Origin of the sequence: Streptomyces sp. NPDC058335 (assembly GCF_042723915.1) — a bacterium.
Classification (GTDB): domain Bacteria; phylum Actinomycetota; class Actinomycetes; order Streptomycetales; family Streptomycetaceae; genus Streptomyces.
This window is the reverse complement of record NZ_JBHXHX010000019.1, coordinates 113,683-162,477: the sequence shown is the minus strand read 5'-3', so window position 1 is coordinate 162,477 and position 48,795 is coordinate 113,683. Positions and strand designations below refer to the sequence as shown.

General features: G+C 72.5%; 45 protein-coding genes, 1 tRNA gene and 2 pseudogenes. 25 read left to right on the top strand and 23 right to left on the bottom strand.

From position 1 onward, the window contains the following. Window positions 1–27: 27 nt before the first annotated feature. A complete protein-coding gene (gene mtnA / locus ACFWJX_RS31805) occupies window positions 28–1,059 on the bottom strand; it encodes an S-methyl-5-thioribose-1-phosphate isomerase (RefSeq protein ID WP_383249779.1) in 1,032 nt (343 codons plus the stop codon). A gap of 47 nt (window positions 1,060–1,106) precedes the next feature. Here mtnA and ACFWJX_RS31800 point away from each other — a divergent pair. Next, a pseudogene (locus ACFWJX_RS31800) lies at window positions 1,107–1,458 on the top strand (GntR family transcriptional regulator); the annotation flags it as partial. Window positions 1,459–1,600: 142 nt separating this feature from the next. Then, on the top strand, window positions 1,601–2,536 hold the full coding sequence (locus ACFWJX_RS31795) for a PAC2 family protein (protein ID WP_383249778.1): 936 nt from the start codon (window positions 1,601–1,603) through the stop codon (window positions 2,534–2,536). 60 nt (window positions 2,537–2,596) lie between these two features. Here ACFWJX_RS31795 and ACFWJX_RS31790 read toward each other — a convergent pair whose 3' ends face one another. The 5 genes from ACFWJX_RS31790 to ACFWJX_RS31770 all read right to left on the bottom strand — a co-directional run bounded on the left by ACFWJX_RS31790 (window position 2,597) and on the right by ACFWJX_RS31770 (window position 7,223). Beyond that, window positions 2,597–3,553 carry a superoxide dismutase gene (locus tag ACFWJX_RS31790; RefSeq protein ID WP_383249777.1) on the bottom strand — a complete coding sequence of 319 codons (957 nt, stop codon included), beginning with the start codon at window positions 3,551–3,553 and terminating at the stop codon, window positions 2,597–2,599. A 153-nt stretch (window positions 3,554–3,706) separates the two neighbouring features. After that, a complete protein-coding gene (mshC, locus tag ACFWJX_RS31785) occupies window positions 3,707–4,936 on the bottom strand; it encodes a cysteine--1-D-myo-inosityl 2-amino-2-deoxy-alpha-D-glucopyranoside ligase (RefSeq protein ID WP_383249776.1) in 1,230 nt (409 codons plus the stop codon). A gap of 126 nt (window positions 4,937–5,062) precedes the next feature. Further along, complete coding sequence (locus ACFWJX_RS31780) at window positions 5,063–5,896, bottom strand: SCO1664 family protein (RefSeq protein WP_383249775.1); 834 nt, start codon at window positions 5,894–5,896, stop codon at window positions 5,063–5,065. Next, window positions 5,860–6,450, bottom strand: coding sequence for a DUF3090 domain-containing protein (locus ACFWJX_RS31775; protein ID WP_383249774.1), 591 nt, complete (start codon window positions 6,448–6,450; stop codon window positions 5,860–5,862). The genes ACFWJX_RS31780 and ACFWJX_RS31775 overlap by 37 nt, the downstream gene beginning before the upstream one ends. A gap of 86 nt (window positions 6,451–6,536) precedes the next feature. Further along, window positions 6,537–7,223 carry a histidine phosphatase family protein gene (locus ACFWJX_RS31770; protein WP_383249773.1) on the bottom strand — a complete coding sequence of 229 codons (687 nt, stop codon included), beginning with the start codon at window positions 7,221–7,223 and terminating at the stop codon, window positions 6,537–6,539. A gap of 61 nt (window positions 7,224–7,284) precedes the next feature. Between ACFWJX_RS31770 and corA the strand changes: the two genes are divergently transcribed. Next, window positions 7,285–8,280 carry a magnesium/cobalt transporter CorA gene (gene corA, locus ACFWJX_RS31765; protein WP_383249772.1) on the top strand — a complete coding sequence of 332 codons (996 nt, stop codon included), beginning with the start codon at window positions 7,285–7,287 and terminating at the stop codon, window positions 8,278–8,280. 51 nt (window positions 8,281–8,331) lie between these two features. On the opposite strand, the gene ACFWJX_RS31760 is transcribed toward corA, so the two are convergent. Then, window positions 8,332–9,120, bottom strand: a complete 789-nt coding sequence (locus tag ACFWJX_RS31760; RefSeq protein ID WP_383249771.1) for a ferritin-like domain-containing protein — start codon at window positions 9,118–9,120, stop codon at window positions 8,332–8,334. 245 nt (window positions 9,121–9,365) lie between these two features. Then, window positions 9,366–10,421, bottom strand: coding sequence for an LLM class F420-dependent oxidoreductase (locus tag ACFWJX_RS31755; protein WP_383249770.1), 1,056 nt, complete (start codon window positions 10,419–10,421; stop codon window positions 9,366–9,368). Window positions 10,422–10,620: 199 nt separating this feature from the next. Here ACFWJX_RS31755 and ACFWJX_RS31750 point away from each other — a divergent pair, with 199 nt between their 5' ends. Both ACFWJX_RS31750 and ACFWJX_RS31745 read left to right on the top strand, forming a co-directional pair. Then, window positions 10,621–11,607 (top strand): aldo/keto reductase, encoded by a 987-nt coding sequence (locus ACFWJX_RS31750; RefSeq protein WP_383249769.1) that lies wholly within the window; start codon window positions 10,621–10,623, stop codon window positions 11,605–11,607. Next, window positions 11,604–13,952: a helix-hairpin-helix domain-containing protein gene (locus ACFWJX_RS31745; protein ID WP_383249768.1), complete on the top strand. Its 2,349-nt coding sequence runs from the start codon at window positions 11,604–11,606 to the stop codon at window positions 13,950–13,952. The genes ACFWJX_RS31750 and ACFWJX_RS31745 overlap by 4 nt, the downstream gene beginning before the upstream one ends. A 111-nt stretch (window positions 13,953–14,063) precedes the next feature. Here ACFWJX_RS31745 and ACFWJX_RS31740 read toward each other — a convergent pair whose 3' ends face one another. Next, window positions 14,064–14,792: a hypothetical protein gene (locus tag ACFWJX_RS31740; RefSeq protein WP_383249767.1), complete on the bottom strand. Its 729-nt coding sequence runs from the start codon at window positions 14,790–14,792 to the stop codon at window positions 14,064–14,066. 47 nt (window positions 14,793–14,839) lie between these two features. Here ACFWJX_RS31740 and ACFWJX_RS31735 point away from each other — a divergent pair, with 47 nt between their 5' ends. Continuing rightward, entirely contained in the window at window positions 14,840–15,028 is a 189-nt protein-coding gene (locus tag ACFWJX_RS31735) for a DUF5703 family protein (RefSeq protein WP_005485166.1), read from the top strand. Between the two features lie 70 nt (window positions 15,029–15,098). Here the strand turns inward: ACFWJX_RS31735 and ACFWJX_RS31730 are convergent, their stop codons facing one another. The 3 genes from ACFWJX_RS31730 to ACFWJX_RS31720 form a co-directional block, all read right to left on the bottom strand. Next, entirely contained in the window at window positions 15,099–15,869 is a 771-nt protein-coding gene (locus ACFWJX_RS31730; RefSeq protein ID WP_383249766.1) for a chaplin, read from the bottom strand. Window positions 15,870–16,077: 208 nt separating this feature from the next. Then, a complete protein-coding gene (chpH, locus tag ACFWJX_RS31725) occupies window positions 16,078–16,311 on the bottom strand; it encodes a chaplin ChpH (protein WP_383249765.1) in 234 nt (77 codons plus the stop codon). 171 nt (window positions 16,312–16,482) lie between these two features. After that, window positions 16,483–17,811: a M20/M25/M40 family metallo-hydrolase gene (locus ACFWJX_RS31720; RefSeq protein ID WP_383249764.1), complete on the bottom strand. Its 1,329-nt coding sequence runs from the start codon at window positions 17,809–17,811 to the stop codon at window positions 16,483–16,485. Between the two features lie 234 nt (window positions 17,812–18,045). Between ACFWJX_RS31720 and ACFWJX_RS31715 the strand changes: the two genes are divergently transcribed. From ACFWJX_RS31715 to ACFWJX_RS31700, 4 genes are all read left to right on the top strand, one after another. Continuing rightward, a tRNA-Leu gene (locus ACFWJX_RS31715) sits at window positions 18,046–18,130 on the top strand. Window positions 18,131–18,402: 272 nt separating this feature from the next. Beyond that, window positions 18,403–22,257, top strand: coding sequence for a Pls/PosA family non-ribosomal peptide synthetase (locus tag ACFWJX_RS31710; protein ID WP_383249763.1), 3,855 nt, complete (start codon window positions 18,403–18,405; stop codon window positions 22,255–22,257). Window positions 22,258–22,331: 74 nt separating this feature from the next. Further along, on the top strand, window positions 22,332–23,675 hold the full coding sequence (locus ACFWJX_RS31705; protein WP_383249786.1) for a M1 family metallopeptidase: 1,344 nt from the start codon (window positions 22,332–22,334) through the stop codon (window positions 23,673–23,675). Between the two features lie 12 nt (window positions 23,676–23,687). Next, window positions 23,688–24,098 carry a YchJ family protein gene (locus ACFWJX_RS31700; protein WP_383249762.1) on the top strand — a complete coding sequence of 137 codons (411 nt, stop codon included), beginning with the start codon at window positions 23,688–23,690 and terminating at the stop codon, window positions 24,096–24,098. An 8-nt stretch (window positions 24,099–24,106) separates the two neighbouring features. On the opposite strand, the gene ACFWJX_RS31695 is transcribed toward ACFWJX_RS31700, so the two are convergent. Further along, window positions 24,107–24,808 (bottom strand): FadR/GntR family transcriptional regulator, encoded by a 702-nt coding sequence (locus tag ACFWJX_RS31695; RefSeq protein ID WP_383249761.1) that lies wholly within the window; start codon window positions 24,806–24,808, stop codon window positions 24,107–24,109. A gap of 130 nt (window positions 24,809–24,938) precedes the next feature. Between ACFWJX_RS31695 and ACFWJX_RS31690 the strand changes: the two genes are divergently transcribed. The 4 genes from ACFWJX_RS31690 (at window position 24,939) to ACFWJX_RS31675 (ending at window position 28,797) form a co-directional block, all read left to right on the top strand. Beyond that, window positions 24,939–25,457 carry a gluconokinase gene (locus tag ACFWJX_RS31690; protein ID WP_383249760.1) on the top strand — a complete coding sequence of 173 codons (519 nt, stop codon included), beginning with the start codon at window positions 24,939–24,941 and terminating at the stop codon, window positions 25,455–25,457. Between the two features lie 145 nt (window positions 25,458–25,602). Continuing rightward, window positions 25,603–27,000, top strand: a complete 1,398-nt coding sequence (locus ACFWJX_RS31685; RefSeq protein ID WP_383249759.1) for a gluconate:H+ symporter — start codon at window positions 25,603–25,605, stop codon at window positions 26,998–27,000. Between the two features lie 10 nt (window positions 27,001–27,010). Continuing rightward, window positions 27,011–27,772 (top strand): SDR family oxidoreductase, encoded by a 762-nt coding sequence (locus ACFWJX_RS31680; protein ID WP_383249758.1) that lies wholly within the window; start codon window positions 27,011–27,013, stop codon window positions 27,770–27,772. 14 nt (window positions 27,773–27,786) lie between these two features. Next, the gene (locus ACFWJX_RS31675; protein ID WP_383249757.1) at window positions 27,787–28,797 is read left to right on the top strand and encodes an L-idonate 5-dehydrogenase; all 1,011 of its coding nucleotides are present in this window, start codon (window positions 27,787–27,789) and stop codon (window positions 28,795–28,797) included. A gap of 30 nt (window positions 28,798–28,827) precedes the next feature. Here ACFWJX_RS31675 and ACFWJX_RS31670 read toward each other — a convergent pair whose 3' ends face one another. The 3 genes from ACFWJX_RS31670 to ACFWJX_RS31660 all read right to left on the bottom strand — a co-directional run bounded on the left by ACFWJX_RS31670 (window position 28,828) and on the right by ACFWJX_RS31660 (window position 31,277). After that, the gene (locus tag ACFWJX_RS31670; protein WP_383249756.1) at window positions 28,828–29,451 is read right to left on the bottom strand and encodes a cytochrome b/b6 domain-containing protein; all 624 of its coding nucleotides are present in this window, start codon (window positions 29,449–29,451) and stop codon (window positions 28,828–28,830) included. Continuing rightward, the gene (locus ACFWJX_RS31665) at window positions 29,435–30,160 is read right to left on the bottom strand and encodes a molybdopterin-dependent oxidoreductase (protein WP_383249755.1); all 726 of its coding nucleotides are present in this window, start codon (window positions 30,158–30,160) and stop codon (window positions 29,435–29,437) included. The genes ACFWJX_RS31670 and ACFWJX_RS31665 overlap by 17 nt, the downstream gene beginning before the upstream one ends. 67 nt (window positions 30,161–30,227) lie before the next feature. Then, a complete protein-coding gene (locus tag ACFWJX_RS31660) occupies window positions 30,228–31,277 on the bottom strand; it encodes a hypothetical protein (RefSeq protein ID WP_383249754.1) in 1,050 nt (349 codons plus the stop codon). Between the two features lie 358 nt (window positions 31,278–31,635). Between ACFWJX_RS31660 and ACFWJX_RS31655 the strand changes: the two genes are divergently transcribed. The 4 genes from ACFWJX_RS31655 to ACFWJX_RS31640 are packed head-to-tail and all read left to right on the top strand — an operon-like array spanning window position 31,636 to window position 33,836. Beyond that, window positions 31,636–32,529, top strand: coding sequence for a DMT family transporter (locus ACFWJX_RS31655; RefSeq protein WP_383249753.1), 894 nt, complete (start codon window positions 31,636–31,638; stop codon window positions 32,527–32,529). Between the two features lie 48 nt (window positions 32,530–32,577). After that, window positions 32,578–33,093 (top strand): NUDIX hydrolase, encoded by a 516-nt coding sequence (locus ACFWJX_RS31650; RefSeq protein WP_383249752.1) that lies wholly within the window; start codon window positions 32,578–32,580, stop codon window positions 33,091–33,093. Between the two features lie 42 nt (window positions 33,094–33,135). After that, on the top strand, window positions 33,136–33,528 hold the full coding sequence (locus ACFWJX_RS31645; protein WP_073497636.1) for a YidH family protein: 393 nt from the start codon (window positions 33,136–33,138) through the stop codon (window positions 33,526–33,528). Next, entirely contained in the window at window positions 33,516–33,836 is a 321-nt protein-coding gene (locus tag ACFWJX_RS31640) for a DUF202 domain-containing protein (protein WP_383249751.1), read from the top strand. Before ACFWJX_RS31645 ends, ACFWJX_RS31640 begins: the two co-directional genes overlap by 13 nt. On the opposite strand, the gene ACFWJX_RS31635 is transcribed toward ACFWJX_RS31640, so the two are convergent. After that, on the bottom strand, window positions 33,833–34,807 hold the full coding sequence (locus ACFWJX_RS31635) for an NADP-dependent oxidoreductase (RefSeq protein WP_383249750.1): 975 nt from the start codon (window positions 34,805–34,807) through the stop codon (window positions 33,833–33,835). The genes ACFWJX_RS31640 and ACFWJX_RS31635 overlap by 4 nt on opposite strands. A gap of 111 nt (window positions 34,808–34,918) precedes the next feature. On the opposite strand from ACFWJX_RS31635, the gene ACFWJX_RS31630 reads away from it, so the two are divergent. The 3 genes from ACFWJX_RS31630 (at window position 34,919) to ACFWJX_RS31620 (ending at window position 37,618) form a co-directional block, all read left to right on the top strand. After that, a complete protein-coding gene (locus tag ACFWJX_RS31630; RefSeq protein WP_383249749.1) occupies window positions 34,919–35,215 on the top strand; it encodes a hypothetical protein in 297 nt (98 codons plus the stop codon). A gap of 161 nt (window positions 35,216–35,376) precedes the next feature. Further along, window positions 35,377–36,399 (top strand): phosphotransferase family protein, encoded by a 1,023-nt coding sequence (locus tag ACFWJX_RS31625; protein ID WP_383249748.1) that lies wholly within the window; start codon window positions 35,377–35,379, stop codon window positions 36,397–36,399. Between the two features lie 4 nt (window positions 36,400–36,403). After that, window positions 36,404–37,618, top strand: a complete 1,215-nt coding sequence (locus tag ACFWJX_RS31620) for an acyl-CoA dehydrogenase family protein (RefSeq protein ID WP_383249747.1) — start codon at window positions 36,404–36,406, stop codon at window positions 37,616–37,618. A gap of 92 nt (window positions 37,619–37,710) precedes the next feature. Here ACFWJX_RS31620 and ACFWJX_RS31615 read toward each other — a convergent pair whose 3' ends face one another. The 3 genes from ACFWJX_RS31615 to ACFWJX_RS31605 are packed head-to-tail and all read right to left on the bottom strand — an operon-like array spanning window position 37,711 to window position 40,758. Further along, the gene (locus tag ACFWJX_RS31615; protein ID WP_383249746.1) at window positions 37,711–38,304 is read right to left on the bottom strand and encodes a TetR/AcrR family transcriptional regulator; all 594 of its coding nucleotides are present in this window, start codon (window positions 38,302–38,304) and stop codon (window positions 37,711–37,713) included. A gap of 25 nt (window positions 38,305–38,329) precedes the next feature. Then, entirely contained in the window at window positions 38,330–39,997 is a 1,668-nt protein-coding gene (locus tag ACFWJX_RS31610; protein WP_383249745.1) for a class I adenylate-forming enzyme family protein, read from the bottom strand. Further along, the gene (locus tag ACFWJX_RS31605; RefSeq protein WP_383249744.1) at window positions 39,994–40,758 is read right to left on the bottom strand and encodes an SDR family oxidoreductase; all 765 of its coding nucleotides are present in this window, start codon (window positions 40,756–40,758) and stop codon (window positions 39,994–39,996) included. The genes ACFWJX_RS31610 and ACFWJX_RS31605 overlap by 4 nt, the downstream gene beginning before the upstream one ends. Before the next feature lie 169 nt (window positions 40,759–40,927). Here ACFWJX_RS31605 and ACFWJX_RS31600 point away from each other — a divergent pair, with 169 nt between their 5' ends. Next, window positions 40,928–42,160, top strand: a complete 1,233-nt coding sequence (locus ACFWJX_RS31600; protein ID WP_383249743.1) for an exo-beta-N-acetylmuramidase NamZ domain-containing protein — start codon at window positions 40,928–40,930, stop codon at window positions 42,158–42,160. 222 nt (window positions 42,161–42,382) lie between these two features. Then, window positions 42,383–42,716: pseudogene (locus ACFWJX_RS31595) on the top strand (serine-threonine protein kinase); the annotation flags it as partial. A gap of 64 nt (window positions 42,717–42,780) precedes the next feature. On the opposite strand, the gene ACFWJX_RS31590 reads toward ACFWJX_RS31595, so the two are convergent. After that, a complete protein-coding gene (locus tag ACFWJX_RS31590) occupies window positions 42,781–45,567 on the bottom strand; it encodes a penicillin acylase family protein (RefSeq protein ID WP_383249742.1) in 2,787 nt (928 codons plus the stop codon). A gap of 231 nt (window positions 45,568–45,798) precedes the next feature. Here ACFWJX_RS31590 and ACFWJX_RS31585 point away from each other — a divergent pair, with 231 nt between their 5' ends. Next, on the top strand, window positions 45,799–46,401 hold the full coding sequence (locus ACFWJX_RS31585) for a hypothetical protein (protein ID WP_383249741.1): 603 nt from the start codon (window positions 45,799–45,801) through the stop codon (window positions 46,399–46,401). Window positions 46,402–46,507: 106 nt separating this feature from the next. Here the strand turns inward: ACFWJX_RS31585 and ACFWJX_RS31580 are convergent, their stop codons facing one another. Together ACFWJX_RS31580 and ACFWJX_RS31575 are read right to left on the bottom strand one after the other, a co-directional pair. Then, complete coding sequence (locus ACFWJX_RS31580; protein WP_383249740.1) at window positions 46,508–46,870, bottom strand: hypothetical protein; 363 nt, start codon at window positions 46,868–46,870, stop codon at window positions 46,508–46,510. Further along, window positions 46,843–47,214, bottom strand: a complete 372-nt coding sequence (locus tag ACFWJX_RS31575; protein ID WP_383249739.1) for a hypothetical protein — start codon at window positions 47,212–47,214, stop codon at window positions 46,843–46,845. The genes ACFWJX_RS31580 and ACFWJX_RS31575 overlap by 28 nt, the downstream gene beginning before the upstream one ends. 149 nt (window positions 47,215–47,363) lie before the next feature. On the opposite strand from ACFWJX_RS31575, the gene ACFWJX_RS31570 reads away from it, so the two are divergent. Beyond that, a complete protein-coding gene (locus tag ACFWJX_RS31570; protein ID WP_383249738.1) occupies window positions 47,364–48,431 on the top strand; it encodes an RNA ligase (ATP) in 1,068 nt (355 codons plus the stop codon). Window positions 48,432–48,795 lie beyond the last annotated feature (364 nt).

Below are 48,795 nucleotides of genomic sequence, written 5' to 3'. Positions count from 1 at the left end.
GCCCCTTCGGCGTTCTGCCGGCGTGCGCTAGCGCAGGCGTTCCCCCGGCAGTTCCCCGGCCGAGACCTCCAGTACGCCCCGCTCGGTGACCAGCCCGGTCACCAGGCGGCCCGGCGTGACGTCGAACGCCGGGTTGTGCCCGCGCGAGGCGGCCGGGGCCGTGCGGGTCCCGGCCCACTCCAACACCTCGGCCTCGTCGCGCAGTTCGATGTGGATGCCGTCGCCCGTCGGTGTGGCGAGGTCGACCGTGGTGGTGGGCGCCGCCACCAGGAACGGGATGCCCGCGTCCGCGCAGGCCAGGGCCACGCCGACGGTGCCGACCTTGTTCGCGGTGTCGCCGTTGGCGGCGATGCGGTCGGCGCCGACGACGGCCGCGTCGACCTGCCCGCGCAGGATGGTGCCCGCGGCCGCCCCGTCTGCCTGGACGTAGTGCGCGATGCCCTCCTGGACCAGCTCCCAGGCGGTCAGCCGCGCCCCCTGGAGCAGCGGGCGGGTCTCGTCGACGTGGACGACCTCCAGCCGGTCGCGGGCGTGCAGTTCGCGGATGACGCCGAGGGCGGTGCCCCAGCCGGCCGTCGCCAGGGCGCCGGTGTTGCAGTGCGTGAGGATCCTCAGCGGCCGGTCCCCGCCGACCCGCTTGAGCAGCCAGTCCGCGCCGAAGGCGCCCATCGCCCGGTTGGCCTCCACGTCCTCGCGCTGGACGGCGGCGGCCTCCTCCAGCACCGCGTCGAGGCCCTCGCCGAAGCGGGCCATGACCCGGTCCACGCCCACCATGAGGTTCACGGCGGTCGGGCGGGCCTCACGGACGCGCGCGACGGCCGCGCGCACCTCGTCCGGCGTCCAGCCCTCCCGTTCGCCCTGGAGCAGCGCGATCGCGACGCCGTAGGCACCGGCCGCGCCGATGGCCGGGGCGCCGCGCACGACCAGTCGCCGGATCGCGTCCACCAGAGTGTCCACATCCTGGACGTCCACGGTCTCGGCACGGTGCGGGAGGGCGGTCTGGTCGATCAGCGCGAGACCGGTTCCGGTCCACTCCACGGCACGCAGTTCCTGGGACATTACGGGGCACTCCTGATGTTCCTATGGGTGTTCGACACCGTACATGACCTCGAAGAACCCTCCCTGAGGAGAGCGAGCCGGCCCGCCGGGCCGGGGCCTGTCCGGCACCTCCCGTCGCGAGGCGGTGCCCGCCCTGTCCCTGACCCGGATCCGGGACGTGCGGCAGGGCGACGGCACGTACGTGACCGGCCTCGATCCCCAACTGCCGTTGGAGACCCCGAGTTCGTCGCCGACTTCCACCGCGACGACACCGTCCTGGAGTTCCTGGCCGTACACCGCGTCCTGGAGCCGCCCGCGACGGCGATGGCCGCGCTGCGCGACCGGGAGGCGGAGGCGGCGAGATCCTGGGCGACGGTGCCCATCGCGAGCGTGGAGCAGTGGCTGCGGTCGAGCCTTTGAGCGGCTTCCGGCGAAGGGTGTCCGGGGGTGGTGATCGGGGCAGTGATCCGGTCACTGGCCCGTGCAAGGGGGCTGCGGGCGCCCCCGCCGGACGCCGTAAGGTTGGGTGGTCAGGCGAGGGCACGTCGGAAGGAGGCGCTGGGTGATCGAGCTCGAGGGGGTTCCCGAGCTGATCGACCCGGTCATGGTGGCCGCGTTCGAGGGCTGGAACGACGCCGGCGACGCCGCCTCCACCGCGGTCGCGCATCTGGAGCGGGAGTGGAAGGGCGAGGTGTTCGCGGCGCTGGACGCCGAGGACTACTACGACTTCCAGGTGAACCGGCCCACGGTGTGGATCGATGCCGGAGTGCGAAAGATCACGTGGCCGACGACAAGGTTGTCGGTGGTGCGCGTCGGCGGCGAGAAGCCGCGCGACCTCGTGCTCGTGCGCGGCATCGAACCGTCCATGCGCTGGCGCTCGTTCTGCAACGAGCTGCTCGGCTTCGCGCACGAGCTGGGCGTGGAGCTGGTCGTCATCCTCGGCGCCCTGCTGGGCGACACCCCGCACACCCGTCCGGTTCCGATCAGCGGGACCACGTCCGACGCGGACCTGGCCCAGCGGATGGACCTGGAGGAGACCAAGTACGAGGGCCCCACGGGCATCGTCGGCGTCCTCCAGGAGGCGTGCACGCACGCGGGCGTGCCGGCGGTCAGCCTCTGGGCGGCCGTACCCCACTACGTGTCGCAGCCGCCCAACCCGAAGGCGACACTCGCCCTCCTCAACCGGCTGGAGGACCTGATCGACGTGCGCATCCCGCTGGGCGAGCTGCCCGAGGACGCGCGCGCCTGGCAGGTGGGCGTGGACCAGCTGGCCGCGGAGGACAGCGAGGTCGCGGAGTACGTCCAGACGCTGGAGGAGGCCCGTGACACCGCGGAGCTGCCGGAGGCCTCGGGCGAGGCGATCGCCCGGGAGTTCGAGCGGTATCTGCGGCGCCGGGACGGTGGGGGACCGCCCGGCCCCGGCGAGCGGACGCGGCCCCCGAAGCCGCCGAAGGCGAGCGGGGAGAGTGCCGACGAGGACGATTCGTCGGAGGACTAGGACCAGCGGACGGAACGGGGCGGTGCGCCGAGCGCACCGCCCCGTTCCGTGGTCTCGCTCTCAGATCCGGTCCACGGCCACCACGTCGTAGTCGGTGTCCGGCGTCGGCTCCACGTCGAAGCGCGCGTTCGGCAGGTAGAGGCGGTCGCCCCAGGCCGCGACCGTGGTCGGGACACGGAAGCGCGGATCGGTGATCCGCCTGATCGCGGTGCCCTTGGTGCCGGCCGCGTTCAGCCGGAACACGTCGATCGCGTTCTGCTGCTGCTGGACGGCGTAGAGAGTACGGCCGAGCAGCAACAGGCCGTCGCCGTTGGGCAGCCGCGCGGCGCCCAGGTCCACGGCGCGGGCGGCGCCGGTGCGCGGGTCGACCCGCATCAGGCCGCCGCCGTCGGCGAAGGCGTTGACCACGAGCAGGGCGCTGCCGTCGGGGGTGCGCTCGATGCCGTTGGCGGTGAAGTCGGGGCCCTGGACCCAGTCGCCGCTCAGCGGCACGGTCTCCACGCCCTGCGGGGCGCCGTGCGGCCCCAGGACCACCTTGTACAGCCGCGGTTCGAAGGAGTCGGTGAACCAGGCGGCACCAGTCGTGAGGATCACATCGTTCACGAACGTGCCGCCGGTGGCATACACCCTCTCCGTCTCGCCCGTGCGGGCGTCGGCGGTGCGGATCTCGCCGCTGCCGCCGCCGGCGAGGAAGAGCCTGCCGCCGCGGTCGATCTTCAGGCCGACGGTGGGGTGCCCGGCGCCGAGGCCCGGGACGACGACCGCGCCGCGGCCGGTGGCGAGGCTCGCCCGGTAGACGTCCCCGTCGGCGAGGGAGCCGAAGTACGCGAACGGGCGGCCGCCGATGGCGACGCCCTCGGGCTGGAAGCCGTCGGGCAGCGGGAACCGGTCCCGCCAGGCGGTCCCGCGTGCTTCGGCGGCCCGCGCGCCGCCGGTGCCGATCAGGGCGGCACCGGAGAGCGCGGCGGCCGCGGTGAGGAATCTGCGGCGGGCGAGGGAACGGTCTGCGGGTGTCACGTGCGTCCTTCCGTACGGGTGGGCCGGCGGTGGCCGGCGAAACGGTGACGAACGCTCACACCTCATCACACCAGGAGGTCGCCCGGAGCCGAACACACGACCGGGGCGCCCCCTCGCAAGGAGGAAGCGCCCCGGTCGTACGGCTCTCGCGGGCTACAGCGCGACGCCCAGCAGCGCGTCCACCGCCCGGGACACCACACCGGGCGCCCCGATGTCCGTGCCGCCACGCTCCTCCTGGAGCGCGGCCCAGCGGTCGACGGCGGCCAGCGCCGCCGGGGCGTCCAGGTCGTTCGTCAGGGCCGCGCGGATCTCGTCCACGAGGGCCTCGGCGGGCGGACCGTCGGGCCGGGAGACGGCCGCGCGCCAGCGCCCGAGCCGGTCCAGGGCGTCCTGGAGCACCTGGTCGGTCCACTCCCAGTCGGCCCGGTAGTGGTGGGCCAGAAGGGTGAGCCGGATCGCGGCGGGGTCGACACCGTCCCGGCGCAGCTGTGAGACGAACACGAGGTTGCCCTTGGACTTGGACATCTTCTCGCCGTCCAGCGCGACCATGCCGGCGTGGACGTACGCCTTGGCCATGGGGAACTCGCCGGTGAGCACCTGGGCGTGCGAGGCGCCCATCTCGTGGTGCGGGAAGGCGAGGTCGGAGCCGCCGCCCTGCACGTCGAAGCCCATGCCGAGGTGGTCCAGGGCGATGGCGACGCACTCGATGTGCCAGCCCGGCCGGCCGCGGCCCAGCGAGCCGCCGTCCCAGCTGGGCTCGCCCTCGCGGGCAGCCATCCACAGCATCGGGTCGAGCGGGTTCTTCTTGCCGGGCCGGTCCGGGTCGCCGCCGCGTTCCGCGGACAGCAGCCGCATGGCGGTGGCGTCCAGGCCCGAGACCTTGCCGAAGTTCGGGTCGGACCCGACGGAGAAGTAGACGTCCCCCTCGAGTTCGTAGGCGGCACCGAGGTCCCGCAGCCGCTCGACGAGCGGGACGATGCCGGGTATGGCCTCGACGGCGCCTATGTAGTGCTGCGGCGGCAGCATCCGCAGGGCGGTCATGTCCTCGCGGAAGAGGGCCGTCTCCTTCTCGGCGAGCGCGGCCCAGTCGAGGCCGTCCCGCTGCGCGCGTTCCAGGAGCGGATCGTCCACGTCGGTGACGTTCTGGACATAGTGAACCTGCCGCTTGGTGTCGAGCCACACGCGCTGAACCAGGTCGAACGCGTTGTAGGTCGCCGCGTGACCCATGTGGGTCGCGTCGTACGGCGTGATGCCGCAGACGTAGATACGGGCGACGGGACCGGGGTCGAGGGTGACGAGGCCGCCGGTCGCGGTGTCGTGGATCCTCAGGTCGCGGCCCTGACCAGGCAGGGCGGGGACCTCGGAAGCGGGCCAGGCATGCATGTCATGAGCGTAACCGGAGGGATCTCCCGCATACGAACCGGAGCCGGCCGGATGACCGGGAAGACACTCTTGCGCGACTCCGGCCCGCATGCTGGGGCCCGCCCCGACCGGCCCGGTCTGCGGTGACTAGACCGGTGGCCAGGGAATGGCCGGCCAGTCCCCGCCGGGCTCCGGGTGCTTGCCGGAGTCCAGCAGCGCGCCGACCCGCGCGCGCGTGGCGTCGATCTCGGCCGGGGTGATGAGGGCGGCCAGGACGGCGGTCAGGGCCCCGCCCGCCTCCAGGGCGCCCTGGAGGCCCTTGAGCACCTCGACGGCCTCCCCCGTCAGGGGCTCCCCCGCCCAGCCCCACAGGAGGGTGCGGAGCTTGTCCTCGGCGTTGAAGGTGACGCCGTGGTCGATGCCGTACAGCCGCCCGTCGGCGGTGGGCAGCAGATGGCCGCCCTTGCGGTCGGCGTTGTTGATGACCGCGTCGAGGACGGCGAGCCGGCGCAGCCGCTCGTCGTCGGCGTGCACCAGCAGTGCGGTCCGCCCCTCCCCGGCCTCGGCGAAACCGATCGCCTTCCATCCGGGCTCGGGCTCCTCGGCGTCGAGCAGGGCGAGCAGCTCCGCCTCCGGGGACACCTCGATCCACAGCTGGCACATGCCCTCGCCGTACGGCCCGTCGCGCAGGACGGTGGGCGGGACCAGCCCCCAGCCGGTCGCCTCGGACACCTCGTACGCGGCGACCTCGCGCTGGGCGAGGGTGCCGTCGGGGAAGTCCCACAGGGGTCTCTCCCCGGCGACCGGTTTGTAGATGCAGGCGGCCTCGCGGCCCTCGTGCACGACGGTGCAGTACAGGGCCGCGTTGGACGCCTCCCGGATGCGGCCGCGCACGGTCAGCTCGCCCTGCGCGAGCAGGCCGGCGTCGGCCTTGTCGGTGGTCGTCACGCCCCGCGGCGGTATCCGTTCTGGCGCGGACATACGTGTCCTTCCGGGTCGAGCGGCAGACTGCACAGCGGGCACGGCGGCCGGCCGGCGTTGACGACGTCGAGGGCCCGCTTTGCGAAGGCTCGCGCCTGCGCGCCGGTGAGCCGGACCCGCAGCATCGGGGGTCCGTTCTCCTCGTCCTGGAGGAGCCGTTCCTCGGCCTCGGCGAGGTCCTCGTCGGTGTCGGCCTCGAGTTCCACGAGGGCCTGCGCCTCGACGATCATGCGCTGCTCCTCGCCGTCCCAGGCGAGGGCCATCGTGCCGACCCGGAACTCCTCCTCGACCGGGGTGTCGAGGGGGGCGGAGTCGGCGACTTCGTTGGGTGTGACGGCGGGCACCGCGGCACTTCCGCCGCTACGGCGTACGACCTCGTCCAGCAGCTCGTCCATGCGCTCGGCGAGCGCGGCGACCTGGGTCTTCTCCAGGGCCACGCTGGTCACCCGGGAGCCGGCCGTGGCCTGGAGGAAGAAGGTACGGCGCCCGGGTAGTCCGACCGTACCGGCCACGAAACGGTCCGGGGGGTCGTAGAGGAACACCTGACGGGACACGTCCTGTCTCCATGGGAATCGTGAGTACGGAACGTCCATGCGTGAACGCGCGTATGTGGACCGCTTCACCCTACTGCGGCCGACGATCACGGTGCGCCCGCATCGCCCCCGACCGTGGCGTCCTGCTCCGGCGGCGCCTCGCGCGGCATGAGGGAGGCGAAGTCGCCGGTGTCGCCGAGGCGTACGAGGAAGGGCCGCAGGCGGGTGTAGCGGATCACCGTGACGGAACAGGGTTCGACGGAGATGCGCTGGAAGAGGTCGAGATGCAGCCCGAGGGCGTCCGCCACGAGCGACTTGATGATGTCGCCGTGGGAGCACATGAGGTAGACGGCGTCGGGGCCGTGGTCGCGCTCCACGCGCGCGTTCCACTCGCGCACCGCCTCGGCGGCGCGGGTCTGCATGGCCCGCATGGACTCGCCGCCGGGGAAGGCGGCGGCGGAGGGGTGCGCCTGGACGACCTCCATCAGCGGGTCGTCCGTCAGCTCGGCGAGCTTGCGCCCGGACCAGTCACCGTAGTGGGCCTCCCCGATCCGCTCGTCGGAGTGGACGGGCAGGTCCGGGCGGGCGTCCAGGAGGGGCCGGATCGTCTCCTGGCAGCGTTGCAGCGGGCTGGCGACGACCTCGGCGATCGGCAGTCCCTCCAGTCGTGCGGGCAGCGCGGCGGCCTGCTCGGCGCCGCGCTCGTCGAGGGCGACGCCGGGCGTCCAGCCGGCGAGCACTCCGGAGGTGTTGGCGGTGGACCGTCCGTGCCGGACCAGGATCAGCGTGGGCATGTCGACCAGGGTAGGGGTACTCCTGGAGGCACGGGGAACGACGGAAGGGAGAATGCGCTTCGTGATCGTCGATTGCGCCATCTATCGCGACGGGCGCCGGACGGAGGGTCCGCAGGACTTCTCCGACGCGCTGGACGAGGTGCGTGCCGCGGACGGCTTCGTCTGGATCGGGCTGCACGAGCCCTCCGAGAAGGAGTTCGCCCACGTCACGCGGGAGTTCGCCCTGCACCCGCTGGCGGTGGAGGACTCCCTCAAGGCACACCAGCGGCCCAAGCTGGAGGTGTACGACGACTCGCTGTTCCTGGTGCTGAAACCGGTCGTGTACGAGCCGGAGAGCGACGCGGTGTCCTCCGGCGAGATCATGGTCTTCCTCGGCGACTCCTTCGTGCTGACCGTCCGGCACGGCGAGGGCGCGCCGCTGGCGGCGGTACGGCAGCGGCTGGAGCGCGAGCCGGAGATGCTGGCGAAGGGACCCACGGCGGTGGTCTACGCGATCGCGGACGCGACCGTCGACCACTATCTGGACGTGGCGGCGGAGTTGCAGACCGACCTGGAGGAGCTGGAGACCGAGGTGTTCTCCCCGGACGGCGGAGGCTCACGGAACACGGCGTCCCGGATCTACACCTTCAAGCGGCAGATCCTGGAGTTCCGCCGGGCCACCGTCCCGCTGGCACCCCCGGTGTCCCGGCTGACCGGCGCCGGCGCGGCCGGGGCGAGCCTGCCGTTCGTGAACGACAAGGCGCGTCCCTTCTTCCGTGACGTCGGCGACCATCTCGCGCGCGTGAACGAGTCCGTGGAGGGCCTGGACCGGCTCGTCTCGGACATCCTGTCGGCTCACCTGGCACAGATGAGCGTCCGGCAGAACGACGACATGCGGAAGATCTCCGCGTGGGCGGCCATGGCCGCGGTCCCCACGATGATCGCGGGGATCTACGGCATGAACTTCGAGCACATGCCCGAGCTGCGCTGGACGTGGTCGTATCCGGCGGTGATCGCGGTCATGGCCGCCCTTGAGGTGGCCCTGTACCGGACGTTCAAACGGCGGGGGTGGCTGTAGGGGGCGCGGGCCGCACGCGCGCGGTGGCCCGTCGTTCAGGTGCCCCGTCGTTCAGGCGAACCCGGGTGCCGTCGTCGCGGAGCCGCCCAGAGCGTCCCGGCGTGCGGGCATCCTCAGGGTGACCATGCGACGCCATCCCGCCAGCCGCTCCCACGCGTACACGACGTGGATGCCGGCGGCGAGGAGGGCCGCCTTGGGCCGGGACCAGCCGAGGATGCGGCCCATGTGGGACATCACGGCGAGGCTGACGTCGCGGTACACGCGGATCTCCGCGAGCGCGGCCTCGCGCAGCGTCCGCTGGATGGCGCGGCCGTGCCCCGCGCGCGCGAAGCGCAGCAACTCCTCGTGGCAGTAGGCGAGGTGGTTGTCCTCGTCCTGGGAGATCATCCTGACCGCGCGGCCGAGGTCGGGGTGGTCGCCGAAGTGTTTGCGCAGCAGCTCCATCTGCTCGGAGGCGCGCTGTTCGGTGACCCGGCTGTGGGCGAGGTAGGTGACGATGTCCGGGACGGTCAGCGTCCGGTCGGCCTTGAGCTTGTCGTGGGCGAGGCCGATGCCGCCTCGCTCCAGGAGCATCGTGTAGTCGGTGTCGGGCGGGACGGGGACGGGCTGGAGGCCGCGCTTCTTCAGCAGGGCGTTGAAGATCCGCCCGTGCTTGTCCTCGTCGGCGCCGTGCCGGGTGATCTTGGGGGCCAGGTCGCGCTGGTCCGGCGGGACGAGCGCGGCGATCCGGGCGTTCTCCCAGCCGCCCTGCGACTCCCCGCTCGCGGCGATGGAACAGAACAGCCGGAAGGACTCGTCGTCGTCCAGGATCTCCTGGAACAAGCTCTTGGCCGAAAGCATCGTGGGGCACCTCTCTGCATCCCGGGGGATCCCGCGGGTTCCCCGAAGAACGAGTCAAGTGCGGGACGAGAGGCCCTGCAACAGCTATGTCGGACAACTACGCCGAACGGATGACCCGAGAAGCTCGCGCCGGAAGCGTAACCGCGCGCTTCCCGGCGCGTTGTTCCCCGTGACGGCCGTGGCGGGGAAGACCCCGAGCCCCCACCACGGCCGCTGAACTTCCTCCCCCTCCGCTGCGAGCCGCCCTACGCCAGTCCGGCCAGCTCCAGCGCTTCCGCACCCGCCCGCAGCGAGGCGAGCCGCTCGTCGAGCGTGAAGCCCGCGGGGGCGAGGGTGAGGGTGGTGACGCCGGCCGCCGCATAGGCCTTCATCCGGTCGGCGATCCGCTCCTTGGACCCCAGCAGCGTGGTCCGGTCGATCAGCTCGTGCGGCACGGCGGCCGCCGCGCCCTGCTTGTCGCCGGAGAGGTACTTGTCCTGGATCTCGTCGGCGGCCTGCTCGTAACCCATGCGCCGCGCGAGCTGGTTGTAGAAGTTCTGCTTGCGGCTGCCCATTCCGCCGACGTACAGCGCGGTGTAGGGGCGGAAGGTGTCGGCGAGTTGCTCGACGTCCTTGTCGGCGCCGACGGCCAGCGGCAGCGTCGGGCAGACGTCGAAGCCGTCCAGCGTCTTGCCGGCCTTCTCGCGCCCCGCGCGCAGGTGCTTGATCGCGGTGTCCTCGAGGTGGTCGGCGGACGGGAAGATCAGCAGGGCGCCGTCGGCGATCTCACCGGTCTGCTCCAGGTTCTTCGGGCCGATCGCCGCGATGTAGAGCGGGATGTGCTCGCGCTCCGGATGCACGGTCAGCTTGATCGGCTTGCCGGGACCGCCGGGCAGCGGCAGCGTCCAGTGCTCGCCCTCGTACGACAGCCGCTCGCGCGTCATCGCCTTGCGGACGATCTCGACGTACTCACGCGTGCGGGACAGCGGCTTGTCGAACTTGACGCCGTACCAGCCCTCGGAGACCTGCGGGCCGGAGACGCCGAGGCCGAGGCGGAAGCGGCCGCCCGACAACGAGTCGAGCGTGGCGGCGGTCATCGCGGTCATCGCCGGCTGGCGGGCCGGGATCTGGAAGATGGCCGAGCCGACGTCGATCCGCTCGGTCTGGGCGGCGACCCAGGTGAGCACGGTGGCGGCGTCGGAGCCGTACGCCTCCGCGGCCCAGCAGACCGCGTACCCGAGCCGGTCGGCCTCCTGCGCCACGGCCAGGTTGTCCCCGTCCATTCCGGCACCCCAGTAGCCGAGGTTGATCCCGAGCTGCATGGCCGATTCCCCTTACTGATCAGTAACGACGCTGTTCCGGAGACAGTAGCGCGGGGGCGGTCCCCGGGGGAGGCCGATGTGGCGAGGGTCGCGCCGGCCCGCGGGGCCCCCGGCCTGCCCGAACCGGTCCCGGCCTGCCCGGAATTCGGTTGTCCACAGGCAACCCACGGCCCAGTTCTGGCCAGTAATCTCGGCACCCATGGAGCAGAGGCATCTCGGCCGCACCGGCCTGCGCGTGTCCCGCATCGGGCTCGGCACCCTGACCTGGGGCCGCGACACCGACGAGCATGACGCCGCGGACCTCTTGAAGACGTTCTGGGAGGCGGGCGGCACCCTCGTCGACACGGCGGACGTGTACGGCGACGGAGAGGCCGAGTATCTGCTGGGGCGGCTCATGGAAGGCCTGGTCCCGCGCCGGGACCTCATCATCTCGACGAAGGCCGGCAGCGTGCCCGACCCGGACCGGCGGTTCGACGGCTCACGCGGTCACCTCCTCGCGGCCCTGGACGCCTCGCTCGGCCGCCTCGGCACGGACCACGTGGACGTGTGGCACGTGCACGCCTTCGACCCGGGCACCCCGCTGGACGAGACCCTCCAGGCCCTCGACATCGCGGTCGCCAGCGGCCGCGCCCGCTATGCCGGAATCGCCAACTTCTGCGGCTGGCAGCTCGCCAAGGCCGCCACCTGGCAGCTCGCCGCACCGGGCGCGCGCACCCGGCTGGCCAGTACGCAGATGGAGTACTCGCTGCTCCAGCGCGGGGTGGAGCGCGAGGTGCTGCCGGCCGCGCTGGACCTGGGCATCGGCCTGCTGCCCTCCTCCCCGCTCGGCCGGGGCGTCCTCACCGGCAAGTACCGGGGCGACGCACTGCCGCCGGACTCGCGCGCCGCCTCGGACCACTTCGCGCCGTTCGTCGAGCCCTACCTCGACGAGACCGCCAGCCGCATCGTGGACGCCGTGGCGACCGCGGCGGACGGGCTCGCGGTGACCCCGCTCCAGATCGCCCTCGCGTGGGTCCGCGACCGGCCCGGAGTGACCGCCCCGATCGTCGGCGCGCGCAACGCGCAGCAGCTCACGGCGGCATTGTCAGTGGAGGCCCTTAGTCTTCCTGACGAGATCTGCCGGGCGCTCGACGACGTGTCGGCGCCCGTGCACCGCTATCCCGATCACGACTGGAGCACGCTGTGAGCACGGAGCCGGAGCCCCCCAGCACCACGGAGAACACCGGGCCGGGCACCCCGGACGACGCCCCGCCCGCCGAGGGCTCACCGGAGACCGACTCCGCGGCGGCCACGGCCGACGAGCCCGCCCGGAAGCTGTCCGAGCCCACGGCCGGTGAGACCGCGCCGGAGCCCTCGGCGGCCGAAGCCACGGATCCGGGGCCCACGGCCGACGAGCCCGCGCGGAAGCTGTCCGAGCCCACGGCCGGTGAGACCGCGCCGGAGCCCTCGGCGGCCGACGGCACGGATCCGGGGTCCGCGGCCGAGGAGTCCGCCCGGAAGTTGTCCGAGGCCGAGGCGGAACTCGCCGCGCAGAAGCTGGAGCGCGAGCGGATCGAGCGGCGCAGGGCCGAGAAGCAGGGCCCCATCCCCGCCGGGACGAAACTCAGCGGCAAGGCCGCCGACCTCCTGGCGGCCGTACGGGCCGTGGAGAGCGGGGAGAAGCCCACCGCCACCGTGTTCGCCGATCCGGAGCCCGCCCCGCGCCGCACCGTGACGGAGCCCGTGCGGCGCCCGCAGCCGGTGGCCGCGGAGCCCGCCGCCACGGCACCGGCACCGGACACCGTCGAGGCGGTACGGCGGGTGCTGGCCGGTGGCGGCGCTCCCGAGACGCTGGCGCCGCAGGTCGCCGCGGCTCTCGGCGAGGGCGCGGCGGAGGCCTTGGGCGAGGACCCCTGGCAGTTGCTGCGCGTCCCCGGTGTGCGGCCCGAGCAGGCCGACGGCTTCGCGCGGGCGCTGCTCGGCGCGGAGTGCGCCCCGGACGACGAGCGGCGGGGCCGGGCGGTCACCGTCTGGCTGCTGGAGCAGGCGGCCCTGGCCGGGCACACCGCCCTGGAGCTGCCCGCGCTGACGGCCGCGCTCGCCCAGCGGGGTGTCCCGGACGCGGACGCGGCCGTGCAGAGCACCCTCGCCGAGGGCGAGGCCCTCGCCTTCCAGGACGCCATCGAGGAGCCCGGGGCCGCCCCGGTCAGGACGGCCGGGAGCGAGGAGTCCGAGGAGGAGGACGACACCGAGGAGACCGGTCCGGTCCGGGTCCTCGTGGGTCTCGAGCAGTACGCGCTCGCGGAGGAGAGCCTCGCCGACGGTCTGGCCCGGGTGGTCAACTCCGTCGCGAAGGAGACATCGACGCCGTGGGAGCCGGCCGCCGCCTCGGCGTCCGGCAGCACGGCCGAGCTGATCCGCGCGGTCGCCGGGCACGGTCTGGTCCTGCACACCGGTGGCGAGGCCGCCCGCGCCGAACCGGCCGCCCTGCTGGCCGCCGCCCGGTCCCTGGGGCTGCGCGCGGTCGCCGCCTGTCACACGCCGGACGGACGGCGGCGGCTCGCCACACACCTGGGCACGGCGGGCGACGGGGACGGCTTCCTCGTCACCCTCCCCGGCCTGCTGTCCGGCGCCGAGGGCCCCTGCCGGGACACCGAGGGCGCCTTCGCCCTCGACCTGCTGATCGTGCTGGACGCGCCGCAACTGGACGTGGAGACCGCCGCGATGCTCGTGGAGTCACTGCCGGACGGGGCCCGGCTGGTGCTCAGCGGCGATCCGGCGCTGCTCTGGTCGGCCGGGCCCGGCCGGGTCTTCGCCGACCTGCTCGCCGCCCGGGTGTGCCCCCAGGTCGCCTCCCGCACCCCCGATCCGGGACCGCTCGGCGAGCTGGTGTCCGGGGTGGGCATCGGTGAGCTGAACCAGGTCGAGGCACCCGGCAAGGAGATCGTGATCGTGCCCGTGCGGGACGCGGGCGAGGCCGTGCACCGGACGGTGCAGCTCGTCGCGGACTCCGTGCCGCGGGCCTTCGGCATCCCCGCCGAGCAGACGGTGGTCGTCACCCCGGGCCACGGCGGCGCGGCCGGAACCCGCGCGCTGAACGCCGCGCTCAAGGAGCGCCTCAACCCCGGCCCCGGCCGCTTCGGCGGCTTCGACCCCGGCGACCGGATCGCCTACTCCCCCGCCCCGGGCCGTACGGTGCCGGGCCGGGTGGTGACGGCCGACGCGGAGGGGCTGCACCTGTCCTGCGCCGGCGCCACCGTGGTCGTACCGAAGGAGCGGGTGGAGCAGTCCGTCCGGCACGGGTGGGCGCTCACGGCGCACCAGGCGGCCGGCAGCCGGTGGCCGGCCGCGGTCGTGGTGCTGCCCGGCGATGCCGCGCAGGTCCTCTCCCGTCCGTGGGTCTACACGGCCTTCAGCCGGGCGGAGCGCCACCTGTCCGTGGTCCACGGGGTCGAGCAGGCGCTGGCCGGAGCGGTCGCCGAGGTCACGGCGAAGCCCCGTACGACCCGGTTGCCGGTGCTGCTGCGCACGCCGGGCCCGGGGCGGGGCTGAGGGCGGGGTAGTCGTGGCCGGGGCCGTCCCCGGCGGGGAATCGCCCCCTTGCCGTGACCGCCGCCGTCCATCAGCGTCCACCGCCGCCGGTGTGTCCGGCGCGGCCTCGCGCTAGCGGTCCACGCGGTCGGCGTCCGACCGCTCCGGGCCCACTTCCTCGTCCTCTTCCTCGTCCTCCACCAGTTCGGCCTCGGCGTCGTCCTCGTCGTCCTCGTCGTCCTCGTCGTCATCGAGGTCGTCGTCGAAGACCGAGCTGACGTCGAAGCGGCACACGACCTGCTGCGGGTCCGGCTGCTCGAAGGGGGTCTCCAGCCATTCGCCCGGCTCGGCCGGTTCGTCGGCCGCCAGCACCCACAGGGTCGAGTCGCCCTCCTCCAGACCGAACTCCTTGTGCCGGGAGGCGATCTCGTCGGGTTCGAACTCGCCGAAGAGCAGGCCCAGCGCGCCGTGGACGGTCCCGGAGGCCTCCGCGTCCGCGCCGTCCTCGAACTCCGCCGCCTCGACCCGCTGGGCCTGCGCCAGCAGCCGCTGCGGTTCCACCACGGCGTAGTCCCGGCGGATCAGCACACTCAGGGCGTTGGGCTCCTCGGGGCCCGCGTAGGGCGGCAGCGAGTCGTCGGCGCCGGGGATCTCGAAGGGGGTGACCTCGTCATAGCGGTCGTAGAGCAGCTCGTCGTACGCCTCCGCGGCCGCGGCCAGCTCGTTGAACGCCTCGTAGACGGCCGGGTCGTCCTCACCCGTCCTGCGTTCGACCGCCGCCAGGTGGCGGTCGAGCGCGGTCTTGACCGCCTCGGCGGCGGCGCGTACCTCGGCAGCGGTGGGCTGCGCAGCATCAGACATAGAGCAGACGCTATCCGTACCGGGCCCCAGCCCGCACAATAGATGCGATGCCGGAATACGAATTTGTCGACGTGTACGTGCCGCGCGGTGTCTCCCGCAAGGACGCGACACGTCTGCTGACCGACCATGCGGAGTACGGACACTGGGAGTTGGACCGTCTGAGCCTGCTGCGGGACGGCAGCCGCCGAGTGCGGCTGCGCCGACGGATCATCCGTCAGGTACGCGCCACGTGGTGAGCTGAACATGACGGAAACGGAGCGGGCCCCGCCGAGGCGGGGCCCGCTCCGTTGTGCGGGCCGGGGACCGTCACACCGAGGCGCGTGCCTTGCGGTAGAGGACCGCGCCCGCGAGCAGCGCGCCCGCGCCGGCCGGGAGGGCGAGGCCCAGCGGCAGTCCGCTGCCGGTCTGCGCGAGCTGCGGGGAGTGGACCGATGAGGCGCCGGCCGGGGTCACGTGACCCGGCTTGGCGGGCATGCCCTCGACCTCGGAGTGGCTGGACTTTCCGGGGCCGGCCGGCTTGCCGGGGCCCTGGCTTCCCGGGGTCTCCTCCTCGCCGCCGGGAGGCGTGCCGTACTCGCGGCCGGGGCCGCTGTCGTTGGCACAGTCGTTGCCCATGGCCGGGTTGAGGATCCCGACGACGTCGACGGTGTTGCCGCAGACGTTGACCGGCACGTCGACCGGTGCCTGGACGTTGTTGCCGGAGCCGACGCCGGGCGAACCGGCGGTGTGGCCGCCCGCCTGCGCGCCACCGGACCCGCTGTGCGCGCCGGACCCGCTGTGCGAGCCGGAGCCGCTGTGGTTGCCGCCGCCGCTCTTGCCGCCGCTGTGGCCCGCGCTGTGGTTGGCACAGGAGTTGCCGACCGACGGGTTGAGGACGCCGATGACGTCGACGGTGTTGCCGCAGACGTTGACCGGCACGTTCACCGGCGCCTGGACGTTGTTGCCGGACAGGACGCCGGGCGAGTTGGAGGCCGAGCCGGTCGCACCGGAGTCGGCGTGTGCGTACCCTCCGGCGGCGGCGATCACCCCCGTCGCCGCCGCCACGGTCATGAGGCCTTTGCGGGTGACCTGTCGCATTCCTGCATCCCTGCTTTCGATCTCGTCCCGAATTGCTCGCATCCTTCCAGCTGCGCGAGGCCTCCGGGTTCTACGACTTCTTCGGCTTTCCTTTCTCACTCCATATCGGCTTTCGCGCCGATGAACGTGAGAAAAGACCGGTCGGCCCCGGAGCGCATGGAGTGCACTCCGGGGCCGACGGTGTGGACGACCCCTCAGCGGGTCGACGTCACTTGTTGATGCAGACGTTGCCGAAGGCGGGGTTCAGCAGCCCGATCACCGAGATCGTGTTGCCGCAGACGTTCACGGGGATGTGGACGGGAACCTGGATCACGTTGCCGGAAACGACACCCGGGGAGTGCACGGCAGCACCCTGGGCGCCCGAATCAGCGACGGCCATGCCCGCACCCGCGAGAACCAGACCACCGGTGGCAGCCGCAGCGGCGACGATCTTCTTGATCATTATTCCTCCTTGTTGGCAATGCGATCCCAAGCAACGGATCGCATCAGCAGTAACGACGAGGAAGTAATGGGGCTACGTGCTTATCGTCGCATTCACTCTTCTCAGTCACCCCCGCACAGGCTGCCGAATAAAAGGCGTGCCCGCCGTGCCACTGCCGTTGCCGTCAGCCGTTCAGGAGGCGTCGATGAAGCGGTCGAGCACCCGGACGCCGAACTGGAGGCCGTCCACCGGCACCCGCTCGTCGACGCCGTGGAACATGCCGGCGAAGTCCAGCTCCGGCGGCAGCTTCAGCGGGGCGAAGCCGAAGCCGCGGATGCCGAGGTCGTCGAAGGACTTGGCGTCCGTCCCGCCGGAGAGCATGTAGGGGATCGCCTTGGCGGTGGGGTCCTCGGCGAGCAGCGCGGACTGCATGGCCTCCACCAGTGGTCCGTCGAACGAGGTCTCCAGGGCCTTGTCGGAGTGGACGTCCTCGCGGCGCACCTTCGGGCCGAGGATCCGGTCGAGGTCGGCGAGGAACTCGTCCTCGTGCCCCGGCAGGAAGCGCCCGTCGACGTGCGCCGTGGCCTCGCCCGGAATGACGTTGACCTTGTAGCCGGCGCCCAGCTGGGTCGGGTTGGCGGTGTTGCTCAGGGTCGCGCCGATCAGCTTGGCGATGCCGCCGAGCCGGGCGAGGGTCGACTCCATGTCCTCGGCGTCCAACTGGGTGCCGAGCGCGTCGCCCAGCTCGTCGAGGAAGGCCCGGGTGGTCTTGGTGACCCGCACCGGGAACGTGTGTCGGCCCAGCCGGGCCACGGCCTCGGACAGTTCGGTGATCGCGTTGTCCCGGTGGATCATCGAGCCGTGCCCGGCGGTGCCGGCCACGGTCAGCTTCATCCAGTGCATGCCCTTCTCGGCCGTCTGGATCAGGTAGAGCCGCCGCTCCTCGCTCACCGTGAAGGAGAAACCGCCCACCTCGCTGATCGCCTCGGTGACGCCCTCGAAGAGGTCGGGGTGGCGGTCGACCAGGTGCCGGGCGCCGTAGGTGCCGCCGGCCTCCTCGTCGGCCAGGAAGGCGAGGACGATGTCGCGCGGCGGCCTGCGCCCGGAACGCAGCCGGTCGCGGACGACCGCCAGGGTCATCGCGTCCATGTCCTTCATGTCGACCGCGCCCCGGCCCCACACGCAGCCGTCGGCGACCTCCCCGGAGAAGGGGTCGTGCGTCCAGTCGGCCGCGTTGGCCGGGACGACGTCGAGGTGGCCGTGGATGAGCAGCGCGGGCCGGGACGGGTCCGTGCCCTCGATGCGGGCCACGGTGGAGGCGCGCCCCGGGTGCGACTCGTAGATCTTGGGTTCGAGCCCGACCTCGGCGAGCTTCTCGGCGACGTACTCGGCCGCCTTGCGCTCGCCCGGACCCGAGTGGTCGCCGTAGTTGCTGGTGTCGAACCGGATCAGCTCGCGGCAGAGGTCCACGACCTCGTCCTCGCCGGTGACGCCCCTGGCCGTGTCGTCCGTCGCGCTCACGCTGGTTCCTCCCGCTGTCACTGCTGGTGGTTCCCCTCATCCTCCCCCTCCCCGCCGCCGCACCCAAGACCGGTCCCGGCCCGTCACACGCCGTTCACGCCCGATGCGACCGACGCCGGGCGGGCGGCAGTCGGCCGGGCAGGCGGACGGCGGGCGGGCTGTGATCGGGCACCCCGGAAAGCCTGGTAATGTTTACGTCGTCGCCGCAGGGGAAACCCGCGCGACAGGCACCTTGTCCGGGTGGCGGAATGGCAGACGCGCTAGCTTGAGGTGCTAGTGCCCTTTATCGGGCGTGGGGGTTCAAGTCCCCCCTCGGACACGCGAATTGAGTGAGGGCCCCGACCGTCAGGTCGGGGCCCTCACTCGTTGATGTGGGGCATCTCTCCCCGGCCCGAAGATCACCAGGTCACAGCCCCGCCGCGGTCCCCCGACAGGCCCCGGACGGCCTGTCCGGCTGGCTGACAGATGGGGTCGAGCCTAGCGTCGTACTAAAATTTCCGGCTTGTTACGGGCTGGAGCCGGACAACCCCAGGCAGACCTGCGGGCCCGCCAGCGCCCCGGAGGTCTCCGGGCATGAGACGCGAGGACCCGATGGCAGCCACAGACGAGAGCAGCGCTCTCGGCCTGCTCGACGAAGAGATCCGCGAACAGCTCGGCGACACGGCACGTTTCTCCGGCGGTCCCGCCGCCTCACCGCGCACCCTCCTCGACATCCTCGACGCGTCCGTGCGCTCGTACCCGGACGAGCCGGCCCTGGACGACGGCGCCGCCGCGCTGACCTACCGGGAGCTGGCCGTCGAGGTCGAACGGCTGCGCCTCCGGCTGGCGGGCGCCGGGGTCGGCCTGGGCGACCGGGTGGGGGTCCGGGTGCCGTCCGGGACCAACGACCTGTACGTCGCGATCCTCGCCGTCCTGGCCGCCGGGGCCGCCTATGTGCCCGTCGACGCGGAGGACCCCGACGAGCGGGCCGAGCTGGTCTTCGGGGAGGCCGGGGTCAGGGCCGTCGTGGGGGCCGGGCACGAGCTGACCGTCCACGGCCGCTCCGAGGTGCCCGCCGCGCGGCCCGGTGCCGGGCACGACGCGTGGGTCATCTTCACCTCCGGCTCCACCGGTAAGCCCAAGGGCGTCGCCGTCAGCCATCGCAGCGCCGCCGCCTTCGTGGACGCCGAGGCCGCCCTGTTCCTCACCGAGGAGCCGATCGGGCCCGGGGACCGGGTGATGGCGGGGCTGTCCGTCGCCTTCGACGCCTCCTGCGAGGAGATGTGGCTGGCCTGGCGGTACGGCGCCTGTCTGGTGCCGGTGCCGCGAGCGCAGGTCAGGAGCGGTGCCGACCTCGGGCCCTGGCTGGTGGAGCAGGAGATCACCGTCGTGTCGACCGTGCCCACGCTCGCCGCGCTCTGGGAGCCGGAGACCCTCAACGACGTCCGCCTGCTGATCTTCGGCGGCGAGGCCTGCCCGCCCGAGCTGGTGCAGCGGCTGGTGACCGAGGGGCGTGAGGTCTGGAACACGTACGGGCCGACCGAGGCGACCGTGGTGGCCTGTGCCTCGCTGATGAGCGGGGCGGAGCCGATCCGGATCGGGCTGCCGCTGCGGGGCTGGGAGCTGGCCGTCGTGGACGAGGCCGGCGAGCCGGTGCCGATGGGCGGCACCGGTCAGTTGGTGATCGGCGGGGTCGGCCTCGCCCGGTACCTCGACGCCGAGAAGGACGCGGAGAAGTACGCGCCGCTGGAGTCGCTGGGCTGGGAGCGGGCGTACCGCAGCGGTGACCTCGTGAAGGCGGAGCCCGAGGGGCTGGTCTTCCTCGGGCGGGCCGACGAGCAGATCAAGCTCGGCGGGCGGCGGATCGAGCTGGGCGAGGTGGACGCGGCGTTGCAGGCGCTGCCCGGGGTCGCGGGCGCGGCCGCCGCCGTGCGCACCGCGCGCAGCGGCAACCAACTCCTCGTCGGGTATGTCGTCACCCAGGACGGCTGGGACCAGGCCGCGGCGGTGGAGAAGCTCCGCGCCGGACTGCCCGCCGCGCTCGTGCCGCTGCTCGCGCCGGTGGCGGACCTGCCGACCCGGACGTCGGGCAAGGTCGACCGGGCCGCGCTGCCCTGGCCCCTGGAAGGCCTGGAGACGGGCGGTCCGGCGGAGCGGCTCTACGGCACCGAGGCCTGGCTCGCCGAGCAGTGGACGGAGGTCCTCGGCATCCCGGTCGGCGGCGCCCGTGACGACTTCTTCGCGATCGGCGGCAGCAGCCTGGCCGCCGCCCAGCTCACGACGCGGCTGCGCACCCGGTACCCGAGCGCCGCCGTCCTCGACATCTACCAGCAGCCGACGCTGCGCAAGCTGGCCCGGCACCTGGAGGAGTCCGCGCAGGACGACGGCTCCCGGCGCACGGTCGCGCCGGTGCCGCGTCGGGCGCAGGTGATCCAGGTCCTGCTGCTCCTGCCCCTGTTCACGCTGCTCGGGTTGCGATGGACGCTGGTCCTGGCCGCCGCGGGCAACGTCCTGCCCGCCTACGGCCTGCTGCCGACCGCGCCCTGGTGGCTGGTGATCGCGGGTGCCCTGCTGTTCTTCAGCCCGCCGGGCCGGCTCGCGCTCGGCGCCGGCGGGGCGCGGCTGCTGCTCCGGGGTGTGACGGCGGGCCGCCATCCGCGCGGTGGCGGGGTCCATCTGCGGCTGTGGGCCGCCGAGCGGCTCGTCGAGTTCACCGGGGCGGCCTCGCTGACCGGCTCCTGGCTGGAGCGGTACGCCCGCGCCCTGGGCGCCAAGATCGGCCCGGACGTGGACCTGCACGCGCTGCCGCCGGTCACCGGCCTGCTCCGGCTGGGCCGGGGCGCGGCCGTGGAGTCCGAGGTGGACCTCTCCGGCTGGTGGCTGGACGGTGACCGGCTGGAGATCGGGCCGGTCAGGATCGGTGCGCACGCCGTCGTCGGCACCCGCAGCATCCTGTTCCCCGGTGCCCGGGTCGGCAAGCGGGCCGAGGTGGCGCCGGGGTCGGCCGTCACCGGTCAGATCCCGACCGGGCAGCGCTGGGCGGGCGCGCCCGCGGTCAAGCTCGGCAAGGCCAAGCGCAACTGGCCCAAGGAGCGGCCCGCCCGGGGCCGGGCCTGGCGGGCGCTGTACGGGGCCGCGGGGGCCGGGCTGACGCTGCTGCCGGTGCTGGCCGCCGGGGCCGCGCTGCTCGTGGTGTACGCCCTGGTCTCGCCGGACGCCCCGCTGCGGGGTGCTGCACTGGCGCTGGTCCCGGCCACGCTCGCCTACGGGCTGACGTACGCGCTGCTGCTGCTGGTCGCCGTGCGGCTGTTGAGTCTGGGGCTGCGGGAGGGCACGCATCCGACGCACAGCCGGATCGGCTGGCAGGCGTGGACGGTCACGCAGCTGATGGACCGCTCGCGCGAGACGCTCTTCCCGCTGTACGCCGGGCTGGCCACGCCGGTGTGGCTGCGGCTGCTGGGGATGCGGATCGGCAAGGGCGCCGAGGTGTCGACCGTCCTCGCGCTGCCCAGCCTGACCACGGTGGGTGAGGGCGCCTTCCTGGCCGACGACACGCTGACCGCGCCGTACGAGCTGGGCGGCGGCTGGATGCGGATCGGGCGGGCGGAGATCGGGCGGCGGGCGTTCCTCGGGAACTCGGGGATGACCGCGCCGGGGCGGAGCGTGCCGGACGGCGGGCTCGTCGGGGTGCTGTCGGCGACGCCGAAGAAGGCGAAGAAGGGCAGTTCCTATCTGGGGCTGCCGCCGGTGAAGCTGCCGCGGGCGGCGGCCGACGGCGACCAGAGCCGGACGTACGAGCCGCCGGCGCGGCTGCTGTGGGCGCGGGCGCTGGTGGAGCTGTGCCGGATCGTGCCGGTGTTCTGCTCGGCCGGTCTCGCGGTGCTGACCGTGGCGGCGCTGTGCGCGCTGGGGGCGTGGGCCCCGCTGCTCTCCGGTCCTGTGCTGCTCGGGGCGGGGGCGCTGGCGGGGCTGGTCTCCATGGCCGCCAAGTGGCTGCTGGTCGGGCGGCACCGCAGCGGGGAGCACCCGCTGTGGAGCGGTTTCGTGTGGCGCAACGAGTTGGCGGACACGTTCGTCGAGGTGGTGGCGGTGCCGTGGCTGGCCGGTCTGGTGCCGGGTACGCCGGTGCTGTCGGCGTGGCTGCGCGGGCTCGGCGCGCACATCGGCAGGGGCGTGTGGGTGGAGAGCTACTGGCTGCCCGAGGCGGACCTGGTGACGCTGGGGGACGCGGCCACGGTGAACCGCGGCTGTGTGCTCCAGACTCACCTCTTCCACGACCGGATCTTGCGGACGGATACTGTGGTCCTCCGTGAGGGTGCCACGCTGGGCCCTGGCGGGATCGTGCTGCCCGGCAGCACGGTCGGGGCCCGGACGACCCTGGGTCCCGCGTCGCTCGTGATGGCCGCGGAGTCCGTCCCGGACGACACCCGCTGGCTCGGAAACCCGATCGAAGCATGGCGTCCTTGAACGCCTGCCACTTCGAACCGGACGACGGCACACCGGCGGGGAGTGGCAGCACGGCGCAGGGAGCGGACGCGGAAGTGGCAGTTCAGCAGGCAGGTGGGCCGGACCCGTACTTCCCGGCCAACGGTGATCCCCGGTACCGGGTGCATCGCTACGAACTCACGCTGGACTACCGGCCCGGACCGAACCGGCTCTCGGGCACGGCCCGGATCAACGCGATAGCCGGGCGCTCGCCGCTCGCCGAATTCCAGCTCAACCTGGCCGACTTCAAGATCGGCCGGGTCCGGGTCGACGGCCGGCAGACGCACTACACGCATCGCGGCGGCAAGCTGCGGGTCCGGCCCGCCAAGCCGCTGCGGGCCGGGGCGGCGTTCACCGTCGAGGTGCACTGGGCGGGCAACCCCAAGCCGGTCAACAGCCCCTGGGGCGGGATCGGCTGGGAGGAACTGGGGGACGGGGCGCTGGTGGCGAGCCAGCCCGTCGGGGCGCCCTCGTGGTACCCGTGCAACGACCGGCCCGCCGACAAGGCGTCGTACCAGATCTCGGTCACGACGCCGTCGGCGTACTCGGTGGTGGCGGGTGGCCGGCTGCTGACGCGGACGACGAAGGCGTCGACGACGACCTGGGTGTACGAGCAGTCCGCGCCGACGTCGAGCTATCTCGTCGGGCTGTCGATCGGCACGTACCAGACGGTGCTGCTGGGCGATCCCGGGCTCGGTGGGGTGCCCCAGCACGGGCACATCCCGGCGGACCTGCTGCCGGAGTTCTCGCGGGACTTCGCGCGTCAGCCGGGCATGATGCACCTCTTCCAACAGCTTTTCGGGCCCTACCCGTTCGACGAGTACGCGGTGGTGGTGACCGAGGAGGAACTCGATGTCCCGGTCGAGGCCCAGGGGTTGTCGCTGTTCGGCGCCAACCACGTGGACGGGGCGCGGGGTTCGGAGCGGCTGGTGGCGCACGAGCTGGCGCACCAGTGGTTCGGCAACAGCGTGTCCATCGCCGACTGGCGGCACATCTGGCTGAACGAGGGCTTCGCCAAGTACGCGGAGTGGCTGTGGTCGGAGCGTTCGGGCGGCCGTACGGCGCAGCAACTGGCCTCCGTCGCACACCGGTTGCTGTCCACCCTGCCGCAGGACCTGAAGCTGGCGGATCCCGGCCGCAAGTCGATGTTCGACGACCGGCTCTACGAGCGGGGCGGACTCACCGTGCACGCGCTGCGCTGCGCGCTGGGCGACGACGCGTTCTTCCGGATGCTGCGCGCCTGGCTGGGCCTGCACCGCGGCGGCGCGGTCACGACGTCCGCCTTCACGGCCCACGCGGCACGGTTCGCGGCAGAGCCGCTGGACGACCTGTTCGACGCGTGGCTGTACGGGACGGCGCTGCCGCCGCTGCCGCTGTCCGAGACGCGGGCGGCCGTCTAGCAGAATGGCGGCATGACGACCCGTTCCTGCCCCTGTGGGCTGCCCGCGCCGTACGAGGGCTGCTGCGGACGTTTCCTCGCCCGGTCTCGAACAGCCTCGACCGGGGGGACCCCCGTCGCCGCCGCCGCGCCGACCGCCGAGGCGTTGATGCGGTCGCGGTACACCGCCTTCGTGAGGGGCGACGCCGGGTATCTGCTGCGCACCTGGCATCCGCGGACCCGGCCGGGGCGGCTGGAGCTGGATCCGGAATTGCGGTGGACGGGGCTGGAGATTCTCGACACGGTCGACGGGTCGGCGTTCCACGCCACCGGGGTCGTGGAGTTCCGGGCCTCCTACCGGGGCGGCGCGCTGTGGGAGCGGAGCCGCTTCGAGCGCGTGGAGGGCGCCTGGGTGTACGTGGACGGGGAGTTTCCGGAGCAGTAGGGCGCGGGCTACGGCGCCAGGATGTCCAGTTCCTCGAGGGCGCCGACCGTGATCTCACGGGTCAGCTTCTCGGCACGGTCAGCGTCCCCCTCGCGGACCGCCTCCGCCACCCGCACGTGCAGGGTGACGGCGGTCGGGTCGGGGTCCTCGAACATGACCTCGTGATGGGTGCGGCCCGCGAGGACCTCCGCGACGACGTCGCCGAGGCGGGCGAACATCTCGTTGCCGGAGGCCGTGAGGATCACCCGGTGGAAGGCCACGTCGTGGATGAGGTAGCCCTCCAGCTGGTGGCCTCGTGAGTTTGCCACCATGCCGAGCGCGCACTCGGTCAGCTCGGCGCACTGTTCCGCCGTGGCGTTGCGCGCCGCCAGGCCCGCCGCGACCGGCTCGATCGCCGACCGCAGGACGGTGAGCGAGCGCAGCTGGTGGGGGCGGTCGGCGCCGGCCAGTCGCCAGCGGATGACCTGCGGATCGTAGACGTTCCACTCGGCCTTCGGGCGTACCGTCACGCCCACCCGGCGGCGGGACTCGACCAGGTGCATCGACTCCAGGACGCGGACCGCCTCGCGCATCACGGAGCGGGAGACGTCGAAGCGCTGGGCCAGTTCGTCGGTGCGCAGGACGCTGCCGGGCGGGTACTCGCCCGCGGTGATGGCGGGGCCGAGGGTGTCGAGTACACGGCCGTGCAGACCCCGGCCCGGAGTGGTCATGCACTCAGCGTACGGGGTAGATCACGGGATCAAAAAGTCAGACTTATTTGTCACAGACTCTTGAATTCGTCGTACCTAATGAGTTTCAGTGTCGTCGACATCAGGTGTCGAGGAAGACAGCGAGGCAGAGATGCGAACCCCCCACGTCGTCGCGGTGATGGGCGTCGCCGGCACGGGCAAGACCACGATCGGTCCCCTGCTCGCCGCCCGGCTCGGCGTTCCGTACGCCGAGGGCGACGACTTCCACCCGCAGGCCAACATCGCCAAGATGTCGGCCGGCACCCCGCTCGACGACGACGACAGGTGGCCGTGGCTCGACGCCATCGGCACCTGGGCGCACGAGCGGGCCGGGCTGGGCGGGGTCGTCAGCTGCTCGGCGCTGAAGCGGTCGTACCGCGACCGGCTCAGGGCCGCCGCACCCGGGATCGTGTTCGTGCACCTCGCGGGTGACCGGGCGCTGATCGAGGAGCGGATGGCGCACCGGCAGGGGCACTTCATGCCGACCGCGCTGCTGGACTCCCAGTTCGCCACGCTCCAGCCGCTCGAAGCGGACGAGAGGGGGGTCGCGGTCGATGTGACCGGGACGCCCGAGGAGATCACCGAACGGGCCGCGAAGGCGCTCGACGTCCTTCCCGACACCCAGCGGTAGCCGCCCCGGCTCGGACGGGCGTGCGGCGCCGCGGCGATACCCGTGGTACCTCCGCACTGCCGCAGCCCTGCCTCGCATCACCCGCCGTACCGCAGTCCCCCCGTGATACCCCTCTCCCCATCCCCCGTACGTGTAAGGGACCCCCGTGACCAGACTCAGCGTCGAGATGCTGGCGGCGGACAGTGTCGAGCCGATCACCTCGGCCGGTCATGCCCAGCTGGGCATCGCCGTGCTGTCGGGCATCGCCGTCATCGTCCTGCTCATCACCAAGTTCAAGCTTCACGCCTTCCTGGCGCTGACCATCGGTTCGCTCGCCCTGGGCGCGTTCGCCGGGGCGCCGCTGGACAAGACGATCGTCAGTTTCACCACCGGCCTGGGCTCGACGGTCGCCGGTGTGGGCGTGCTGATCGCGCTCGGCGCGATCCTCGGCAGGCTGCTCGCCGACTCCGGCGGCGCCGACCAGATCGTCGACACGATCCTCGCCAGGGCGGGCGGCCGCTCGATGCCGTGGGCGATGGTGCTGATCGCCTCGGTGATCGGCCTGCCCCTGTTCTTCGAGGTCGGCGTCGTCCTGATGATCCCGGTCGTGCTGATGGTCGCCAAGCGCGGCAACTACTCCCTGATGCGCATCGGCATCCCGGCGCTGGCCGGTCTGTCCGTGATGCACGGCCTGGTCCCGCCGCACCCCGGTCCGCTGGTCGCGATCGACGCCGTGGACGCCAACCTGGGCGTGACGCTCGCGCTGGGCGTGCTGGTCGCCATCCCCACGGTGATCATCGCCGGTCCGGTGTTCTCCCGGTTCGCCGCCCGCTGGGTGGACGTCCCGGCCCCGGAGCGCATGATCCCGCAGCGGCCCTCGGAGGACCTGGAACGGCGTCCGGGCTTCGGCGTCACGCTGGTGACGATCCTGCTGCCCGTCGTGATGATGCTGGCCAAGGCTCTCGTCGACATCGTCGTGGACGACCCCGAGAACACCGTGCAGCGCGTGTTCGACGTGGTCGGCTCCCCGCTGATCGCCCTGCTCACCGCCGTCATCGTCGGCATGTTCACCCTCGGCCGGGCGGCCGGCTTCACCAAGGACCGGCTCTCCTCCACCGTCGAGAAGTCCCTCGCTCCCATCGCCGGCATCCTGCTGATCGTCGGCGCGGGCGGCGGCTTCAAGCAGACGCTGATCGACTCCGGTGTGGGCCGGATGGTCCTGGAGATCTCCGAGGACTGGTCGATCCCGGCCCTGCTGCTGGCCTGGCTGATCGCGGTGGCGATCCGGCTGGCGACCGGCTCGGCGACCGTGGCGACGATCTCGGCGGCCGGCCTGGTCGCGCCGCTCGCCGCCGACATGTCGACCGCCCACACCGCCCTGCTGGTCCTGGCGATCGGCGCCGGCTCGCTGTTCTTCAGCCATGTCAACGACGCCGGATTCTGGCTGGTGAAGGAGTACTTCGGCCTCACCGTCGGCCAGAACATCAAGACCTGGTCGGTCATGGAGACCCTCATCTCGGTGACCGCCGGCGGTCTGGTCCTGCTGCTCTCCCTGGTCATATAGGGGTACGGGGATGACTCACCCTCTGTTCGACATCAGCGGCCGTACGGCTCTGGTGACCGGCTCCAGCCGCGGCATCGGGCTCGCGCTCGCCCGCGGCCTCGCGGAGGCCGGCTGCACGGTGGTCCTGAACGGGCGGGACGGTGACCGCCTCGCGAAGGCGGCCGCCGGCCTGCCCGGCGGGCGGGTGCACACGGCCGTGTTCGACGTCACCGACGGCGCCTCGGTGGCGGCCGGCATCGCGGACGTGGAGCAGCGGGTCGGACCGCTCGACATCCTCGTCAACAACGCGGGCATGCAACTGCGCGCCCCTCTCCTGGAGTTCGCGGAAGCGGACTGGCACCGCATCCTGGACACCAACCTGACCAGCGCTTTCCTCGTCGGCCGCGAGGCGGCCCGGCGGATGACGGAACGCGGCCACGGCAAGATCGTCAACATCTGCTCGCTGCAGAGCGAGGTGGTGCGGCCCGGCATCGCGCCGTACGCGGCCACCAAGGGTGCCCTGAAGATGCTCACCAAGGGCATGTGCGCGGACTGGGGGCCGTCCGGCGTCCAGGTCAACGGCCTGGGCCCGGGGTACATCGAGACCGAGCTGACCCGGCCGCTCGTCGAGGACGAGGAGTTCAGCGCGTGGGTGCGGCGACGCACCCCGGCCGGCCGGTGGGGCCGTACCGAGGACCTCGTGGGCGGGCTGCTGTTCCTGGCCTCCCCGGCGGCGGACTTCGTCGGCGGGCAGATCCTGTATGTCGACGGCGGCATGACGAGCGTCTTGTGAAAGGGGCCCCGCGGATGCTGGGTTGCGTGATCCACGGTCAGGACGACCTGCGGGTGGAGGAGCTGCCCTCGCCGGTCCCCGGCCCGGATCAGGTCCTCGTCGCGGTCCGCTACGGCGGCGTCTGCGGGTCCGACCTGCACTACTGGCGGCACGGCGGGGTCGGTGACTTCCTGCTCCGGGAGCCGATGGTGCTGGGCCACGAGGTGGTGGGGACGGCCCTCACGGGCCCCCTCGCCGGCCGGGCCGTCGCCGTGCACCCCGCCACCCCGTGCGGGGCCTGCCCGGAGTGCCGGGACGGCCGGCGCAACGTCTGCCGGGACACCCGCTACCTGGGCAGCGCGGCCCGCACACCGCACGTCCAGGGGGGTTTCGCGGCGGAGATCGTCGTCCCGGCCGAGCAGCTGCGGCCGCTGCCCGAGGAACTGGAACCGCGCCGGGCGGCGCTGGCCGAGCCGCTCGCGGTGGCCCTGCACGCGGTACGCCGGGCCGGTCCGGTCACCGGGAAGCACGTCCTGGTCACCGGCGCCGGGCCGATCGGCTGTCTGGTGGTCGCGGCGGCGAGGGCGGCGGGCGCGGCACGGGTGACCGTGACGGACCTGCTGCCGGCCGCGCTGGAGTACGCCCGCACCGCCGGCGCCGACACGGCCGTACGGGCCGACGACCCGGCGGATCCGGGGTGGCCGTCCGAGGTGGACGTGGCCGTCGAGGCGTCCGGGGTGGCCGCGGGGCTCGACACCTGTCTGCGGCTGGTGCGGCGCGGCGGGGTCGTCGTGCAGCTCGGGATGCTGCCGCCGGGGCAGAGTCCGTTCGCGGGCAACCTGGTGGTCAGCCGGGAGATCGAGCTGCGCGGGGCGTTCCGCTTCGACACCGAGTTCGACGACGCGCTGGCCCTGCTCGCCGCCGAGGACGCGTTCGACGGGCTGATCAGCGCGGTGGTTCCGGTACGGGAGGCGGAGGCGGCGTTCGCCCTGGCCGCGGACCGCGGCCGGTCCTGCAAGGTGCTGCTGGACTTCGGCACGCCCTGAGGCGGCACGTCCTGAGGCCCGTTGCGGCGGTCAGCGGCGCCACAGCGGGTGTTCCCGGTCGGCCCAGTCCGGGCTGACCGATCCCGTGCGCATGCCGCGGCGGGCCTCCGGGTCGCCCAGCGCCATGCCGATGTGGCCGGCCAGGACGATGCCGATGGTCAGGGCCAGCCAGTCGTGCACGAAGGTCGCGCTGGTCCGCCACATGATCGGGGTGAGGTGGGTGAACCACATGAGCAGTCCGGTCCCGAGCATCACGAGCGTCGCGCCGGCGATCCACGCGGCGTAGACCTTCTGGCCCGCGTTGAACTTGCCGGCCGGCCGGGACTCCGCTCGCTTGTCCCGGCGCACGGCGGCGCGCAGCCAGCGGCGGTCGTGCGGGCCGAAACGGTCGAGGTGGCCGAGGTCGGCGCGGAACGCCCGGGAGGCGAGTCCCGCCAGGACGGGGACGGGCAGGGCGAGCCCGGCCCACTCGTGGACGCGGACGACCAGCTCACGGCGGCCGACGAGCCGCGCGAGTTCGGGGACGTACAGGAAGGCCGCCGTCAGCACGCAGACGCCCATGAGCAGGGCGGTCGTGCGGTGGACCCACCGTTCGGCCCGGCTGAAGCGGCGGATCCGGGTGGCGGTGGGCGGGGCGTCAGCTTGTGGGGTCATCGTCCCGCCCGTTCGAACGGCCCACCCAGGCGTCGATGTCGTAGCCGCGCTTCTCCCAGTAGCCGGGCTTCACCTTCTCGGTGACGGTGATGCCCGACAGCCACTTGGCGGACTTGTAGAAGTACATGGGTGCCACGTACAGGCGGACCGGGCCGCCGTGGTCGTGGCCGAGGTCCTTGTCCTGCATGCGCAGGGCGACCAGGACGTCGGAGCGGCGGGCCTGGGCGAGGGTGAGGCTCTCGGTGTAGGTGCCGTCGAAGCAGGTGAAGCGGACGGCGCCGGCTCGTGCCCGCACTCCGGCCGCGTCGAGCAGGGCGGACAGCCGTACGCCCTCGAAGGGTGTCTCGGGCACCCGCCAGCCGGTGACGCACTGGACGTCCTTGACCATGCGGGTCTGGGGCAGGGCCCTCAGGTCGGCCAGGGTGTAGGCGGCGGGGCGGTCGACCAGGCCGTCGACGGTGAGGCGGTAGGTCTCGGCGTTCTTGTGCGGTACGGAGGAGGCCACCGAGTAGTAGCGGAAGCCGCCCCCGTTGGGGAGCAGCCCGGTGAGGCCGGTGGGGTCCTTGTCGGCGGCGCTGCCCAGGAAGTCCTCCAGGCCGCGCTGGAGGACGGGGGCGGCGACGACGCCGAGGGCGCCCAGGCCGAGCGTGCCGAGGAAGACGCGGCGGCCGATGGGGGTGCCGCGGTCCTCGGGTGATTCCGATGTCACGGACCCATTCGAGCACTCGGGGCGTGGGCGGGGCCAGGGGTCAGGGGTGGCCGTCAGAATTCCGTCATCACTTGACGAAGCTCTCCTGTCCGAGCGCCGCCGTCCGGGCCGCGTGGAAGGCGGCGTACGGGTCGCGGTCCGGGTACGACCAGGGGGCCGGGGTGACGTGGTCGCCGATGCGGTGGAAGAGGGCGGCGGCTTCGGCGGGCCGGCCCTCGCAGAACTTGGCGTGCGCGAGGAAGTTCAGGTCGACCAGGCGGCGGGGGTGTCCGTCGTGCTCCCATTCGAGCCACCAGTCGAAGGCGGCCTTCATCACGTCGGCGGCCCGGTGGTCGCGCCAGTGCCGGGCCGTCGTCGGATCGGCGGGGGCGTGGCCGCGGACGGCCAGGGCACGGTAGCGCTCGGCGTGCGCGACGATCGGGAGGATGGCCAGCGGGGAGTCGGCGGGCGCCTGCTCGGCCGCCCAGGACGCGAAGTCGTAGACCTCGTGCAGCTGGTCCGGGCCGGCGTCGGCGCGGCGCTCGGCGAGCAGGGCGATCATCAGGTGGTGCGCGTGGTGGTGGTCGCGGTGACGGGCCCTGACCTCCTCGAAGATCCGGACGGCGTCGGCGGTGCCCTCGCGCTCCAGCATCAGCAGGCCGAGCCAGGGGGTGGGGTCGGCGGGTACGGCCTTTGCGGCGGCCCGGCAGGCCGCGCGGGCGGTGGCCGGGTTCTCCTTGCCGCGCAGGGCGCGCCGGACGTGGGCCAGGGCGAGCAGGACGGCGGCGTCGGCGCAGCCGGGTTCGGCGAGCAGCCACGCGTGGGCCCAGGCGGCGGCGTGGGGATCGAGGGCGAGGACGGTGATCCGGTGTCCGCGCCGGTCCCAGTCGTCACCGGTGCGGGCGAGCAGTGAGCGGGCGGCCTGCCGTCGGCCCTGGGCCGGTGCGGCACGGGCGCAGGCCAGCTCGGTGTCGTCGAGCGCCGGGTCGCCGACCGCCGGGCCGTCGGCAGTCAGGTCGACGGCAGTCAGGTCGGCGGGCGCGGCATCGGCGAGCATGGCGTCGGCGAGCGCGGTGTCGCCGGTTCCGGCCGGGCGCTCCTGGCTCCGGGGCGGGGATAAAGGGGGTGGTGGGGGCACCGCGGGACTTCCTCGTGCTTCTCGGTGACGGCCGGGCAGGGCGCCGCGTACGGCTCGGGCGGCGGGCACGTCATCGGCGCGCAATCGGCCGATCACCCTCAGCAAACCCCCAGCCAGCGCTTACCGTCAAGCGCCGGGGTCACATGACAGTCGTCAACTGCCGTCGGGTGGCGGGGACTTGGCCGTCCTCCGCGCTGGTCACGGCACCGGGGGCGGCGCGAGTGTGGCGTACGCCATGGCGCGGCCCGCTCCGGTCCCGCAGCATGGCCGCACGGTCGCTCCGCGCCACCCCCGCTGCCGCGACCGCGTCAGGCGCCCGGAGCAAGGTACTCCCCCGAGGCACATCGAGGTACGCAGCGTGTCGGTTCTGGTTCTGGTTCTCGCCGTGAGCGCCGCCTGCTGCCTGGGTTTCGGATTCGTCCTCCAGCAGAACGCGGCGCAGAAGGCGCCCCTCGGCGACTTCCTCTCCCCCCGGCTCCTGCTCGACCTGATGCGCGTGCCGCGCTGGCTCGGCGGCATGGGGCTGATGGTGGCCGGCATGGCGCTCGGCGCGATCGCCCTCGGCCGGGGCGAGGTGTCCCTGGTCGAGCCGCTGCTCGCGACGAACCTGCTGTTCGCCCTCGCGCTCTCCCGCCGCCAGACGGGCCAGCCGCTCGGCCGGCAGGGCTGGTCGGGTCTGCTGCTGCTCGCGGGCGGGGTGAGCGCGTTCATCGTGGCGGGCGAGCCGCGCGGCGGCACGGCGGTCTCCGATCCGCTGCGGCACTGGCTGATCATCGGCGGGATGGTCGGGCTCGCCCTGCTGCTCACCGCGTACGCCAAACGCTCACGGCTCTCCTCGGGCCCGGTGCTGCTCGCCCTCGCGGCCGGGCTGCTCTACGGCGTCCAGGACGCGCTGACCCGGGTCAGCGGGGAACGCTTCTCCGACGGCGGCCTCGCCCTGCTGCTCACCGGCTGGCAGCCGTACGCCGTGCTGGTGCTCGGGGTGACCGGCCTGGTGTTGGTGCAGAGCGCCTTCGAGACGGCGCCCCTGCGGATGTCGTTGCCTCCGCTGACCGCCGCCCAGCCGCTGGCCGGGATCATCTGCGGGGTGGGCTTCCTCGGGGACCGGCTGCGCACCGACGCCGGCGCGCTGGCCTGGGAGGCGGCGGGGCTCGCGGCGGCCGTCGTGGGCATCATGCTGCTCGGGCTGCACCCCGCGATGCCGCAGGGCGTGGCGCCGCGCGAACGGGTGCCCGACCTCCAGCCGCTCTGATCCCCGGCCACTCCGACGCCCGGCCGTCCGCCCTGCTTGGATGGGCGCATGAGCGCTGCTGACGAGATCCTCGACGTCGTCGACGAACACGACCGGGTCGTGGCACGGCTTCCGCGCGGGCAGGTGTACGCCGAGAACCTGCGCCACCGCTGCGTCTTCGTCCGGGCCAGGGACGCCGAGGGCCGCCTCTTCGTCCACCGCCGCACCCCCACCAAGCTGGTCTTCCCCTCACTCCACGACATGTTCGTCGGCGGGGTGGTCGGCGCGGGCGAGACCTACGACGACGCGGCCCTGCGTGAGGCCGAGGAGGAACTCGGCGTGAGCGGCCTGCCGCGTCCGGAGTTCCTCTTCAAGTTCCTCTACGACGGCGGCGCCCGCGGGAGCTGGTGGTCGGCCGTGTACGAGGTGCGCTGCGAACTGCCGGTGAACCCCCAGGTGGAGGAGGTCGCCTGGCACGCCTTCCTCACCGAGGAGGAGGTCGAGGAGCGCCTGAACGACTGGGAGTGGGTGCCGGACGGCCTCGCGGCGTACGAACGGCTCAGGGCGCTCCGGGCGGCCGACTGAGCGCGGCGAGTGCGTGGACGGGTGGCAGGTAGGGTCCGGCACGTGAGCGAGTTCGTACGGAACGTCCGGTTGTGGTTCGCACCCGAAGGGGTCCGGCAGGAGGGGGTGACGCCCGACTACCGGTTCTCGCTGGCCAACGAACGCACCTTCCTGGCCTGGCTGCGGACCGCGCTCGCGCTGATCGGCGGCGGGTTCGCGGTGGACCAGTTCCTGCCGGACCTGCGCTGGGGCTGGCGGGTGGGGCTGGCACTCGCGCTGCTCGCTGCGGGCGTGCTGTGCTCCCTGCGGGCGGTCAACCACTGGGTGCGCTGCGAGCGGGCCATGCGGCGGGGCGAGGACCTGCCGGTCTCGCGCTTCCCGGCGCTGCTCGGCGTCGTCGTCGCCGTGGTGGCCGTCGCGATGGTCGTCGTCGTGCTCGTCGGGTGGGAGGGGTGAGCGGCGACCGCGATCCGGGGCTCCAGCCGGAACGGACCCGGCTCGCCTGGCGGCGTACGACGCTGTCCGGCACCGTCGCCGCCGTGCTCGGCATGAAGGCGGCACTGCACGGCGGTGCGTCGGCGCCCGCCATCGCGGCCTGCGCGGCGTGCGGCGGGCTGTGGCTGGTCTTCCTCGTCCTCGCCCATCACCGCATCCGCGTCCTCGCCTCGACGAGCGCACCCACGGCCCTGCACCCTCGGCACGCCACGGCGGCGGCGCTGTGCACGGTGGCACTGGCGGTGTGCGCGGCGGCGCTGGTGATCTAGCTCCCTCTCGCCGCTCCGGGTCTCACTCCCGCCGTCTCGTCCGGCCAGTCCACCGTCACCGCGATCTTTCCGCGGGTGCGGCCCTCCTCGCTTCGCCGGTGGGCGTCCGCCGCACGCTCCAGGGGGAACGTCTCCGAGACGTGGACGGACACCACGCCCTGCTCGGCCAGGTCCGCCAGCCGGGTGAGGTCATCGGCGTCGGGGCGGACGAACCAGTAGCGGCCGCCGTAGTCGACCACGTCGCCGTCGGCGATCGACACCAGCCGGCCCTCGGGCGCCAGCAGGTTGGCGGAGGTCTTCAGGGTGTCGCCGCCGATCGTGTCGAAGGCCGCGTCCACGCCCTCGGGGGCCAGCCCGCGCACCCGTTCGGCCAGGCCGTCGCCGTAGGTCACGGGCTCGCCGCCCAGGGAGCGTACGAAGTCGTGGTTGGCCTCGCTCGCCGTGCCGATCGCGCGGGCGCCCAGATGGCGGGCGATCTGCACGGCGATGGAGCCGACGCCGCCCGCGGCCGCGTGGATCAGGACGGTCTCGCCGCGCTTCACCCGGAGGGCCTTGGTGAGGACCTGGTAGGCGGTGAGACCGACCAGCGGCAGGCCCGCGGCCTCCTCCCAGGTGAGGTTGCGCGGCTTGCGGGCGAGGGTGCGCACGGGGGCGGCGACGTACTCGGCGAAGGTGCCGCGGGAGAGGAAGTCCTCGCGGACGTAGCCGATCACCTCGTCACCGACCGAGAACTCGCTGACGGACGGGCCCGGCTGGACGACGACGCCGGAGACGTCCCAGCCGGGGACCACCGGGAAGACGGCTTCGAGGGCGCCGTCGAGATAGCCCGCCCGGCACTTCCAGTCGACGGGGTTGACGGCGGCGGCCCGTACCTTGACCAGCACGGAGTCGGGGCCGACCTTGGGGTCGCGGACCTCGCCGTACTCGAGGACCTCGGGACCGCCGTACCGGCTGTAGCTGATGCCCTTCATGCCACCGACCCTCCGGGGTACTCGCACGCCACGCAAGCTGGATGTCCGGATATGCACCGTTCGCATGGCAGCCTGTCCGTCGTCATCCCCGTACCCCCGAAGGTGAGCACCATGACCACCCTTCACCAGGAGCACACAGCGCACTCCCACGCGCACGGCCCGGAGTGCGGGCACACGCTCGTCCCGCACGGCGACCATGTGGACTACGCGCACGACGGGCATCTGCACCGCGAGCACGGCGGCCACTGGGACGAGTGCGAGCCGGGCGGCCATCTGCCCCACGAGGTGCACGAGCACCGGCACGCCGAGGGCTGCGGGCACCCGGGCGTGCTCCACGGCGACCACGTCGACTATCTGCACGACGGGCACCGGCACGCCGAGCACGAGGGGCACTGGGACGACCACTGAACCGGCCCCGCAGACACCCCGCACACGGCTCCCCGGGTTCTTCCCGGGGAGCCGTCGTCCTATCGTGGCTCCGATCACTTCGGGTACACCCTCTGGACGTACATACCGACCGGTCGGCATCATGGTGCGAGTTACCGTTCACCCGTCCGTAGGAGCGATGTATGACCCCCGACCACCCGCCCGGACTCGACCTCGACCGGCTGCGCGCCCTGCTCGACCGTGAGCGCCCGGGTCTGGTCGACGGCCCCCTCAGCGGCCGGCTGATCGAGGGCGGACGGTCGAACCTCACCTACGCGGTCACCGACGGCGGGTCCCGGTGGGTCGTCCGGCGGCCTCCGCTCGGCCACGTCCTGGCCACCGCGCACGACATGAGGCGGGAGCACCGGGTGATCGACGCCCTGCACCCGACCAGTGTGCCGGTGCCCCGTCCGGTGCTGCTGTGCGAGGACGAGGAGGTTCTGGGGGCCCCCTTCTACGTCATGGAGTTCGTCGAGGGCACGCCGTACCGCACGGCCGACCAGCTGGTCCCGCTCGGCCCGGAGCGCACCCGCGGCGCGGTGCTGTCGCTCGTGGACACGCTCGTGGAGCTGCACGCCGTCGACCCGGCCGAGGTCGGCCTCGCGGACTTCGGCCGCCCCGAGGGCTTCCTCGACCGGCAGCTGCGCCGCTGGGGCAAGCAGCTCGACGCCTCCCGCAGCCGTGACCTGGCCGGAATCGACGAGCTGCACGCCGCGCTCGGCCGGTCGCTGCCCTCCTCCCCCGCCCCGGCGGTCGTACACGGCGACTACCGGCTCGACAACGTCCTGATCGGCGAGGACGACACGATCAGGGCGATCCTCGACTGGGAGATGTCGACGCTCGGCGATCCGCTGACCGACCTGGGCCTGCTGGTGATGTACAGCGTCCCGCTGGAGGTCCCGGAGTCCCCCGTCTCCACCACCGCCTCGGCCCCCGGCCACCCGACGCCCGCCGAGCTGATCGAGCGGTACGCCGCACGCTCGGGGCGCGATGTGTCGGCCGTCTCCTGGTACACGGCGTTCGCCTGGTTCAAGCTCGCCGTGATCCTCGAGGGCATCCACTACCGCTACACGCTGGGCCAGACGGTGGGCCGCGGCTTCGACCGCATCGGCGAGCTCGTCCCCGTCTTCATCCACCACGGCACGACCACTCTCCAGGAAGGCTGACGCCATGGACTTCGCGTTCGACGCACGCACGGAGGAACTGCGCGCCAAGCTGCTCGCCTTCATGGACGAGTACGTCTACCCGGCCGAGGCGGTCGCCGAGGAGCAGCGCGCCCTGCTCCCCTCGCCGTGGGACACCCCCGCGGTGGTGGAGGAGCTGAAGGCCGAGGCCCGCCGCCAGGGCCTGTGGAACCTCTTCCTGCCCGACTCCGAGTACGGCGCCGGCCTCACGAACCTCCAGTACGCGCCGCTGGCCGAGATCACCGGCCGCTCCCCGCAGCTGGCGCCGACCGCGCTGAACTGTGCCGCGCCGGACACCGGCAACATGGAGGTGCTCTCGCAGTTCGGCAGCGAGCAGCAGAAGAAGCAGTGGCTGGAGCCGCTGCTGGCGGGCGAGATCCGCTCGGCGTTCGCGATGACCGAGCCGGAGGTGGCCTCCTCCGACGCCACGAACATCACCACGCTCATCGAGCGGGACGGCGACGACTACCTCGTCACGGGCCGCAAGTGGTACATCTCCGGGGCGATGAACCCGGAGTGCACGATCTTCATCGTGATGGGCAAGACGGACCCGGACGGCTCCGACATCCGCCGTCAGCAGTCCATGGTGCTGGTGCCCCGTGACACCCCGGGGGTGACCGTCAAGCGGGCGATGAAGGTCTTCGGCTACGAGGACCACTCCCACGGCGGCCACGCCGAGGTGGTCTTCGACCACGCGCGTGTACCGGTGACCAACCTGATCGGCGAGGAGGGCGGCGGCTTCGCCATCGCCCAGGCCCGGCTCGGTCCCGGCCGCATCCACCACTGCATGCGGCTGATCGGCATGGCCGAGCGGGCGATCGAGCTGATGTGCCGCCGGGCCGTCTCGCGTGACGCGTTCGGCAAGGCGCTGGCGCGGCAGGGCGTGGTCCACAACTGGATCGCCGACGCGCGCGTGACGGTCGAGCAGCTGCGGCTGCTGGTGCTGAAGACGGCCTGGATGATGGACACGGTGGGCAACCGGGGGGCGCACACCGAGATCCAGTCGATCAAGATCGCGACGCCTCGGGCGGTCGTGGACATCATCGACCGGGCGATCCAGTTGCACGGGGCGGGCGGCGTCAGCCAGGACTTCCCGCTGGCGGAGCTGTACGCCGGGGCGCGGACGCTGATGATCGCCGACGGGCCGGACGAGGTGCACCAGCGGTCGCTGGCGCGGCGGGAGTTGAAGAAGTACGTGTGAGGCGACGGGAAGGGACAGCAGGGCTTCGCCCCCGCCGCCCCTTCCCGCTCCCCAACCCCGAGGGCTGCGCCCCCGGACAGGCTGACCTGCTGCTACGGGCGCAGCGCCCGCAGCAGCAGGTCAGCCAGGTGGTCGGCGACCTCCTGGGGGCTCATCGGGCCGTCCGGGCGGTACCAGGTCGACAGGTGGTGCACGGAGCCGAAGTGGTAGTCCACGATCAGGTCGGCCGGAGTGGCCGTCGAGAAGACGCCCTCCTGCTGGCCCTCCTCGATGAGGGCACGGAAGCGCTCGTGGTAGCGGCGGCGCTCGGCGCGGACCTGCTTGTTCTTCTCGGGGCTGAGGTGGTGCATCGAGCGGAAGAAGATCGACGCGTCGTCGAGGTTGTCGATCGTCGTGACGACGACGTCGGCCGCCGCGCCTCTGAGCCGCTTCTCGATGGGCTCGTCGGCGTTCGCGAAAGCGTCGAGCCGCTCCTGCTGGACGCGCAGCACGCGCGCGTACACCTCGTGCAGCAGGTCGTCCTTGGACCCGAAGTAGTGGTAGAGCGCCCCCTTGGTGACGCCTGCCGCCTCGACGATCTCCTGGACCGAGGTGCGGTCGTAGCCCTGCTCCGCGAAGAGCCGGGTGGCGGCGGCAAGAAGCCGTTGCGGAACAGGAGCCTCTGCGTCGTCCGTCGTCCTGGGCACTGCCGCCACCTGCCTTCCGTTCGCCTTACTGGCTGTCGTGCGCGCGGGAACGCAGTTCCCGACGGAGGATCTTCCCACTTGCCGTCTTGGGCAGGTCGGCGAGGATCTCCACCTGCCGCGGATATTTGTAGGCGGCCAGTCTCTCCTTGCAGTACACCGCGAGTTCATCCGGGTCCGTGTCGGCCCCCGGACGCAGGCTGATGTACGCCTTCACGGTCTCCCCGCGGTACCCGTCGGGCACCCCGACGACGGCCGCCTCGCGCACCGCCGGATGGGTGTACAGCACGTCCTCGACCTCACGCGGCCAGACCTTGAAGCCGGACGCGTTGATCATGTCCTTCTTGCGGTCGACGACGTACAGCCAGCCCTGTTCGTCCATGAAGCCGATGTCGCCGGTGCGCAGCTCGCCGTCGGGGAAGGTCTCGGCGGTGGCGTCGGGGCGGCGCCAGTAGCCGGGGACCACCTGGGGCCCCCGTACGACGATCTCGCCCTGCTCGCCGAAGGGCACCTCCGCACCCCGGTCGTCGACGATCCGTACGACCGTGTCGGGGCCGGGCACGCCGACCGCCAGGGTCCCGGACGCCGGGTCCACGGGCGCCTCCCGGTGGGGCGGCACGGAGGCGCAGGGGGCGCTGCACTCGGTGAGGCCGTAGCCGTTGCGGATGTACGGCCCGAAGCCCGCCCGGAACTTCTCCACCAGGGCCGGCGGCAGCGGGGCGCCGCCGGAGGAGATGTTCACGAACGAGGAGAAGTGGTCCCGGGTGACGTCCGGGTGGGCGGCCAGCGCCATGAACGCGGTGGAGGGGCCGACCGTGTAGTGCGGGCGGTGCTCGGCGAACGCCTCCAGGACGAGGCCCGCCTCGAACCGGTACGTCAGGACGAGCGTGCCCGCGCTGTTCAGGCAGGCACCGAGCTGGCAGACCATGCCGGTGATGTGGAACAGGGGCGCGAGCGCGTAGTACACGGGCCCCTCGGGCAGATGCAGGCCGGTGCGCTGCCGTTCGGCGTTGTACATGATGTTGGCGTGCGTGTTGGTGGCGCCCTTGGGCGCGCCGCTGGTGCCCGAGGTGTAACTGATCAGGGCGGTGTCCGAGGCGGCCGGGTCGCGGTCGGCGGGCGCCGGGTGCCCGGCGCGGGCGACGGCGGTGAGGTCGTCGGCGTCGGAGGCCTGCGGGAGCCGTTCGAAGGTGAGCACGCGCGCGTCGCCGCGCGTCTGGAAGTCCAGCTCGCACGCGGTGAGCACGATCCGCACCGGCGAGTCGGCCGCCGTCTCCCGCAGATACGACTCCCAGGCGCGGTCGGCGCAGATCAGCGCGGCCACCTCGCCGTCCCGCAGGACGTGGCCGACCTCGCCCGACTTGTACATGGGGTTGACGGGGACGACGATCGCGCCCGCCTTCCACGCGCCCAGCACGGCGAGCACGAACTGCGGGGAGTTCTGGAGCAGGACGGCGACCCGGTCGCCCCGCTCCAGGCCGCGGGCCGCCAGGTGCCCGGCGACCGAGTCGCTCAGCTCGTCCGCCTCGCGGTAGGTGAGCCGGCCGTCGAAGTAGGCGAGGAAGGCGCGCTCCGGGGCCTCGGCGGCGGACCGGCGCAGGGCGTGCACCAGCGAGTCGGCCGGGTCGACGGGGCCGCGCTGGGCCTCGTCGAGCAGGTCCAGCCAGGGCTTGGCGTCGTAGCGGGAGGCGGTCACTCGGCGGCCTCCCACTTCTGCTGGATGTGGTTCATGGTGGACAGCCAGCGGTCGGGGTCGCCGGCCCGCGCCTGGTAGTACCCGGCGACCTCGGGGTGCGGCAGGATCAGGAAGCGGTCCTCGGCGATCCCCTCGAACAGGGCGTCCGCCACGTCCCCCGGCTCGATCGCGGTCGGCTTGAGGACGAGGTCCCCCGCGGTGCCGGTGGCGTCGAGCATGTCGGTGCGGACGCCCTGGGGACAGATCGCGTGGACCTTGACCCCGCGGTGGCGGTACGTCAGCGACAGCCACTCGGCGAAGGCGTACGCGCCGTGCTTGGTCACGCTGTAGGGCGCGGCACCGATCATGGTGAGCAGCCCGGCGGCGGAGACGGTGGAGACGAACCGGCCCGAGCCGCGCTCCAGCCAGTCGGGGATCAGGGCGTTCGCCGCGCGGACATGGGCCATCACGTTGACGTCCCAGGCCAGCGCCCACACCGACTCGCCGGCCGCCTCGGACCCGCCCGAGGCGACACCGGCGTTGGCGCAGTAGACGTCGACGGTGCCGCCGAGTGCCTCGCGTGCGTCGCTGATGATCGCGGAGGCCTCGCCCGGTACGGCGGTCCCGCCGATCTCCTCGGCCACGGTCTTCGCCCGGTCGGCGTCCAGGTCGTTCACGACGACCCGCGCGCCCTCCGCGGCGAACCGCCGGGCGAGCGCGGCCCCGATGCCGCCTCCCGCCCCGGTGACGACGACTCCAGCACCTCGAACGGCTTCCACCATCGATCTCCTTCGACCCGGCTCGGGCGTGCGGCCCTGCTTTCCGGCCGCCAGACTAACCGGTCGGTATGTTTCAGAGAAGGGGAAGCGCAACACCGTTAAGGGGCGCGGGACCGTATCGCTGCGCGGCTCCGCCGCGGAGCGCGACCAGCCACCCACCCCAGGAGCCGGCATGCATCTGCCCAGACGAACCCTGCTCGCGGCAACGGCGGCAGCCGCCACCCTCCCTGCGACGGCAGCCCCGGCCACCGCGGCCCGCCGCACACAGACCGGCTTCGAACGCCTCCGGGCAACCGGTTACGCCCAGCTCGGCGGCGAGCGAACCGGCATCGTCACCAACCCCACCGGCGTCACCCGCGACGTACGCCACATCGTCGACGTCATGCACGCCGACGACCGGGTGGACCTGGTCGCCGTGTTCGGACCCGAGCACGGCTTCCGGGGCACCGCGCAGGCGGGCGGCTCCGAGGGCCGCTACGACGACCCGGCGACCGGCCTGCCCGTCTACGACACCTACCTCAAGAGCGGACAGCGGCTCGCGGACGTGTTCACCGCCTCCGGTGTCGACACGGTCGTCTTCGACATCCAGGACGTCGGCGCCCGCTTCTACACGTACATCTGGACGCTGTACGACTGCATGGAGGCGGCGCGGCTGGCCGGGAAGCGGTTCCTGGTGCTGGACCGGCCGAACCCGATGACCGGGCGGGCGGCGCTGGGGCCCGTGCTGCAACCGGAGTTCGCGACGTTCGTGGGGCGGGAGCCGATCGCGCAGGCGCACGGGATGACGGTGGCGGAGCTGGCCCGGCTGTTCAACGGGGAGTTCCTGGCCGCGCCGGTGGAGCTGGAGACCGTACACATGAGCGGGTGGCGGCGGGCGGACTGGTACGACGCGTCGGGTCTGCCGTGGGTGCCGGCCAGTCCGAACATGCCGACGCCGGACACGGCCCTGGTGTACTCGGGGACCTGTCTGTTCGAGGGGACGAATCTGTCGGAGGGCCGGGGCACGACCCGCCCGTTCGAACTCCTCGGCGCGGAGGGCGTCGACGGGCGTTGGGCGGCGGCCGTGAACGGACTCGGGCTGCCCGGTGTGCACTTCAGGGAGGCGTATTTCGCGCCGACCTTCTCCAAGTTCCAGGGGAAGACCGTCGGCGGGGTGCAGATCCATGTGCACGACCGCGACGCCTTCGACCCCGTCCGCACCGGTATCGCCCTCCTGGTGACCGCCAAGGAGGTGTGGAGTGGTTTCGGCTGGCGTGCCGATCACTGGATCGACAAGCTCACGGGCTCGACGTGGGTGCGTACGGCGGTCGACAAGGGGGCGGGGGTCGACGAGGTGGTGGCGGGCTGGCGGGAGGAGCTGGCCGCGTTCCGTCGGGTGCGGCGGGAGTATCTGCTGTACCGGTGAGCCGTGACATCTGGCCAACTCCCGCCGTGCGCAGGACGATGCGCCCACCTGGCGCGCGGTTGCGGGGTGAGGGGGCCTGTCATGGCGGATCCGGCGATGAGTGTGACTCCCTACTGGGAGGTGACCTTCGACGCCGACGGAGACGTCGACGGCGGTCAGCGGAGCCGGTTGTCGGCCGGGGTCGCCGAGCGCGGCGTGCGCGATCTGATCGTGTTCGCGCACTGTCGCTCGCGCCACGACACCGCGCTCGGCACGGTCCATCCGCTGGCCTCCCGCATGGCGGGCGACGCGCGCGGGGCTGTCGGGGAGCCGCTCGTGGACGAGCTGCTGGGCGTCAAGTGGGGGGGCGATGGGCTTCGGCGGTGTGCGGGCGGTTCCGGGCACGCGCGCGTGCCCGCTCGCCGAGGCACTGCCGGCTCCGCTGCCGGTGTCGGGCTGCGTGAACGTGGACGCGGCGGCGGTGGTCCGGCGCGGCGGCCCGCCGTCCGGGGCGCGCAGCGACATCGTGCACCCCGAACTGGCGCGGGTGGTGCTGGCGGCGGGCCGCGTCCACTGAGGTCGCGGCCCGCCGCACCGGCGGTCACCGATGGCTGTCGGCGACCGTCCCGGGCCCGCGCCGGCTACCGGTGTGAGGTGAACTCGACCACCTGCTGGTAGGTGGGCCGGTTCTGCCAGCTGATGTTGCCGTGCTTGATGCCGCCCAGGGTGCGCTGGACGATCGAGTCGGCACACCACTGGTTGCCCGCCGCGCACAGGGTGTCGCCGGGGTAGACCTGGGCCGCGGTCCGGCCGGCCGCCTCCTTCAGGGTGCTCAGCAGGATGTCGCGGCAGACGCTGAGGGTGCCGCCGCCGCAGTACTTGCGGCCCAGCGCGCCCTGCACCGGCTCCCCGAGCACCGCCCGGATGTCCTTGTCGACATAGCTCCACCAGCCGTACTGGAAGGCGCTTCCGGCGTGTGCGCCGGTCGGGCCGTGCGCGGCCGACGGAGTCTCGTCGATGGGCAGGTTGTTCGTCATGGCGGTGTACAGCGCGGTACCGAGACCGGGTTCGAACTCCGCCTTCACGAGCAGCGGCCACCAGGCGTCGAGGATGCGGATGGCGTCCGCGTCGGCGTACGTCTTCGAACCGGCCGTGGTCTCCGTGCGTCTGCCGCCCGCCGCCAGCCAGGTCTGGAGCTTGGCGACCGCGGCCGAGGCCGTGGCGTCGGTGACCGGCGAACTGTTGACCACCTTCAGCAGGTCGGGCAGGACGTCCTGGGCGCGCAGGTCGGCGAGGGCCGCGTCCGCCATCGCCTTCGTCAGCGACGCCCGGGTGACGCCGCCGGCCCGGACCAGCTTCTTCACCCGGTCCTCCAGCAGGTTGCCGCGGTGCACCGAGCCGTTGCCCCACGGCGCGGTCGTGTAGTCCTTGGCCTGCTTGTTGTTCCAGGAGATGTAGTAGTCCTGGTCGACGGAGTTGGGGTGCTCCGAAGCCGGGGTGTAGGCGGCCGTGTTGGTCGTGGGGTCCCAGTTCCGCCACTCGTACGCCGGCTGCGCCCAGACCGGGAACTCGGCGTCGACGCCGCTCGCCCGGACCGGGTTGTCCCCGCTGTTGTAGTAAGCGGTGTGCTCGGAGTCGGCGTAGAACCAGTTGAAGGTGTAGTTGATGTGCTGCACCGCGCTCTGGAAGGACTCCGGTCCGGTGACGTAGTCCGGGTCGTTCAGCATCTGGAAGCCGATGATGGAGTCGGCCTCGTGCAGGAACGACGAGCGCAGGGTGGTGTAGGCGACCTTCTTGCCGCCGACGGTCGCGCGGTACTCGACGGGACCGTACTTGGTGCGCCAGGCGCGCATCGTGTACGAACCGGCCGCGGTGCCGTCGGCCGTGGTCGGTTTCCAGGCGTTCTTCTGCTCGATCTTCTCCATCGGCGTGCAGGTGCCGCGGTACAGGTAGTGGACGTCGTCCTGGCACAGCTCGACGGCGTAGGTGTCGATGATGTCCTGGCCGGAAGTGGTGGCGCTCCAGGCGTAGTCCTGGCCGCGGCCCAGTTCGACGTACATGCTGAGGCCCGCGAAGGAGGCGCCGCGGGCGCTGATGCCGGGGCCCTGGAGTTCCTGGAGCAGCAGGAGCTGCGGGGCGAAGTAGCCGGTCTGCGGGCCGAAGACGGCGACCGGGTGGCCGCTCGCCGTGTGATCGCCGCTCACCACGAGGGCGTTGGACATGCCACGCCGGGCGGAGCTGACGGCGGTCTGCGCGGCCGCGGTCGAGGCGCCGGTGGCACTGGTGCCGACGGCGCTGCCCGTGCGGTCGTACACGAGCGGTTCGGCGACGACCGAGCCGGGGTCGGGCAGGGCCTCGCCCTGCGGGTCCTCGGGCCGGACGGCGTAGGGGAAGCTCTTGCCGTCGTGGAGGGTCATGACGGCCTCGGGGTCGTTGCGCTCGCGGAAGGACTCCCAGACCGCGGTGCCCTGTTCGGCACCGTACTTCTCCTGCGCGGCGAGCAGCGATATCGCGTTGTTGACCTCCCCGCCGCCGCCCGAGCCGAAGAGGGCGCCGATGACCGAACCGAGCGCCACCAGGTCGGTGATCTTGAAGTGGGCGATGCTGCCCGCGTTGGTGATTGAGTCCTTGTGGCCCGTGAGGACGTATTCACCGGGGAAGTAGCGGCCGCTGTCGGAGGCGTCGATGTAGGCGTTGATGCCGGCCAGATAGGCGTTGGCGTCGGCCAGTGCCTGCCGGCCCCGGGCGCCGTTGGTGGCGATCGCGTTGTCGATCTGGGCCTGGAGGTCGGCCTCGGTATAGGGGGCGTGGCGCCAGAACTGCTGCTCCAGGCCCTGGTTGGAGGGATCGCCGCCCGCGAAGGAGGTGAGCTGGCCCCGGCCGACGTGCCGGAAGACGTCCATGAGCCACAGCCGGTCCTCAGCGGCCGCATAGCCGGCGCCGAACTCGGTGCCGTACCTGGTGGTACCGGTGATGTGCGGTACGCCCGTCTTCTTGTCGCGGACGATCGTGACGTCGCTGCGGCCCGCGGGCTTGACGGTGGAGGCGACTTGATCGGCGGGGACCCCGAAGGACGCGTCGTTGAAGAACGTGTTGATCGTGGAGTTGGTGAGCGTCGTATGGCCCTTGGCCAGGTTGGCGTACGGGCCGAGCTGGTCGGCGGCGTGTGCGGGCTGGGTGCCGAAGGCCTGGTTCAGCAGGATCTGGGCCAGCGTGGCGTTGCCGTTCTGGCCGGGCGGCAGGATGTCGGAACACTGGTTGCCGCAGTAGTCGTTCGCGGCCGTGACCTCGGCCGCTGCCGCCGTCTGGGAAAGAGGCGACAAAAGTCCGGCAATCAGGGCGCATATGGATGCGGTCTTCAGGAACCCGGGGATTCTGCCGGGAGTTCTCAGTCTGTCGAGTGCGGTGCGGGAGGTTCGCCGTGACATCGGCAACTCCTAGCGAGGGGGTGGCGGAGAAGTTACCGCCGGTATCCCCGGGATTGAAGATGAACATGCGTCACTTTTTGGAGTCGCCTCATCCGGCTTATGGACGGCATCGGAAAACGGATGGACGGGAAGGGAGCCGAATCGCGTGTCGATACGTCTATTCGGCGACGTCCGTACGACGACGCCGAAGTGACCGAAGTACAGGTGCAGATGTGACGGAGGTGCAAGGCGATGGCCGGTTTCCGGAGTCTGGCGAGACAGGTGCGCGACCCGCGGTGCGATCTGGCACTGCGGCGCTACTCGCTCCGCAAGTGCCTTGAGCGGTTCGCCCCCTACGGGCACAGGGCGACCTGGGACCATCTGTGCTCCCGTGCCGGGTTCGGTCCCGAGGACCGCTCCCCCGATCCGGCGCGGCTCGTGGCCGCACTGGACGAGTTGGAGGCGGCGCGGGCGGTATGGCTGGCCTACGAGGTCGAGTTCGCCGACCGCCGCAGGAAGGAGAAGCACGACGGACTGCGCCGGCCGGGCAGCGTGGACGACTGGCACCGGATGACCTGGGGCGGCTTCGGCGTCGCCTGGTGCGACGACCCGCGGGTCCACCCCCGTGAACCGCTGGCCGAGGTACTGCGCCGGCTGATCGCCGCACTGGAGCGCGAACCGGGCTCCGGCTGCCCGGTGTGCGGCGGCGAACGGCTCCTGTGGAGGTACGACCTGGACCACGACCCGTCGGCCGGTCCGGTCTGCACGGACTGCGGAATACTCGTCCCGCGCCCCGTGCTCACGCCCGAGGCACTGGCGTACGCCAGGCGCGGACGGCTGCTCGTGTCGGCCTGATCCCACTGTGGGGTCCGAGTGAACGGCGGGGGTGCGCCGGGGATGCCGCACCCCTGTTCTATGCCGTCCCGCCCGACCCTCGGTGGGAGGCGGATGGGCCGTACCACTACGGGTGCGCCCAGCGTTCGTCGTAGGGCAGGGCCAGGAGGGCGGTTCGGACCGCGAGGTCGGGGCGGCCGACGGCGCGCAGGCGGGCGGGGGCGTGCTCGGCCAGCCACGCCTGGTGCTGAGCGAGGACTGCGGGATCGTCCGCACCGTCCCAGCAGGAGAACGGCGGCTGGTCCCCGAGGAACTCGTAGAGCCAGTGAACCAGGCAGACCACGAGATGCGCGTCGGCGACGGGACCGGGCCGCCACAGGTCGAGCAGCGGGGTGATCGTGGTGAGGATCATGGCGCAGGTCTCGAACACGTCGTAGACCGGATACGGCGGATCGGGTGCCGTCAGGACGTCCTGCCACCACGTGTGCACGAACGTCTCCACAGCCGCCGCCTGTCGCGGCGGCCAGGCGCGCCACGCGATCTGGCAAGACCGGGGATTGTCCAGCCGACGTCCTCCAGCGCACCGTCGGCAAGGGCGTGCGCGGTCTGGGGCAGCAGACGGCGTACGACGGCGGCGTGGTCCTCGAAGTGGCCGGGCGTCTTGAAGAGGAACCGTCGCAGCACGTCGAGCGGCAGACGCGTGTACGGGGTGCGCGGATACGCGGTCCCCTCGGGACGGAAACAGCGCTCACAACCGGTCTCGTCCGGGCTGGCGAAGCCGTTGAAAACCGTGTCGATGTCGGCGAGGGCCGCGGCAGGTGCGAGGCTGCGCACGGGAGTTCGTCCCGTCAGGACTCCGTGCACGGCGTCGCCGCCGGCCGAAGAGGGTGACGTTACCAGCGGCAAACCGGTCGCTCCAGCCGTTTCCGAACAGGGAGAGTCGGGGGCGATGAGACATCCCTGACCGTTCTGGAGGAGCCCCCATGTCGACGCTGCGCGTCACCGCCGAAATGCTGACCGTCCACGAGCATCCCAACGCCGACGCCCTGGAACTGGCCCAGGTCGGCCTGTACCGGGCCGTCGTCGCCAAGGGCGCCTACCGCACGGGTGAGGTGGCGATATACATCCCCGAGCAGTCCGTGCTGCCGGCCGGGCTGATCGAGGAGCTGGGGCTCACCGGGCGCCTGGCGGGCGGCAACGCGGACCGGGTCAAGGCCGTACGGCTGCGGGGCGAGCTGTCGCAGGGGATCGTGTGCCGGCCGAAGGCGCTGGCGGACGTCGATCTCGCACGGGCGGTGAAGGAGGGGACCGACTTCGCGGAGCGGCTCGGCATCGTCAAATGGGTGCCGCCGATTCCTCCCACGATGAACGGGGACGTGGAGCCGGCGCCGGACCTGCTGCCCTGGGTGGACATCGAGAACATCCAGCGGTATCCGGACATCTTCACTGCCGGCGAGCCGGTGGTCCTCACCGAGAAGCTGCACGGGTCGGCGTGCCTGATGACGTATGTCGCCGACGAGGGGCGGGTGTACGTCTCCTCCAAGGGCTTCGGCGCGAAATCACTGGCGCTGAAGGAGGACCCGCGGAACCTGTACTGGCGTGCCGTCCGCGGCCACGGCGTCGCTGAGGCGGCGGCCCGTCTCGCCGAGCGGCTGGGCGCGCGGCGGGTCGGCATCTTCGGCGAGGTGTACGGCGCGGGGGTGCAGGACCTGACGTACGGCGCCGACGGGCGGCGGGACACCCTCGGGTACGCGGTGTTCGACGTGTCCGCGGAGATCGGGGGTGCGGTGCGGTGGCTGGACGCGGGGGCCGTGCTGGGGGATGAACTGCCGCTGGTGCCCCGGGTGTTCGAGGGGCCGTACGACAGCGTGCGGGTGCTGGAGTCGGCCGGTGGGCGGGAGACGGTGTCGGGGCGGGGGCTGCATCTGCGGGAGGGGGTGGTGATACGGCCGGCCGTGGAGCGGTACAGCTCGGTGACCGGGGGGCGGGCCATCGCCAAGGCGGTGAGTGCCGGGTATCTGACGCGGAAGGGTGGGACGGAGTACGAGTGAGGGGCCTGGGGGCGCCTGGTGACCCGGGGTCGGTGCCGGGGGCGGGGTGGGTCGCCCGGCTCGACGCTTACGAGGTGCCGCCTGCGCGCCCCCTCCCCCTCTCGGCTTCGCTCGAGCGGGGGCGACCTCATCGCCCCAGGCGGCACGCATGCATGCCCGCAGGCTGGGCGGGGAGGTGGCCGAGCGGCGGTCGGGTGGCCGCAAGCCGGGCGGCAGCAGGTGGCCGCAGGCCGGGGCAGGTGGGCCGAGACGGCGGCGGGTGGCCGCAGGCCGGGCGCGTGGCCTGCGGCCGTAGGCCAGGCAGGTGGACGCAGGCCGGGCGGGTGGCCGCAGGCCCGGAGGTGGCCCCAGGCCGGGCAGGTGG

Excerpts from the sequence above, each read along its gene's own strand:
- mtnA (WP_383249779.1), bottom strand. The coding sequence starts at position 1,059 with ATGTCCCAGGAACTGCGTGCCGTGGAGTGGACCGGAACCGGTCTCGCG.
- mshC (WP_383249776.1), bottom strand. The coding sequence starts at position 4,936 with ATGCATGCCTGGCCCGCTTCCGAGGTCCCCGCCCTGCCTGGTCAGGGC.
- ACFWJX_RS31780 (WP_383249775.1), bottom strand. The coding sequence starts at position 5,896 with ATGTCCGCGCCAGAACGGATACCGCCGCGGGGCGTGACGACCACCGAC.
- ACFWJX_RS31770 (WP_383249773.1), bottom strand. The coding sequence starts at position 7,223 with ATGCCCACGCTGATCCTGGTCCGGCACGGACGGTCCACCGCCAACACC.
- ACFWJX_RS31760 (WP_383249771.1), bottom strand. The coding sequence starts at position 9,120 with ATGCTTTCGGCCAAGAGCTTGTTCCAGGAGATCCTGGACGACGACGAG.
- ACFWJX_RS31755 (WP_383249770.1), bottom strand. The coding sequence starts at position 10,421 with ATGCAGCTCGGGATCAACCTCGGCTACTGGGGTGCCGGAATGGACGGG.
- ACFWJX_RS31750 (WP_383249769.1), top strand. The coding sequence starts at position 10,621 with ATGGAGCAGAGGCATCTCGGCCGCACCGGCCTGCGCGTGTCCCGCATC.
- ACFWJX_RS31740 (WP_383249767.1), bottom strand. The coding sequence starts at position 14,792 with ATGTCTGATGCTGCGCAGCCCACCGCTGCCGAGGTACGCGCCGCCGCC.
- ACFWJX_RS31735 (WP_005485166.1), top strand. The coding sequence starts at position 14,840 with ATGCCGGAATACGAATTTGTCGACGTGTACGTGCCGCGCGGTGTCTCC.
- ACFWJX_RS31730 (WP_383249766.1), bottom strand. The coding sequence starts at position 15,869 with ATGCGACAGGTCACCCGCAAAGGCCTCATGACCGTGGCGGCGGCGACG.
- chpH (WP_383249765.1), bottom strand. The coding sequence starts at position 16,311 with ATGATCAAGAAGATCGTCGCCGCTGCGGCTGCCACCGGTGGTCTGGTT.
- ACFWJX_RS31710 (WP_383249763.1), top strand. The coding sequence starts at position 18,403 with ATGGCAGCCACAGACGAGAGCAGCGCTCTCGGCCTGCTCGACGAAGAG.
- ACFWJX_RS31700 (WP_383249762.1), top strand. The coding sequence starts at position 23,688 with ATGACGACCCGTTCCTGCCCCTGTGGGCTGCCCGCGCCGTACGAGGGC.
- ACFWJX_RS31695 (WP_383249761.1), bottom strand. The coding sequence starts at position 24,808 with ATGACCACTCCGGGCCGGGGTCTGCACGGCCGTGTACTCGACACCCTC.
- ACFWJX_RS31690 (WP_383249760.1), top strand. The coding sequence starts at position 24,939 with ATGCGAACCCCCCACGTCGTCGCGGTGATGGGCGTCGCCGGCACGGGC.
- ACFWJX_RS31680 (WP_383249758.1), top strand. The coding sequence starts at position 27,011 with ATGACTCACCCTCTGTTCGACATCAGCGGCCGTACGGCTCTGGTGACC.
- ACFWJX_RS31675 (WP_383249757.1), top strand. The coding sequence starts at position 27,787 with ATGCTGGGTTGCGTGATCCACGGTCAGGACGACCTGCGGGTGGAGGAG.
- ACFWJX_RS31670 (WP_383249756.1), bottom strand. The coding sequence starts at position 29,451 with ATGACCCCACAAGCTGACGCCCCGCCCACCGCCACCCGGATCCGCCGC.
- ACFWJX_RS31650 (WP_383249752.1), top strand. The coding sequence starts at position 32,578 with ATGAGCGCTGCTGACGAGATCCTCGACGTCGTCGACGAACACGACCGG.
- ACFWJX_RS31635 (WP_383249750.1), bottom strand. The coding sequence starts at position 34,807 with ATGAAGGGCATCAGCTACAGCCGGTACGGCGGTCCCGAGGTCCTCGAG.
- ACFWJX_RS31630 (WP_383249749.1), top strand. The coding sequence starts at position 34,919 with ATGACCACCCTTCACCAGGAGCACACAGCGCACTCCCACGCGCACGGC.
- ACFWJX_RS31625 (WP_383249748.1), top strand. The coding sequence starts at position 35,377 with ATGACCCCCGACCACCCGCCCGGACTCGACCTCGACCGGCTGCGCGCC.
- ACFWJX_RS31620 (WP_383249747.1), top strand. The coding sequence starts at position 36,404 with ATGGACTTCGCGTTCGACGCACGCACGGAGGAACTGCGCGCCAAGCTG.
- ACFWJX_RS31605 (WP_383249744.1), bottom strand. The coding sequence starts at position 40,758 with ATGGTGGAAGCCGTTCGAGGTGCTGGAGTCGTCGTCACCGGGGCGGGA.
- ACFWJX_RS31600 (WP_383249743.1), top strand. The coding sequence starts at position 40,928 with ATGCATCTGCCCAGACGAACCCTGCTCGCGGCAACGGCGGCAGCCGCC.
- ACFWJX_RS31590 (WP_383249742.1), bottom strand. The coding sequence starts at position 45,567 with ATGTCACGGCGAACCTCCCGCACCGCACTCGACAGACTGAGAACTCCC.
- ACFWJX_RS31585 (WP_383249741.1), top strand. The coding sequence starts at position 45,799 with ATGGCCGGTTTCCGGAGTCTGGCGAGACAGGTGCGCGACCCGCGGTGC.
- ACFWJX_RS31570 (WP_383249738.1), top strand. The coding sequence starts at position 47,364 with ATGTCGACGCTGCGCGTCACCGCCGAAATGCTGACCGTCCACGAGCAT.